Raw genomic sequence first — 44,410 nt, forward strand, 5'->3', positions numbered from 1 at the left:
GATGACGATATTTGGGCGAACCGGAAGCTGGAGCTGCAGCTTAAAGCGTTTCATGAGCACCCGGAAGTCGGCTTGGTGAGCGGCAACAATATCGTGATTAATGATAAGAATGACATTGTCAGAAAAAGCGACCGCGGTGACAACATAAAGTACGAAAATGAAAAAGCACTGGAGAAAATAATGCTGGGCAATTTTATCGGCGGCGCGTCATTTCCTCTTATTAAAAGAGAAGTATTCGAAGAAGTCGAAGGATTTCAGAAGAACCTCAAGAGTGCCCAGGAGACAAATCTTTATTTAAGGATTATCGAGAAGGGTCATTCTGTTTATATGTGCAAAGAGCCGCTGCTGTTGTATAGAGTGCATTCGCAAAACAGAATCACCGACAGCTATGAACCCAAGCTGCAGGGGCTGGATCAGCTCTATCACTATAAGAAGGAACATTTCTTTTCACAGTTAACCGATGACGTAATCGACCGGGTGACGTACGAGCATCTTAAAAAAATCAGCATGGTGTACATGCAGCATAAAAAGTACTCCGAATTTATTGATGTCAAAGAACGTATTATGCGCGAGAATTTAAAAAAGCAGGAAAAGAATCAGTATATAAAAATAAGAATGGCTGTATTAAGAAATAAACTAGTCCGCACGTATCCGGGCCGAGTACTGAAAACAAGCCGGCAGAAGATAGAAACAAAAAAGCTGAACAAACAGTGGAAGCAGTATATAGACAACGAATTTATTGCCTACCGTTAAAAGACAGAAAGGAGTGCAAGGATGAAAAAAATGCCTAATTTTATAGTAGTCGGTGCTGCGAAAAGCGGCACGACCTCTTTATATAAGTACATAACACAGCATGAAGATGTATTTGTTCCGAAAGGAAAGGAACTGCGGTTTTTCTCAAACATGACAGGGGATTATCAGGGGCCGGGAGACGAGAGGTCCTGTAACCGCCGGATTATCAACAATGTAGAAGACTATAAGCGGCTTTTTGAAGACAGGCAGGAAAAGGCCCTGGGGGATATGTCGACGGAATATTTGTATTATCATGAAGAGAGCATTAAAAATATCAAAAAGCATACAGATGAGGATGTAAAGATCTTCATTATTTTAAGAAATCCTGTAGAACGGGCCTATTCTCATTACCTGCATATGGTAAGAGATGGAAGAGAGGACCTTTCCTTTGAAGAGGCAGTGGAAAAAGAAGAGGAAAGAAAAATAAAAACTGGGCGTGGCACTGGGGCTATACAACAAATGGTTTTTATTATGAACAGGTAAAAGATTACCTCACTCATTTTCCGAACGCCACGGTTTATATTTATGATGATCTGAGAAAAGATCAGGAATCGATTATTAACGACATGTTCAACAAGCTCGACGTGGAGCCGATTCCGCTTAACACAAATCTGGAACACAACGTATCCGGTATTCCAAAGAACAGAAAGCTGCACACTTTGTTAAATAAACCAAACAGATTTCTAGGTCTTCTCAAACGAGGAGCCGGTTTGGTAAATAAAGAGGATGCCTTATTTGAGCGGCTGCAGAAAATAAGCAGAAACAACCTGGAAAAACCGAAGATGAAAGAAGAAACGCGAAAAGAGCTTGTGAAACGCTACGAACCGGATGTAGCAAAGCTGGAAAAACTGCTGGACAGAGATTTAAGCAGCTGGAAGCAGTAAAAGCCGGGCTGGTTCGAACAATATATAGGCGGATGTCACATGTCTCTATATGAAACATTTTTGATATGTTAAAATTTATAAAAGAAATGGAAAAAGACGAATAGTACTGCATCTTCTATTTTATGGATGCAGCTTATATATGTGATCGGCAGGGCATGGCGTGCCTGCTGAGAGAAACGGAAGATGTCAGGCTGCGGTTCTTAAAAAGCACCTGCAGGAAAGGGGATCTCGTGCATCGATGGGGGTAAAGAAATATATCATTAAAGTAGGAGGCCTGCCGTTAAAGCCAATTACTTCAAACATACTGAAAAAAGCGTATAAAGGAACAATGAGACCGAAAGTAGTTAAAAACAAAGAAAAAATTGTTGTACTTGCTCCTCATGTAGACGATGAAACCATCGGTGTGGGAGGAACTATTCTCCAGCATGTTAATAGAGGAGCCGAGGTTCATGTAGTGCTGATAACGGATGGAAGTAACAGTGCCAGTGACCTTCCGTCCCATGCTTTAGTGGAAGAGCGTACCAAAGAACTGGAAAAAGTAACGCATATCCTGGGAATAAAAGACGTAACCTTTCTGCAGTTGGAAGATGGCAATATTGATCCAACCGACAAGGCAATGAAATACTTAAGGCAGGTCATTGAGGGTTTTTCTCCCGACATTATATATACGCCGACGTTTGTAGATGCCCATCCCGATCATACGGATACGTCTTTAATGCTTGCTGATTTATTAAAACGCTATACACCGCTTAAGACGACGATACGGCTATATGAAATTAATTCCCCGATTCCGCCGAAGTTTGTCAACTGCATCATAGATATTACCGACACGTTTAAAGAGAAGAAAAGGGCGCTGAATGTATTTAAATCCCAGGCGGTCGCTTTTGATGGATTCAGGAAATTAAACCAGTATAAGAGTAATTTAATAGAAGAGAAAAGCGTGGCCTACGCTGAAGTGTTTCTGGAACTGGATGTAGATGCTTTTCTTCAGTTTGCAGCATATATAAAAAAACAATCCTATACTTTCCGTAACACGTTTAAACAGGCTAATCGAACGGAAACACTGCTCTGGGCATTTTACTGGAACAGTCCATTCAAATGTAAAGTGTATGAGCGGGCTTTGGCCGCTAAGGAAGAAACGCAAGTTTGATTTGGAGGTAACACACAATGAGTGCACATAAGCTAAAAAAGATTCATTATTTTCTGGGTGCTCTCCTAATCGGATATATTTTACTACAGCCCTTTTTGGATGTATCTGCCTTTTTAGGCCTTCCGGTATCTACAATCATCCGGGCCGTGATTATTCCAATTGGTGTTTTATTTATTTTGACCATGCCTCATACGAAGTGGAAGACAGCCTCTGTTTTCTACATAACATTTTTAGCGATAGTCATGGCAGGGCATCTACTAAATAATATCATTGTAAAAGATCCGATAAGTCTGGGTGCTGAAGTTAATCATATTGTCAAAACCATCTATTTTCCGATCATGCTTATCGTTTACGCCATGTTGTTTTATTCTATGACGGCTGTATGGGACTTTCGTACAAAACTGGTGAAATACATAGTGATTAATACAGCGGTTGTGGCTTTCATTATTTTAATAGCCCATATTACGGGTACTGCTAAAAGCAGCTATCATAATGTGTTAAGAGACGGGCACACAGGCTGGTTTTTCTCCGGTAACGAATTAAGCGTTATTTTGGCAGTTGGTTTTAGTTTTGTTATGCTGGCGTTTTTATTAATAAGCACGAAACGGCTTAAATGGCTGATGCTTCCGGGAATGCTTCTGATCATCTGGAGTATGCTGAATATCGGAACCAAAGTAGCTCTCGGGGCTGCCGTGCTCATTCTGCTTCTGGAATTGCTGCTGCTTTTCTGGAAAAACGAAGAACAGGTTATTCGTTTCATTTAACCGGTATCATTTTACTGACTGTTATTACAGCTGCTGTTACCCCATTTACGCCTGTTATTACAAATATGGGGTACCTCTTGTAGGAAACGAGCCCAGTGAAGAACAGCTGGAGCAGGAAGCAGCAGATAATGAAAGCGTTCCGGCAGAAGAAGGGGAGGAAGAGGCAGAACCCGAGGCCGGCGAGTCAGCTGAACCCGGCGCTTCCCAGTCTTTCCTGTTCAGCGGACGAGAAGCAGTGCTTGATCAAACGGTGGAACAGTATAAAGAGGCTCCAATTTCCCAGAAGGTTCTCGGTATGGGAAGAGGAGGAAACTATACGTCCTATTCACGATTTATTGAAATGGACTTTATGGTTCTTTACGTTTGGCATTGTAGGCTTTTCTATATTAGTTTTTCCGATTTTTCTATTCGGTGCAGGGGCTGTTATGTATATAGTGAAAAATCGCCTGCTGATGAAGCCTGAAGTGCTGCTTTCCGGGCTGGCCGTTGTATTGGGTCTGGGAGCTTCCTTTACAGCCGGACATGTATTATCTTCTCCGGGATCGGGTATTTATGTACTACTCGCATTAGCTTACGTATTTTGCTTTTCGGCGTTTTATTCTACTTCTCTGTATAAGTCACGTGTGAAATAAGAAAGGAAGACAACATGAAAAAAAAGAAAAAGCTGCTTCTTATTTCTTCCATCGGGGGACATTTGACTCAGCTTCTGCAGCTGGAGCCTCTGTTCAGCCAATATGATTATCACCTTGTTACGGAAAAGTCCGAAATTACGCTTGCAATGAAGAAAAAATATCCTATGTCCTACCTTGTTTACGGGGCGCGGAACTATCCGATCCGTTATATTTTTAAATTCTCCTATAACATTGTTAAATCAGTTGCTTTATTTCTGAAACACCGGCCGGACGTTGTTATCACAACGGGTACCCATACGGCGGTTCCGATGTGCTATATTGCTAAGCTTTTCAGAAAAAAAGTAATCTTCATAGAAAGCTTTTCCAAATCGTCCTCAGCTAATTTATCAGGACGCATGGTTTATCCTATTGCTGATTTATTTGTGGTGCAGTGGGAATCGATGCTGGAAGTGTATCCGAAAGCGGTATATGGAGGACAATCTATTGATATTCGTGATTCTGGGAACCCATGAGCTGCCTTTCACCCGCCTGCTCCGTGAAGTGGAGCGGTTAAAAAAAGAAGGCCTGATTGAAGACGATATTATTGTTCAAAGCGGGCATACAAAGTTTGAAACGCCCCACATGAAGATGATCCCCTTTTTCAATTTTGAAGAAATGGATAAACTATTCGACGAAGCCCGCCTGATTATTACTCATGCGGGTACGGGATCTGTTATAACAGGATTGAAAAAAGGAAAGAAAGTGATTGCTGCCCCAAGACTTGAAAAGTATGGAGAGCATAATGACGATCATCAGCTGCAGCTGACAGGCACTTTTGTAGAGCAGGAGCATATTCTCAGCTGGGGAGATAGGGAAGATCTGCTGGAGCTTATTCATCTGGCAGACGCTTTTAACCCAAAGCCTTTTGAATCAAAGCAGCAGCAGATGTTTTCTCTGCTCAAGCAGTTTATCGACGAATCTTAAGCTGCGACGGGAGGTTTGTATGACGATCCGAGACTGTAAGCAAAGTGATAACGAATCGGTCCGACAACTATTTAAGAAAGTGTTTAATAAAGAGCATGCTGATTCCTATTGGGAATGGAAGTACAGACAACCGCCGGTCCCGCCCATTGTCCTTGTCTGGGAAGAGAATGGTACTATAACAGGGCATATTGCTGTTTGGGTGCTGCCTGCCTACGTGAAAGGGCAGCCTGCTGAAATAGGGCTGAGAATCGACACAATGGTTGACCCTGACGCGAGAGGAAAAGGAATCTACCGGCAGCTGAATCAAGAAATGATGAAGCGTGCGGCAGAGGCTGACATTCAAATGCTTTATGGCTTTCCATCCCCTATGGCGCAGGCTCCTCTGCTGAAATATACAGCTGCTTCCCATAAAACGGATATTGCAAGATGGATGACGACATTTCCTATCCTTTCTTCAGCAGGGAAGAAGAAACACGAGGGAGTGGTTGAACGGATAACAGCATTTGACTCCCGTTTCGATAAGCTGGCCGAAGCTGTGAAAGATCAGGCGGAGGTTCATGTAATGAAAAGCGCAGCGTTTTTGAACTGGCGCTATCAAAGCCATCCGGTACACTCCTATATTACGCTTGGCTTGTTTAAAGAGGGAAAGCTTAAAGGATTTATTGTAGTAAAAAAAGAGAAAAAAACGATAAAAAAGATTCCGGTAAACATCGGAAGTATTGTAGATATTTCAGCGGTTGAACAAAAGGATACCGACGCACTTCTCGCGCGTGGCATAGGTGAACTGAAGAGCTGTGCGGCTGTTCAGCTCTGGACGCTTCCCGGCTCAAAGCTGGAAACCTCTTTGAGAAAGCTGCGCTTTCAAAAGAAAGACCATCCGCTTCCGTTTGTCACCCATAATTTAACTCATGACGCTTCTCTGGATGAACCGGAAAACTGGTTAATTGCCCAGGGAGATGTTGATTCTTTTTAACTTTTGAAAACAATCAACAGCTGCATATAAAAAAAGAGGCCCTGCTTTCCTTATAAAGGAAGCACGGCCTCTTTTTTTATGAGATGATGGTGACAATAAAGCAAAGCTTCTTTAAATTTTTCTACTTCTGTATGTTTCAAAAACCCTTCACATGCCATTTTTTTCCTGCCTTCCAAATAAATTCGGTTGAGGGCATAGGCAAAGATAACATCATGAAGCGTAAGCTGATGGCGGTCGAGTATTTTTTGGAAGTCAGGATGATCAAACACGTCCAGCTTGATCACTTCAGTCCAGCTGATCTTTCGTTTCATTCCTTCTTTACGGAGCAGCAGGTGAAAAAGATCCAGAATGTAGGAACTCTGTTCCTTGTAATGCTCCCAGTCAATTAATTTTCTTTCATTGCTTTTCGTGAACACGATATTATTCGTATGAAGATCGCCATGAGCATCGGAAACAGGTAAATGAATCCGGGATGCTTTATGTATAATATCTTCGCTGGTCTGGGAATCGATACGATCAAATAATAGATGATCAAACAAATGATCCAGGTCGATGAGTTCATCCATTGGTTTGCTGTCAGGAGCTTCCGGCTGCAGCAGAGAAGTAAATGTTCTAAAAGATGCTTCTTCTAAGCTGTTAATGGTCCGGCCTTTTTCTACGATAAGCAGAGAGCCCGGGGTATGAAACTTTGGAATCAAGGAAGCGAGCGGTCCACCTTGTCGTGAGGCCTGTTTTAAACCGGCTCTTTTGTTGGATACTTTCGTCTTTGTCACATGGTTAAAAGGAATCTCGCATACATAAGACGTACTTTTAATCATTAACGGCCGTTTAGATTTATTTTTCAGTGATTTTTTCAGTGCAGTAATAGATAACATTGTGATACCCCCTGCTGTCTAGTATATAGGAAAGAAAGACAGTAAAAAAGACCCGGAAGCCGATTCCGGGTCTTTTCTGCTATTCATTTGTAGAATAGTAAGGTACCTGCTGTTGAGAAGTACTCTCTTCCTGGGACGATTCTGGGGTATTCTCTTCCTCAAATTCGTAGGATTCTTCTTCAGGCAGCTCTTCTTCGGGAGTATTCTGGCTTTGGGAAGGCTGCTGCTCTTCAGCTGGAGCGCCGTATTCGTTGGACTGTTGTTCTTCTTCAGCTGGAGCGCCGTATTCATCAGGCTGCTGTTCTTCAGCCGGTGCGCCATATTCGTTGGAAGACTCAGATCCGGAAGTAGGCTGTTCAGGCATCGCAGCACTTGTTATTTCGATATCAAGATGAGATTTTAATTCTTCTGCGATCTCCTGGCGGGAGCCTTCATCAATCTGATAATAATAAATGCCATCTATCGTCGCATCTGTACCGCCAAGCTGAAGGCTCTCTATATCATTAAGAGAACGGGAATAGCCCTGCAGCGACACGATATTTCCAAAAGTAAAGTTCATCCGCATATTGGAACGAACGCTGTCAAATACATCATCAAACTTATTTATAGAGGAAAAAGAGGCTGACTTATTGATTAACGATTCAATTACCATCTGCTGACGCTCGCCGCGTCCAAGGTCACCGCGGGGATCGCTCGCTTTTTCTCATACGGACGAATGCCAGTGCTTCTTCTCCGTCTAGTGTCTGTTCGCCTTCCTCAATTTGAATAGCGTCAGGATTGCTCTCGCTGTCCTGCTCAGAGAAGGCAATTGGTGAATCTACTTCAATGCCGCCAAGAGCATCAATGATTTCAACGAAAGCGACAAAATCAAGCTTTACGTAATAATCGACCGGAATATCAAAGAGATTTTCCACACTGTCTATAGCTAGATCCGTACCGCCATAAGCATGGGCATGGGTGATCTTATCTTCACCCTGTCCGGGGATATTAACAAGGGAATCTCTTGGGATGCTTGTCGTTTTTACGGTGTTTTCTTCTTTATTAAATGTAGCAAGTACCATGGCGTCCGTTCGGCCTTCCAGATTGGTTCCTTCTCTGTCATCAACGCCCATAATCAATACGGAAAAGTTATCCTCCTGCAGATCGACCGCTTCTGTGCGGAGCTCTGACTTCTCTCCGCGGTCCAATTCTTCCTGCGTGTCAGCTGTAACACTGCTGAGCTGAATAAGAAAATAACCGACGGCTACTGCAACAGCGAGAATACCAAGTATTCCCAGAACCCCGAAAATTTTGATAACTCTCCGGCGGCGGCGTACTTTTTTATTTCGCCGCTGTAATCTTGTTTCTTCATTTATATCTGCCATGTAATTAATTGCTCCCTCATATATGAAGTTCTAATCGTGTCTGATGCATTTTAATAGATGTAGCTTTCTTATCGGTGTCTGTTCAAGGCCTGTACTCCTTTACGGCTTTGCTAAAAGCAAATAGCCAGTGCTTTTCATTCTACAGAAAGACCTTGCGTTAGTAAATATAGGATATTTATATTTTATCTCCTTTATGTAAGACGCTGTAATAAACATTTTGTTACAGAAAAAGAATAATCCTTTTCGGGACGAAAAGGATTATTCCAGTAATTTTTCAAGAAAAGCTGTTTTCCCCTCTGTTACCGCTGCCTGTCCATTGGAGAGTTCGGTGATCCAGGCAGTAAATGTTTTCGTTTCCTCAATCGATACATACGTGTCGATGAGTACATTTTCTTCGTAGCGTATCTCTTTGAGCTGATAAGCTGAGCGGCGTATATCATTTTCAAGCTTTCCGAGCAAGGTATAATCAGCAGCTGTCGTCATGATCCGGGTGCGGATTCTTTCGACGATACCGACTGCAGAGATGGCTTCCGTAACGGAGCTGCCGTAAGCGCGGATTAAACCGCCTGCACCAAGCTTGATCCCGCCGAAATATCTCGTAACGACCACGACTGTATTTTTCAATTCTCGTTTCTTTAGGACGTCCAGCATAGGAACACCGGCTGTACCACTCGGCTCTCCGTCGTCATTTGCTTTTTGGATGTGGTCCTGTTCGCCTATAAGATAGGCAGAACAGTTATGATTGGCATTTTTGTGCTCCTTTTTTATCTCTGTAATAAAAGACTGCGCCTCCTCTTCTGTATAGGCACGACCGACAAAAGTAATAAGCGGGACTTCTGGATAACGATTTCATGGCTCCGGTTCTTTAACGGTGTAATAAGATGTAAGCATATGGTAACTCCTTCTAGTTATGTCATCACACTATAATCATATTGTAAAACAACGTAAAAATAATAAATGTATGATTTATAAAGACATTTTACGAGAATGTTTAAAATAGGAACAAATTATTTTTTTAAAACCTGTAATAGGTAATTCAGAATGTGCTAAACTAATCATAGCAAAGCATTATCTAAGGCTGAGGCCATGGAAACGCGCTGCTAAAAAATCATTCTTTCCCCTTGGAATACATTAGGTAAAGGATGTAAAAAGGTGAGGGGTATCCTTGGTATGGAAACCTGCTTTAGATGAAGTAGTAAAGAAAATGCTCGGTACTGGACCTAAGCAAACGCCAGCTTTTTGATTCGGCGAGCAGTCGCGGTCCGAATTTGACGCATTGAATGATGAATTAAGAGAGATAAAGAAAAAAGTAGCAGCGACGATTGAAGCTTCAGACAAAATGGAAGTCCGCGCCGTATTGCAGAAACAGATTAGCGCAGATGAGCCGGGCTTTCAAGGAATACAGCGACAAAGATGTGCAAATGCCTATGAAAAAGCGAACGCTCTCAAGTAGAGCTGCGGTTATACGCCAGGAAGAAAAACAGCTGCGGGAGAGGCGAGATTACATTGAACGCCGGATCGTGATTCTGCAGGAGCAGATCGGGAAAGGAAACGCTTATTCACCAGGTATCGGTCGTGTATAATTTTTTGGATGGAGATTTAAAAGACGTTGGGGAACTGGTGGCAAACGCACAGGAAAGACAGCGTTTCAGCTTAAAGATTATTGAAGCTCAGGAAGAAGAGCGCAAGAAGGTCGCCCGTGAAATTCATGACGGGCCTGCACAGATGCTGGCCAATGTGATGCTGCGCTCTGAACTTGTCGAGCGTGTGTACAACGATAAAGGCATCGAACCGGCGCTTGAGGAAATAAGGGATGTCCGTTATTTGATCAAGGACAGCCTGGCAGAAGTAAGGCGCATTATTTATGATCTGCGCCCAATGGCGCTGGATGATCTCGGCTTGATTCCAGCGCTGCGGAAGTACCTGCAGACGATAGAAGAACGAACCGGAATGACGATTTATTTCCGGGAGCTCAGTACAGCAGTCCGCCTTCCGCCGCATTTGGAAATCGCGTTATTTCGTTTAATACAGGAAGCCGTCCAGAATACATCCAAGCATGCAGAAGCCAATATAGTACGTGTGAACCTGGAAGTGCGACATGATTTTGTGACCGCTTTAATTAAAGATAACGGCAAAGGATTTGAAACAGATAAGTCAAAGGAAAATTCATTTGGCATTGTCGGTATGAAAGAAAGAGTTCTGGCCCTGAACGGAGAAATACGTGTCCAGTCGGAGCCTGGAAAAGGAACGACGATTATCATCAAAGTACCGCTTGAATGAAAACCCGCTAAAAAGATGCGGCTGAAACATGCTGGACACATAGGTCTAATAGACTGGCCCGAGGTATGTATTCGAAAGGATGAATGTGATGATACAAGAGCATATTAAATTAGTATTAATTGATGACCACCAGCTTTTCCGCGAAGGTGTGAAGCGGATTTTGAACATGGAAGATAATTTCGAAGTAGTCGGTGAAGGCGATGATGGCGAACAGGCCATTACGCTCGTAGAAGAAAAGGAGCCGGACGTCGTACTAATGGACATTAACATGCCGAACATAAATGGCGTAGAAGCGACCAGACAGCTTCTTGAGCGTTTTCCAAAAGTAAAAGTGCTGATCCTTTCGATTCACGACGATGAAACGTATGTGACGCATGTTCTGAAATCAGGCGCTTCCGGTTATCTTCTTAAAGAAATGGATGCCGATGCGCTGATTGAAGCGGTAAAAGTAGTTGGATCAGGAGGCGCCTATATCCACCCGAAGGTTACCCAGAACCTGATTAAGGAATACCGCCGCCTGGCCCTTGGTACAGAAGGCGAAATGGAGCCGGAGGAAATCGGCTACCGTGAGGTGGAATACCGGAAGCCTCTTCATATTTTAACAAGACGCGAGTGCGAAGTACTTCAGCTGATGACAGACGGGTACAGCAACCGGATGATCGGGAAGCACTCTATATCAGTGAAAAAACGGTGAAAAACCACGTAAGTAATATTCTTCAGGAAATGAATGTGAACGACCGTACTCAGGCCGTTGTCGAAGCGATTAAAAAAGGCTGGGTTAAAGTCAGATAAGGCAGCTGTTATAATAAGAAAAGGAAGCCGGAGGTGTCATGCATCTTCGGCTTTTCTAATCCTGCCGGAGAGACTATTATTCTATAAAAAAAGCGAGGAACATGTATGACACAGATTGCAATCGTTACCGACAGCACCGCCTACCTGGCAGAGGACGTCAGAGAGGCCCATAATATATCTGTTATTCCATTAAGTGTCGTTTTTGGCGATGATGCCTATCGGGAAGAAATAGATATCACGAAAAACGAATTTCTGGATAAAATGAAACATGCCGAAGACCTGCCCACTACTTCACAGCCGCCGATTGGTGAGTTCATCGCGCTTTTTGAAGAACTGAGCAAAGACTATGAAGCAGTGATCACCATTCACCTATCAAGCGGTATCAGCGGAACCTACCAGACCGCCTGTGCTGCCGCAGAGCAGGTGAGCGATAAAGTAGAAGTCTACTGTTTTGACTCAGAAATAAGCTGTATGCCGCAGGGGTTTTACGCGATCCGGGCAGCGGAAATGAGCGAAGCCGGACACACCGTAGATGAAATTCTTGATGTGCTGAACGAAATGAAAAAGCGCACGAAAGCATACTTTGTTGTAGACAATCTAAATCATCTGCACCGCGGCGGCCGATTGAACGGCGCCCAGGCTATTGTCGGAAGTCTGCTGCAGATTAAGCCCGTGCTTCATTTTGAAGATACGAAGATTGTTCCGTTTGAAAAAGTACGAACGGCCAAAAAAGCCATTGCCCGTATTTATGATATTTTTGCAGAGGACATTAAAAACAGCACTTCCGTGCAGGCGACGGTGATTCATTCCAACCGCGCTGAAAAAGCAGAACAGATGAAAAAAGAACTTTCCCAGGCCCACCCTCAGGCCGATGTTGTTGTAAGCGAGTTTGGTCCGGTCATCGCAACCCACCTCGGCGAAGGTGCTTTAGCACTTGGCTGGTACAGCAGATAATCCAAAATGGCGTATTTTGTACAGAAATTTTTACAGGGGACGCTTCCCGCAGGCCATGCCTCAGCTGAAGAGGAAAGTGCTCTCTTCCTCTTCACCTATGGCTGTTCTATCGGAGTCGCTCCTGTCATTTTTTTGTGTATAAACGTACAAGAAGCAATGATTTTCAGATCATCCAATGGCAGGCGCCGGCCTGCCGTTTTCTTCATTATAATCCCCCTCAATTAAAGGAGTGACCCCTCATACATATCCATCCCTTTCTCTCCAAATCCGGAGAAACACGCTATCTTCCTGTAACAAATGATCCCACCGCTTTACGAAGTATCGATATCCTCCCCGCCATTTCAACTATTACAGCGGACGCTGATTTTACCGATCCTTTCTATCATTCGCTCTGCGCTCAGCTGGCCGGCAGGGAACTTATGCTCGAAGAAATCGATAAACCGTTGGATGTGCTGCTGCCTTTTTTGAAAGCCGGTCATATTGTGATGCATCCTGGTTTGTCGAAAGCTGGAAATGGTTACGAGTGCCGGCGCTGTCTGGAAAAAGATCCCGGTCTGTTTGCGGCATTTATGTGCGCGCGCTGTGGTCAGCGCTGCCACTACTGTAGAACCTGTCTGGAAATGGGTCGCATGGACACGTGCCGGATCCTGTTTTCCTGGAATGGAAGAATGGCACCAATGCAAAGGCATGCGACCCTGCAGTGGAAAGGGGAGCTCTCGCCGGGCCAGCAGACAGCATCCGATACGCTCTGTCAGGCGATTGCTGAACGGACGGAGCTTCTTATCTGGGCCGTGTGCGGGGCAGGAAAAACAGAGATTCTCTTCCGGGGCATAGAAAGCGCCTGTCAGGCGAAAAAACGAGTGCTGTTGACGACTCCGCGGGCCGATGTGGTGATGGAACTGCTTCCACGCATCCGTGCGGCTTTTCCTGGACTTATCGTGAAAGGCCTGTACGGAGGAAGTGAAGAACGGTTCGGGTATGCTGATATTCATGTAGCCACCACGCATCAGACGAGACGTTTCCGTGATGCTTTTGATGTCGTAATTATTGATGAGATCGATGCGTTTCCCTTCTCCTACGACCGTTCCCTTAAGCTGGCCGTCGATAAGGCGGCAGCACCTGATGCTGCACGCATCTACTTAACGGCCACTCCTTCCAGCGATTTAAAAAAACAGGCGCGCTCCGGTTCGCTTCCGTTTGTACAAATTCCGGTCCGCTATCACGGTTCTGCCCTTCCTGTTCCGACGATGCAGTGGATAGGGAATTGGAAGAAAGTACTGAAAAAAGACCGGCTTCCGTCGGCTCTGCTTGCCTGGTGCGGAAGAAAAGTAAAAGCAGAAATCCCGGTATTTGTATTCGTTTCTTCTGTCAATCAGGCAGAGACGGTTTCGCGGCTGCTTGCTGAAAAATGGGAAGGAACCATAGGTGTGCATGCGGCGGATTCCCTTCGTCATGAAAAAGTGCAGCAGTTCCGGGAGAAACAGATTCCTATCTTAGTCACGACGACGATTTTGGAGCGCGGCGTAACGATTAAAGGGGCAGAGGCGGCGGTGCTCGGTGCGGAGGAAGATATATTTGACGAAAAAGCGCTTGTTCAGATTGCCGGCCGTGTCGGCCGGAGCGCGGACCAGCCGGGCGGAGACGTAATGTACTTTCATTACGGAAAAACAGCGGCGATGCTGGATGCGGTCCGGCATATTGAGTCGATGAACAAACAGGGAGGAAGATAAATGACAGGGAAGCGGCGTTGTTTGTATTGTATGAAACAAATGGAAGAGCGGCTCTCCTGGCATGATCTGATCAGCCTCGATAATGATCCGGTCTGTGCGGACTGCCGGACGCTTTTTACTCTGATCCATTCCAGAGACTGCGGCATCTGCGGCCGCGGAAAAGATGAACAGAGTGCTCCGTTTTTTCAGGATTCGTGCTGCGGAGATTGTGCAGCCTGGACGCAGAAGGACATAGGAAAGGCGCTTGATCATAATATATCGCTGTATCATTATGATGAAGCGATGCAGAAGTGGATGGCGCGCTGGAAATACCGAGGCGACCCTGCGCTGACAGTCGTATTTCAAAAAGAGTGGATCCGGACCTGGGAGCGCTCCTTCTCCTCATGGAAGGTGATGGCGCTGCCTTCGGGAAGCGCAAGAATGCAGGAAAGAGGCTTTAATCAGGCACAGCTGCTGGCGGAGCTGCTTCCGGTTTCTAGGATAAAAGGGCTGGAAAAGAAAGATGAACCGAAAAAACAGAGCAAAAGTACTAAAAATCAACGAGAAAACCTGATGTATCAGCCTTTTTATCTGACGAATCAGCAAAAAGATATATTTCGTAGTGAAAAAATTCTACTCGTGGACGATATATATACTACAGGGACCACCGTCAGAAAAGCAGCGTCTGTTCTGCGCAGTGCAGGTGCTGAGCAGGTTGCTTCGCTCACGCTTGCCAGAAGTACGGGTGCCCTTTCCAGAAAAGAGGAGAAAGCCCAATGAGCCAGCTTGAAAACTGCAGCGTCTGCGAGCAGCTGTACGTACGAACCGTACGCAATATCTGCCCGTCCTGCCATAAAAAACGCGAAGACCGGTTTCAGGCCGTCTATACGTTTATTCGTAAAAAACAGAACCGCCAGGCAACAATGGCCGATATTTCAGAAGCCGTTGATGTAGAGGAAAAAGAAATTATTCAATTTATTAAAGAAGGCAGGCTGGAGCTGAAGTCCTTTCCGCAGCTGTTTTATCCATGTGCATCCTGCGGGGAAGGCATCCGGGAAGGCAAAATCTGCAGCAGCTGTCATATCCGCCTGAAAACGGATTTGGAACAGGAAACATACGAACAGGAGCGCTCCGAACGGCTCCGGGAAGAACATGCAAACATTTATCGGTCGAAACCGGCCCGGTAGTCATGTAATAATAGAAAAATCAGCCGATATAAGAAAGACAGCAGCATAGATCGGACTTATCAGAGGAGGCAGCAGTCATGAAAATCAATCCAAGTGGAGCTATTAACAACCCTTATCAAAAAACGGTTAAAGCGCAGGGGGCAGGACAGGCCGCTCCGCAGAAAACCGATAAACTGGAAATTTCAAAGGAAGCCAAGGATATGTTAAACAGCGATAAAATCGACCCGGCCCGCCAGGCAAAGGTGGACGCGTTAAAGCATAAAGTAGAAAGCGGCGATTATAAAGTGGATGCCGAGGAAACGGCAAGAAAGTTTTATGATTTCTGGACAAAGCAGTAACGAGGCATAGCGAAGGAGAGAAGACAGCATGGCAGGAAAAGAACTAGTTAAACAAATGAAAGAACTGGCTGTTCTGCATGAACAGCTGCACGAGCTGAGCCTGGTAAAAACAGAGCTGTTGAAAAATAATGAAGCTAAACAGCTTCAGGAGCTTGTCAAAAAAGAAGCGCTCTGTGTCCGTTCTATTGAAGCAGCGGAGGCCATGCGCGCCGAGCATGCAGCAGCAGCTGCAAAGGAATACCAGGCAGATGAGGTAACGATCCGCAGCCTGCTTGCCGTTCTTCCGGCAGCCATTCGGTCAGAGCTTCGGCTGTTGCAGGAACGGCTTGGAGGCACCATTCAAAAGCTTCAGCTCCAGCAGGAATTAAACCGCGTGCTGCTTGCTGATTCTCTCTATTTTCTACAGAAAAATATCGAATGGATGCGTCCGGCAGCAGATCAGTCCCGCTATACCCCGCCAGGACAGAGGAATCAGGCGCAGGCGTATTCATTTTTTGATTCAAAGGCGTAAACGCCATACTTAGAGGAGGTGTCATGTATGTATTCTACGTTCCACGGGCTGGAAACAGCCAAGCGGGCCATGACGGCCCAGCAGTCTGCACTTCAGACGACAGGCCATAACATAGCAAACGCGAACACCCCGGGCTATACCCGGCAGAGAGTGACCATGGAAGCCGCTCAGGCGTTTCCGAAAGCAGCCATGAATGCTCCAATGATTGCAGGACAGATGGGGACCGGCGTACACACGCCGTTTGTTGAACGAATCCGCGAGCAGTACCTCGACGTACAGTACCGGACCGAGACGAGCAAAACAGAGTATTGGAGCACCCATGCCAGTGCGATGGAACGGATGGAAGACATCATGAACGAGCCTTCTGAACACGGCCTGGCAAACTCCGTGACCCAGTTCTGGGAAGCGGCGCAGGATCTGTCGGTTCAGCCGGAAGATGCCGGGGCCCGCTCGGTGATGCGCCAGCGCGGAGAATCCCTTGCCGAAACGTTCCGCTACATAGGAGATTCACTGCAGGCCAATAAACTGGATGTGCGGACAGAGCTCGATATTACCGAAAAAAACGTTAACTCGCTTTTATCACGTATTAATGAAGTGAATACACAAATCGGTAAGGTGGAGCCGCACGGCCAAATACCTAATGATTTATACGATGTGCGTGACAACCTGGTCGATCAGCTGTCCGGCATGCTTTCGATAGAAGTAGTCCGCAACGAAGGCGGCGCCAATGCAATGGCTTCTGCAGAAGGCAAGATGAACATTTACGCCACAGACGGAGAAGGCGGCAGGCTCTTTACGCTCGTTGACGGTCAGGCTGGTGCCTTTAAACAAATGGCGATAACGACCAATCCGGACCAGCAGCACGAGCCGATTGACGGTCTTGCCTTTACGTGGGCCAATGATAAGACCGGTGCCGAACCGGAAAATGCAGCAGATCCAGGAGCGGTCTCTGTATTGAACAGTGACGGCAAGCTCAAAGCTTTAGTGGAAACTTACGGATACGTCGATCCGGCCACAAATACAGCCACAGGTACGTATCCGGATATGATGAACGATCTGGACACGATGGCACTTACATTTATGAACGCTTTTAATGAAGTGCATCAGGCGGGCTGGAACCTGCAGGACGTTAATAACAAAGAAAAAGGCGCCGATATTCCCTTTTTTACAATTCAGGAAAGCCGCGCTGAACTGGGAGCGGCACGTTCGATTAGTCTCAGCGCCGAAATCAAAGGCAACCTGGATTTGATTGCTGCTGCCTCACCGATCGCAAATGGTGATGGCGAGATTGCTTTCAGCGGAGACGGCTCCAATGCCCGGGCACTAGCAGCGTTAAAAGACGTGAAGCAGAACTTTGGCGACGGGCCGAATACAACGATTCAAAGCTTCTATCAGGGAGTGATTGGAGAAATGGCGGTTAAAATTTCCGAAGCCGGCCAGAAAGCAAGCACGTCCGACTCCCTGCGCACGAGCGCCGACAACCGGCGCATGCAGGTGAGCAGCGTTTCCCTTGATGAAGAAATGGTCAGCATGATTCAATTCCAGCACGCCTATAACGCGGCTGCGCGGAATATTACGGCCGTGGACGAAATGCTCGACCGGATTATTAATAATATGGGACTTGTCGGCAGATAATTGTAGAAAAGAGGAACGCGTATGAGAGTTACACAAGGGATGCTCGCCCAGCAGTCGCTGCGCCACGTCACCCAGAACTATAAAAACTTAAGCGAGATGCAGAACCAGCTTTCCACCGGCAAAAAAATCTCGCGTCCGTCCCAGGATCCGGTCGTTGCTGTAAACGGGATGCGCTACCGGGCCCAGGTGGCAGAGGTAGAACAGTTCCAGCGCAACGTGCAGGAAGCCCACACATGGATGGATGCAGGGGATACGGCCTTAGGTGAAACGACCCAGGTGCTGCAGCGGTTAAAGGAGTTAACAACACAGGCAGCAAACGATACATATGATGCCGGCCAGCGCGAGAATATCGCTAAAGAAGTGAAACAGCTGAAAGAGCATATGGCAACGATGGCAAACACATCGATTAATGGAAAATATATTTTCAACGGCACGGACACGAAAAACGCGCCGGTTGATGCCGCGAAGCTCGGTATGACAACGGACGCGCTGCTTGCTATGGATGCTGAGGCGCTGGAATCTGTTAACGTAAATATAGACGGAGCCGTTTACGGCAATGCCGTGCGAGTGGATGAGAACAAAGTACAGTTCACGAATGACGCAGACGAAACGGTTACATTCACGCAGACAGAAGACGGACTGGAGCTGAATGTGAACGGGGCGATAATGGATTCGCGTGCGGCGTTTGTGTATGATGAAATGGCATTGTCCAACAACGAGGCCCAGGTGAACATTGAGCTGCTTCATGATACAATGGTTCCAGTGAGCATTTCACCGGCCGGCGTCTTTAACCAGGAGCTGTTTGCCGACCTGGAGCGTCTGGAACGGACGTTAAGCAATCCGGATGCCGGTGCGAACGATATAGAGAAATTTTTGTCCAAGCTGGATACTCATTTGAACAACACAGTGAACGAGCGGGCGGAACTCGGCGCACGCTCAAACCGAATTGAAATGATGGAAAACCGCCTGGGAAGCCAGGAGTTAATTGCAGAGAAAGTCATGAGCAAAAACGAAGATGTGGATTTGGAGAAAGTGATTATTGAACTGATGCTGCTCGAGAATGTGCATCAGGCTTCTCTTGCCACCGGCGCAAGAATTATTCAGCCATCGCTTATGGATTTTCTTCGTTAAAAAAGAAAAGCGGGCGGAACAAAGCCTGTTTTTCTTTTTTTATTTTACAAAGGGGGATAAACATGGAGATACATACGAAATACAGCGGTACAGTAACGATTTCACCTGAGGATAAATTTATTTTTGAGCATGGCCTTCCCGGCTTTGAGGAAGAAAAAGAGTTTGCACTGCTGCCATTTGACGAATCAGGACTTTTATATGTGTTACAATCAATAACAAGCACGCAGACAGCACTGGTTATTACCGATCCATTTCCATTTTTTAAGGACTATGAGATTACGTTAAACGATTCGCACACGGCAGAGCTCGAGGTGGAAAACGAGAAAGATGCCGCCGTCTTTACAGTACTGACCGTTAAGGATCCGTTTCAGGAAACAACAGCTAATCTGCAGGCACCGGTTGTGCTGAACCCGGCGAAACAGAAAGGCAGACAGATCATTCTTTCGGACACGGCTTACCGTACCAAGCACAAGCTGTTTCCCAAGACCCCGCAGACGGTGTGTCTGCCGAGAGCGGAGGACGGTAAATGCTTATTTTAACAAGAAAAAAAGATCAGACGATTAAAATAGGGGACGACATTGAAATTACAATCACCGCTGTGGAAGGTGAGCAGGTAAAGGTAGGCATAAGTGCCCCTAAACATGTCGACATTCATCGAAAAGAAGTATATGAAACGATTCAAAAAGAGAACAGCCAGGCATCAAATGTTGATGTATCAATGCTTTCTCAAATCTCTGAATTAATGAAAAAAAACAAAAAATAAGCCAAACCTCCTTTTTTTCTATCAAAAGACTCAGAATTTTAGTAAGTTACTAAAAATTTCTTGATGCCTAAAAGTATATTGGGGTATAATGTACGTCAAAAGAACCATGACAAATAATGCTTTGGACGCTCTGGGCATGCAAACACAAGGTCTTTTGGGTCGTTGTAAGAAAGGACCTTTAAGGATAAAATTTGAAGGTATAGTGATATTTACAACACATAGGGGATAAAAAGAAGAAGAACCGCTTGCATAAACGGCTACATACAGATAGAAATAGAATAGGGCAGCAAGGGGCAGCTTGGTGGAAGTGTAATCATTTACTTGGAAAAGAAAAAAATCACACTTTCAGAGATAGTTCAGGAGGAATACATAATGCCAAAAATGCTTAGACGTAAAGGTCCAGTGCACCGCCGGGCGATATTGTTTATTGATACCTCCGGAGAAGCCATGGTGAGACGTGCAGTGGCGTACATGGGAAAGTCAGTCGAAGCGGAAACCCCGGAGTCTCTTTCACTCCTGCCGCAGGAAGGAATCAATAAAGACACGGTTTACTGCGCCGAGTGCACAAACGGAGATCTGCTGGAGCTGATGGAAAAAATAGCCGAAATCGGGCTTCCGGTCCGGATTGGAGTGAACGTTTCTTCGGAAGATTCTCATTTACTGGAGTATTTGATGAGTAAGGACGTGTCGATCATGATGGCAGCGGACCGTTCGATGAAGGAATGGTGCGAACAGTTTGAAAAGGCGGAAGCCTTTCAAACCTACATGGATCCGTACTTCCAGCCATACTTCATGGAGCGCTACCGTAGTCTGCACCGCCAGCAGGAGCAGCCAAAGGAGCAGCAGATGCAGTTGGAGATTGATAAAGCCCGCACGGTGCTCTCTGATGCGGAAATCCGCATTCTGGAGAAAATCATTGAAGGCAAAAGCAACCGCCGCATCGCAGAAGAATGCTACCTGGCAGTGGCAACTGTTAACAATCATGTAAGCCATTTAACGAAGAAAATGAAAGCAAATGACCGCACCCATACGATCAAACGGGCGATCGAGGAAGGCTGGATCAACATCACCCAGTCTACCGATTCAAGACGATACTAAAAAACACATAACGAAACCCCGGAGGCCTCGCCATGCCTCCGGGGTTTTTCGTTTCATCTAAGTACGATATACGTCAGCCGATATCGGTGAAGTGGGACATACAGTGGCTCGTACGAAGCAGCTGCTGCTGGATCGAATACGCACTTGCCTCGGTTGTCATCGTGGACTGGTCGCGGAATATAATGATGCCTTCCGTTTTTGCAGAACGCACGTGCGAATAGAACAGCCAGACATTATCGGGCGAACGCTGGGAGTGAATCGGAAAAGCAAAAATACGGCGTTTTTCGTCTATTGGAATAGGTTTGCGGCGAACAAAGCCGGTAAGATGCTTAACCGCGTCTCCACGTCCTTTCAAGGAAGAGCCGTTTTCGAGACAGGCGTGGCTGATAATCGCAGCCGGCGTCTGTTTCACATAATACTGGGCTCCGCCTTCTTCCCTTACTAGAGCCTTTGCATTCCCCTCGAAGCAGGGCTCAATCGCCTGAGTGCTCGTGTTAATCTGATACGTTTGTAAAATATCCATTGATAATGTTTTCAAGTGTTCTTTATCCCCTTTTAAAGTATTGCGGCTGCAAGACCCACCCCACGGCCACAAGACTAAATTACCACAATGGAAATAGGTCGTCCACCGATTTTAGGAGGATATACCTAATCGGCATAAATTTTCTTAAAAAAGTGTTAAACATCCCAAAACCTCTGCCGATATAAACAGTGTAAGCAGGAAAGACAACGGCAGGCGATCGCAGCCGGGTGTCCCACTGCCTTACATAAACGCTCCACAAGGACGTGGAGTAAAAAACAATATGGAGGTTTTATATTATGATTATCAACACAAACGTAAGTGCAATGAACGCTCACCGTCAACTCGGAGCTAACCAGGCTAACATGCAGAACTCAATGGAGAAATTGTCTTCCGGTTCAAGAATCAACCGTGCCGGCGACGATGCAGCAGGTCTTGCAATTTCCGAGAAAATGCGCGCTCAGGTTGCAGGTCTTGACCAGGCAAGCCGAAACGCACAAGATGGTATTTCTTTGATTCAAACAGCTGAAGGCGCTCTTGGAGAAACACATGACATTCTACAGCGTATGAGAGAGTTAGCTGTTCAAGCTTCCAACGATACTAATACAGAGTCCGATCGTAATGAAATTCAGAAAGAAGTTAACTCTTTAACTTCTGAAATTAATCGTATCGGTAATACTACAGAATTTAATACTCAAAAGTTAATTAATGGTGAAAAAGATGCATCAGCAGCTGTAACTGCGACTGCAGGCGTATTCACTAGTACAGCAGATGTTGGAACTAGTAATGTTACGATCGATGGAAAAAGTTTCTCGTATGTAGCAGCAGATGCAGATGCAGCTGCAGGTACATTTACTAACGCTACGGATCTAGTAGCAGCTGTAAATGCAGATACTGACCTTAATGGAAAATATACTGCTTCAGTGGAAGATGACAAATTAGTATTAACACAAAATGCTGGAGAAGAATCTGCAACAGGTCCTGTAGGTCTTAGTTTTGACACTACTACAGCTGGTGTTGAAGGAAGAGAAGCTGGAACAGGAGACTCTTTACAATTTCAAATTGGTGCTAATCAAAACCAAAGCTTGACTCTAGATATTTCTGATATGAGAGCTTCTGCTTTAGGGATTTCTACTACAGGAACAGATGCTAAACTTGGAGTTACTGATGGAACAAACAACACTGTAACTGAACAAGCTCTTGATGTATCTACTCATGCTTCCGCATCAGATGCTATTACTAAAATCCAGTCAGCGATTGACCAGGTGTCTGGAGAGCGTTCTAAGCTTGGGGCAAACCAAAACCGTTTGGATCACACAATTTCTAACCTAAACAACTCTTCTGAGAACCTTTCTGCCGCTGAATCTCGTGTTCGTGACGTAGACATGGCTAAAGAAATGATGGAAATGACAAAGAATAACATCCTTTCGCAGGCTTCTCAGTCTATGCTTGCGCAGGCAAACCAACAGCCACAAGCAGTACTTCAGCTTCTTGGTTAATGATTAGATATTCATTAAAGAGTCTCGACAGTAGTCGAGGCTCTATTTTTTAACAAGAGAAAGTAGTGAGATGATGGAAAAACAATTCGAAGTAATGAACCATACACTGCTTATATCAGAAACGCTTGTGGATAGTTTAGTGCACGTGCAATGGCAACTTAATCAGCAGAAGTATCAAGATGCGGTCTTTCTTATAGAAGATGCATTAAAAGGATTTGCTTCGCTTGAACGAGCACTGCTTCCTCTGATAAGTAATAGTTTGGAAATAAAAGAAACCGATATGAAGCTGCCGCAGATTCGTAAAAGTATAGATTATTTGGTTGCGTCGCTGGAGAAAAGTCAGTTCGGGAAAGTTCAGGAAGTCCTGCATTTCTCTCTTCTTCCGCAGGTAAAAGCGATGAAGACAGCGTGCGAGAAGTATTTTCATCCCTACGTATTGTCATAATGAAATAAAGAATGGATTAGAAAGAAGGAATGACCCATGAACGAGGGTATTTCAGGATTCAGCGATGCCGTACAGTTCTGGAAAAAAGCTGTGACGGAAGATCAGAAAATGATATCTATTGAGCAGTCTGGCAAAAAAGTCGTCCGACCCGGTATTGAGAAGGGGTATGATGCGGTTCAATTATCTAATACGGTGAGCGAGGGAAATAAGTTGATGAGGCATACAAGCCTGCAGTTTTCCCTGCATGAAGACCTGCATCGCCCGATTGTTAAAATAGTAGACCGCGATACAAAAGAACTGATTAGGGAGATTCCGCCGGAGAAGTTTATGGACATGGCGGCTGCCTTTATGAAACAAGCTGGTTTGATTGTGGATGAAACAAGATAGCTTGAAAAGTGCGTATTTAATTACGTACTTTTTTTATGATTATAAAGTGCAGGGAGTTGCTTTTAATGATGCCAATAAACCAAAACCTTAGTACTGATATTTCTATAGATAAAGAACTATATATTATACATAACATAAACGAAATATTCTCAGATGAGGGTATAGCCACGAACCAGTATAATTTAGTGTTATTTAAAATTATTGAATCAAAAAGTTCAAAAAATAATGAATATGATTATTTAGAAGAAATCATAGAAACAATTGTAGGTATAGTGGATGAAAAAGAAATTGAAGGATTTATAGAAGGGCAGTTCGTTTATGTGAATAAGCAAAATAAAGAAAGGTATGAGTTAATAAATGCTAATGGGGACACGCGAGCAATACAACATAGGCTGTTAAATAATAAAAGGCGAGCCGATTTAATTTTTAGATCAGAAACACCTGATCAGAATAGTATGGGTTATTCTCCTGAGGTTTTTTCTTATCATGTAAATGTTGGTCATGGAAATTGCAGTTTTTTTAGTGATTAAAAATAAAAATAACATCAAAATATGGTGCGTGGACTGCTCGATAAGAGACTTTTTAACAAAAACATTGTACAACAAAAATATTGATACATTGTTTGAATATATTAAAAATACTTTCAAAATAAAACTCATAAGAATTGAAAAATTCTTTCTTACTCATTCTCATTATGACCATTTTAATGGCTTTATTTATTTATTAAAAAATTATGCGGCTACTAAGGCCGAGTTTTGGTTTAATCCATATTATTCTTTTGCGAGTATAGAATATAATAAATTACTAAAAGTTTTAAATGAAAAAACGAAGCAACATGAAATTAAAATTATCAATTCCTATCCTTATAATAATACTGCAAATGTAACCATTTTAAATAAAAACGCACTTATCTTAAAGAATAAGCCTAAAAAAAATCAAAAATCCATAGAGTATCCAATTAACAACGGTTACCTTGCATTAGGCGAAGAAAAGTGGATCATTGAGAAAAAAATTAACGATTCATCAATTGTTTATCGATTTGCTTTTGGAGAGAAGTCAATATTGTTCCCTGGAGACATTGAAAAAAGTGGTTGGAAAAATATAAATAATTGTCATCCTTACCTAAATCATTCTACATATTATTGTCTGTCTCATCACGGCAGTATGAATGGTCACTTAAGAAACAAATGCCCGGTTAATTTAAATATCACTAATGTAACAACGTGTGCTCAGAATGCGCAAATATTATTTATTCAAGGAAGAGATGGGGCATTCAAAGGAATTATTGACCAAAAAGTTTTAGATGATTTTGGATATCCCGTTAGATTAATTCATCGCACAGATAAGAATCCTCATGAAGAAGATAAAGAAGTTATTTTCTTTGAAATTAACTGGCAAACTAATAAAGTTACTTATCATTAATAAAGCATAAGAGTTTAAATGAAACTAATTAATAAAACTTTATTAATTTAAAAATATACCGATAAAGAAAGTAGAGTACGAGAACGAGAGGATGAAAACAGATGGCGATGAACCGGGTTACCGGCTTTGGCTCCGGGATGGATATTAATCAAATGGTAAAGGATCTCATGCGCGCTGAGCGTATGCCGATGGATAAGCTCACACAGAAGAAAACAACGATTGGCTATCAAATGGAAGAATACCGCAGCGTAAACCGTATGTTCAACGACTTCCGGACGAGCACCTTTGATACGGTGATGAGGAGAGCACAGATGCAGGCCCGTACGGCAGGCTCCACCAATGATGCCCGAGTAACAGCAACGGCCAACTCAGAAGCCGGTAACTCCAGCTATCAGCTCAGTGAAGTGCGGGAGCTCGCAAAAGCAGCTTCATTAACTACTTCTTCGCGCGTGGGAGATACGACTTTTAAAAGCACTGCCAGTTTAGGTTCACAAAGCTATGCGGTCAATGCACCGGAATGGAAGTCCGGTGTTACACAGAAAGAGACACTGCGCGCTAATGGATCTCAGACCACATTTACGGTATCAAAAGATAATCTGAAAACAGACGTCGCCGGCGACATGATCATAAAAGGAAAAAACCAAAACTACGAAGTAGTAACCGGAGACGGTCCGCTTTCAGCTAATCAGGTCCGGGTTACTTTTGCCGGTGACGGCAGCAGTATGGATTTGGAATTTGGCAAAGCTCCGGCTAGTGGCGATGTGACAGTGGATTATTTTACGACTGGTGCTTCACAAACGTTTACTCCAACCGCAGCCCAATCTACTTTTTCTTTAGGTAAAGGTTCTATAGATCCAGCGACGCTTGATATACGTGTAGGTGGGGGAGGACCATTAACAATTGTGACTGATCCTGACCAGACACTACAGGCAGGAGAGGCATACTTAAACAGTGCGACCGGTCAGATTCGTCTGGCGGAAGCTACTACGGAAGCAGTAGAGGTGAACTATACCCAGCAGTATGAAACCGGGGCTATTTCAACCTTTAACGCCGAAGGCAAAGAAGTGAAAGAACAATTTATTATTCAGAGTGGACAGTCGCTGGATCAGGTGATGACGGCGGTCCGTAATTCCAAAGTTGGTGTGCAGGGCTTTTATGACCAGTTTACCGGCAATATTTCTATGAACCGTTCCGAAACCGGGAAATTTAATCCGGATGGCCCGGAAATGACATTTGAGGGGAATTTTTTTCAAAATACGCTTGGGCTCGGAAGTGCCAACTATAATGATGGATCAAATGCAAAATTTACGCTGAACGGACTGGAAACAGAACGTACATCCAACACGTTTACCGTTAACGGCATGACGATGACATTAAAGGATACATTTACCGCGTCAGAGGGAGCGGTGACACTTTCTTCCACCGTTAATACAGACAGCGTGTTTGATACGGTCAAAGGCTTTGTGGATGAATACAATAAAATGCTGGAGACGATCAACGGCAAGCTGAAGGAAACCGTAAACCGCGATTATCCGCCACTTACTGATGAGCAGCGAGCAGAGCTGAGCGAGTCGGAAATCGAGAAGTGGGATAAATTGGCCCAAAGCGGCATGATCCGGAACGACCGTATCATTAGCAATGCGATGACGACGATCCGAAACGATCTTTACGGTTCGGTCAGCGGCTCTTCCTTCGGTAACCTAACGGCACTAGGCATTACAACAACAAGCAATTACATGGATGGCGGTAAACTGGAGATCGATGAAACAAAGCTCCGTGCTGCGATTGAATCGGATCCTGAAGGTGTATTCAACGTATTTGCTGCTAACGGTGAGACGAAGAACGAGCAGGGCGTCGCCCGTCGCATGCGTGACAGCCTCGATACCGCAATCACACAGATTGCCGAGCGTGCCGGCGGCTTAAAGGGAAAGGTCCAGAATAACCAGTTCACGCTCGGTCGGGAGCTGACGAATACGGACAGTCGCATCAGTGACTTTGAGCGTAAGCTGACAATGATTGAAGACCGCTACTGGAGGCAGTTCAGCGCGATGGAAAAAGCAATGTCTGCGGCAAACAGCCAATCCGATATGATCTATTCGATGTTCTTTAACAACCAATAATAAAACAGTACTTCGTCTGGGAGGACAGCACATATGGCATTTAATCAAGCGCAGGACCTTTATAAAAAAAATATGCAAGCTGCGGGAACGGCTCGGCCGCTTGCATCTTTAAGTACGATGCCAAGGGAAGCAAAGCCAACGACACCACCATTAAATGCACCCTCGCAGGCATATAAAAGCCAGTCGGTGCAGACGGCATCCAAAGGCGATTTAACGCTGCTGCTGTATAATGGCTGCCTGAAATTTATCAGCCGGGCAGAGACCGCTATCGAAGCGAAAGATCCTGAAGAACGTCATACATTTATTATGAAAGCTCAGGACATTATCCGAGAGCTCATGATTACACTCAGAACAGACAGCGATGTGGGCAAAAATATGATGCAGCTGTATGATTTTATTTTATCCCGTCTGAAGGATGCTAACGTCAATAATGATCCGCAGGCGCTTCAGGAAGCAGCCGGGCTTGTAACCGACTTCCGTGATACGTGGAAGGAAGTTATGAAGCTCGACCGCCAGCAGCGTTTCGGCAGCGGTGGCCAGGCATGATTAAGGCTTTATATGAAGAAACAAAGCAGCTCCACGACTTAGTTACCGGTGAGGCTCCTAAAGGAGAAGCTGACCGCGAAGCTTACTTAGAGCGCGTGAACGAACATTTGTCCAAACGCGATGCCCTTCTTGCCGAAGCCTCTACAGCTGGAACGTTTACAGCAGAAGAGCAAAAGCTCGGTGAAGAGATGACCAAAATGAATCAGGTCATTGATGCCCGGATGGAACGAGTACTGGCAAGCTGGAAGAAAGATGTACAGCAGCTTAAAGCGAAAAAGCAGTCCAACAAGCTGTACCAGAATCCATACGCCGAACCTGCATCCGATGGTGTATTCTTTGACCAGAAGAATTAACAAAAGCATAAAAAAACAAACAGGCGGCGACTCAGGCAGAACAGTCATCGGTGAAGATAAAGAGGGCTCTTTCCTCTTTAGCTGAGGCATGACCTGCCGAAAGCGCCCGCCTATATTTTAAACACACGAAAAACCTGTCCCGGTTCCGGAGCAGGTTTTTTGCGTTTTTTTCAGGCAGAAAGCGTGGTAGTGTTAAGAAAAAGGGGGTATTAGAGGTGGCGAAATCATTAGAACAGGCGGAGCTGGATTTTCTGGCCCGCTACTCCGATCTGCTTGATACATTAGAGGATGGGTTCAGTTCGGTCGCGTATTTCTACCGGGAAGGATTCGAAGAAAGCGGGGACCGCCTTCTGCTGCAGATGCTCGACAGCGTGCTGCCCTATTCACCGGAGAATATGACGATGGCGCATATTGTCTCGGAGCGTGAAGAACATCAGCAGGTATTAAAGCAGTTCTACGATGCGGCAGCAAAAGCGGGGAACGCGCTGGAAGAAAAGAACCGCAGCGAAAAGATGGTGTATCTGAGCACGGTGCTGCTTCCGGTTTTTCAGCGCTGGAAGCTGTTAGTGGACGGTTTGTTAAACCAGAAAGAGGAATAATCTATGTAACCGGAGGGATATAGAGGAGCTGCTGGTTTTTAGTATAGCGGGCAGCCGGTCCTACGTATTTTTCTTTTCTTAAAAGAATCGCCTGACAGCGTGCTGTTCCGATGTCCGTACGTCAAGTACGGCATTCATTGCATGAAATTGAAGCTTTTTCGGAATAAACTTCCATCAATTTGGGTATAGAATACATGTGATAAAGAATGAAAAAACGTGATTCAAAAAGGAGTGTCCGTATTGGATAGTAAACTTTACATCAACGGTGAATGGAAAGACGGCTCCAAAGAACGTATTGACGTGCTTGACCCCGGTACAGGTGAGAAGATCGGAACGGCGGCGAACGGCGGCAGCAAAGAAACAAATGAAGCCATTGAAGCAGCGAATGAAGCTTTTAAAACCTGGTCGAAAACGACGGCAGGCGAACGGGCTAAATATATGAAGAAAATCCACCAGCTCATGCTTGAAAAGAAAGACGAGCTTGGTGAACTGATTACAAAGGAAATGGGAAAGCCCCTGCATGAAGCAAAAGGAGAAATTGAATATGCGGCTTCCTTCATTGAATGGTTTGCTGAAGAAGCGAAACGCGTATACGGCGAAACGATCCCGGCCAGCTCCACGGAAAAACGCATTATGGTCATCCATCAGCCGGTTGGCGTTGTAGGCGCGATTACGCCCTGGAACTTTCCGCAGGCGATGGTGACCCGTAAAGTAGCACCGGCGCTCGCTGCTGGCTGCACGGTCGTCTTGAAGCCTGCCGAAGATACACCTTTATCGGCATTTAAGTTCGCAGAAATCTGCGAAGAAGCGGGACTTCCAAAAGGCGTGTTTAATTTAATCAGCGCTTCGAGCGGCTCGGAAATCGGCGAAACGATGATGAGCCACAAAGCGGTCCGCAAAGTGACCTTCACCGGCTCCACTGAAGTCGGCAAGATTCTCATGAAGCAGGGCGCAGATCAGATGAAGAAGCTTTCGCTTGAGCTTGGCGGCCATGCTCCGATTATCGTACTCGATGATGCAGATATTGATAAAGCGGTCACCGGAACGATTGCGTCAAAATTCCGCAATGCCGGACAGACGTGCGTATGCGGGAACCGTGTTTACGTACAGGAAGGCATCTATGACGAATTCATAGAGAAATTCCAGAAAAAAGTAGCGGAGATGAAAGTCGGCAACGGCTTTGATAAAGTAGACATCGGTCCGCTTATTAACAAAGAAGGCTATGAAAAGGTAGACCGCCACGTAAAAGACGCCGTAGAACAGGGTGCTTCGGTTGTACAGGGCGGCGACGGCTTTGAGAAGGACGGCGCTTATTTCTTCAATCCGACCATTCTCAAGGACATTAGCCACGATATGGTTATTATGAACGAAGAAACATTCGGTCCGGTCGCGCCGATTCAGAAAATCACAAGCGATGAAGAAGGCGTGCGCCTTGCCAACGATTCTCCATTCGGCCTTGCTTCCTACTTCTTTACCGAAAGCATGAGCCGCGGCATGAAAGTCGCCGAAGGTTTGGAATTTGGTATAGTCGGCTGGAATGACGGCGCACCATCCGCTGCTCAGGCACCGTTTGGCGGCTGGAAGGAAAGCGGCACCGAACGGGAAGGCGGCCACCAGGGTATTGAAGCTTTTCTTGAAACAAAATATATTTCCATGGGATTGTAAAAAAACCGGGCGCTTCGACCAGAAGCGCCTTTTTTCTATGTAAAAGGTCCTGAGCCCTTGTTCCAAAGCAGATTATTGTAAAAATAAACGCACTTTTTTTAAAATTTCTTTTACGTTTAAGAAGGTATATAAGAGTGGAATAGAGAAGTGTAGTAACAACCGAGAGGAGGAGTTTACTAGTGAATTATAACATTCGTGGTGAAAACTTAGAGGTGACTCCCGCATTGAAAACATATGTGGAGAAAAAGGTCAGCAAACTAGAAAGGTATTTTGACACCACCCCCGTAGCAGATGTTCACGTAAAGCTTCAAAAACAGAACAGTGACAGCATCATTGAGGTGACGATTCCGATGCCGCAGCTTCTACTGCGTGCCGAAGAAAATCATGCTGATATGTATGCAGCTGTAGATCTCGTAGTGGAAAAGCTTGAAAGACAGATCCGAAAATACAAAACAAAAGTAAACAGAAAATTCAGACAAAATGGAAGTGTGAAACAGCTTTTTAACAACAATATAGAATCCCTGCAGGAGCAGGTGGCCCAGAATGGAGATCCATCCAACGCAGAATTTCCTGAAGATACGGTGGATGAACTCGATGTCGTCCGCACGAAGCGCTTTAATTTGAAGCCGATGGATGCCGAAGAAGCTATTCTTCAGATGGATATGCTCGGCCACAATTTCTTCGTTTTCTCCAATGCGGTCAACGGAGACACAAGCGTTGTCTACAAACGTAAAGATGGAAAATACGGGCTGATTGAGCCTGAATAAATAAACAGCCGGACAGCAGGTATGCGTCCGCATAAGCAGGAGTCCTTTCGGGGGCTCCTTTTTGCATCCCATTTTTAATTGTAAGCTTCTAGTGAAACTGATAGAATAATATAAGGTATGAAGAAAAATAAACAATCGATACGAGTACTCGATTTTCCGCTGCCAGCAGTGGCAGGAAGCATATAGGAACAATCGATTCTATTTCCCAGAAGGGGAAGAGAGGACGATGATGAAGTAATGATGGGCATGCTTAAAAAAGTAATAGGAGACACTGACCAGCGCCACGTAAAGAAAATGCAGAAAACAGTGGAAGCGGTCGAATCCTTTGCTGACGATATGAAAAAACTTAGTGATGACGGACTGCGCTCAAAGACAGAGCAGTTCAAAAAAGATTATGAAGATGGAAAGTCGCTTGACGACCTTCTGCCGGAAGCCTATGCCGTCGTTCGGGAAGCGGCTACCCGTGTATTAAAGATGACGCCGTTCCCCGTACAGATTATGGGTGCGATTGTTATGCACCGCGGCAATATTGCTGAAATGAAAACCGGTGAAGGTAAAACCCTGGTGTCTACTATGCCGGTATATCTTAATTCCATTGCCGGTAAAGGCGTACACGTTGTTACCGTGAACGATTACCTTGCACGCCGTGACAGTGAAACAATGGCGCCGCTGTATGAATTTCTCGGCCTGAGCGTCGGCCTGAACCAAAAAGGAATGACAAAAGAAGAGAAGCGCGAAGCCTATAATAACGATATTACCTACAGCACGAACAACGAGCTTGGCTTTGACTATCTGCGGGACAACATGGTTCTGTACAAAGAGCAGATGGTGCAGCGTCCGCTTCACTTTGCCGTTGTCGATGAAGTCGACTCCATTTTAATTGATGAAGCGAGAACGCCGCTGATTATTTCCGGAACCGCGGAGCAGTCTACGAAAATGTATGCGACGGCGGATACGTTCGTGCGCCGCCTTGTACTTGACACCGACTATACGTACGATGAAAAAACAAAAAACGTTCAGCTTACAGAGGAAGGCGTAAACAAAGCAGAGTCTGCTTTTCAAATTGAAAACCTGTATGATCAGCGCCATGTGCAGCTGATTCATCATATCAACCAGGCACTTTAAAGCGCGCGTCGCAATGCACCGCGATTCCGACTACGTGATCGAAGACGGCAATGTCGTTATCGTTGACCAGTTTACCGGCCGTTTGATGAAAGGCCGCCGCTACAGCGATGGCCTGCATCAGGCGATTGAGGCAAAAGAAGGAATGGAAGTACAGAAAGAGAGCATGACGCTCGCCTCGATTACGTTCCAGAACTACTTCCGGATGTACCAGAAGCTTGCCGGGATGACCGGTACAGCCAAAACGGAAGAAGAAGAGCTCAAAAACATTTATGGTATGAGCGTTACGTCGATCCCAACAAATAAACCGATCGACCGGACGGACAGCCCGGACCTTATTTTCAAATCCAAGGCCGGCAAGTTCAAAGCGGTCGTGAATAAAATTGAAGAACTGTACAAGACCGGTCAGCCGGTGCTTGTTGGTACGGTAAGCGTGGAAACATCCGAGCTTGTCGCCAACCACCTGCAGAAGCGCCGCGTCCCGCATCACGTGCTGAACGCAAAGAACCACGAAAACGAAGCAAAAATTATTGAGAATGCCGGTCAGCGTTCTGCGGTAACGATTGCCACGAACATGGCCGGACGCGGAACCGACATTAAGCTCGGTGACGGCGTACGCGAGCTCGGCGGCCTGTTTGTGCTTGGTACCGAGCGTCACGAAAGCCGCCGGATTGACAATCAGCTGCGCGGACGTGCCGGACGCCAGGGGGATCCGGGTGCATCCCAGTTCTTCCTGTCTATGGACGATGAGCTGATGCGCCGGTTTGGATCCGATAACATGCGAAGCATGATGGACCGCCTCGGTATGGAAGAAGATCAGCCGATTGAAAGCAAGCTTGTCAGCCGTGCAGTGGAACAGGCCCAGAAGCGGGTGGAAGGCTCCAACTTTGATGCCCGTAAACAGGTACTGCAGTATGATGACGTTATGCGCGAACAGCGTGACGTGATCTATAAGCAGAGAATGGATGTACTCGAATCTGATAACCTTAGCGCGATCGTGAAAACGATGATCGGTACGGTTATTGAACGGACCGTTCATCTGTATACGCCGGAAAATGAAGTGCATGAAGACTGGGATCTGGAAGGCTTGACGCATTATTTGAGCGGTACGGTGCTTTCCATGGATGATCTGAAAGTCGAAGACATCAAAGGACTGGACTCTGAAGAAATTATTGATAAAGTCAAAAGCATTGTTATGACGAAGTATGATCAAAAAGAAGAAGAACTCTCCGCTCCAACGATGCGCGAGTTTGAAAAAGTTATTATGCTGCGCGCAGTGGACCGTAAATGGATGAACCACATTGACCAGATGGACCAGCTCCGCCAGGGGATTCACCTGCGGGCATACGGCCAGAACGATCCGCTCCGTGAGTACAAGTTTGAAGGCTTCAATATGTTTGAAGATATGATTGCTTCTATTGAAGAAGAAGTAGCCACCTATGTAATGAAAGCTCAGGTAAACAACAACCTCGAGCGTAAAGAAGTGGTTTCCCAGAATCAGGCAGTGCACGGTGAAACAGACCGCTCGGACGCTGCGAAAAAGCGTCCGGCCCGGAACACGGATGATGTGGGAAGAAATGATCCTTGCCCATGCGGCAGCGGTAAAAAATACAAAAACTGCCACGGCCAGGAAGACACGAAAGCCCAATAAAGAATGCAGAGGAGGAAAGGCGGACGAGTCTCCTCCTCTTTTTTCAGGCTTTTCCAGAAACAACGATGAAGAAAAGGGGAATTACAATGGAAATCGCAGACATTCGCAATGAATTATCAAAAATGAGCAAGGTACTCGACGGCTTTAGGGGGTCTCTTTGACCTCGCTGCCAAAGAAGAGCGCATAGCAGAACTGGAAGAAAAAATGACCTACCCGGGCTTCTGGGATGATCAAAATGCTTCCAAAAAAGTGATCGATGAAGTGAATAATTTAAAAGAAACGGTGAACGGGTTTAAAGAGATCGAAGAGGAGCTCGAAAACCTGGAAGTATCCTATGAGCTTGTGAAAGAAGAGCCGGAAGAAGAATTAAAAAAAGATCTCGACGACGGCATGAATGCCGTGCGCCGGGCGATTAATGATTATGAGCTGCAGATGCTTTTAAACGAACCATATGACAAAAACAACGCGATCCTGGAGCTGCATCCCGGAGCCGGCGGCACCGAGTCCCAGGACTGGGCCTCCATGCTGCTTCGGATGTACAAGCGCTGGGCGGATCTGCGCGGCTTTTCCGTCGATATGCTCGACTACCAGCCTGGTGATGAAGCCGGCGTGAAGAGCGTGACGCTTCTTATCAAAGGACGTAACGCCTACGGCTATCTGAAAGCAGAAAAGGGCGTGCACCGTCTCGTACGGATTTCACCGTTCGATTCCTCCGGACGCCGCCATACATCATTTGTGTCCTGTGAAGTGATGCCGGAAATGGATGATGACGTAGAAATTGAAATTAACACTGAAGATTTAAAAATAGATACGTACCGGGCAAGCGGAGCAGGCGGCCAGCACGTCAACACGACCGATTCTGCCGTCCGTATTACCCATCTGCCGACGAACGCAGTCGTCACCTGCCAGAACGAGCGCTCGCAGATTAAAAACCGCGAGCAGGCGATGAAAATGCTCAAAGCCAAGCTGTATCAGCTGAAGCTGAACGAACAGCAGGAGGAAATCGATGAAATCCGCGGCGAACAGATGGAAATCGGCTGGGGCAGCCAGATCCGTTCGTATGTGTTCCACCCGTATAATATGGTTAAAGACCACCGCACCAATTTTGAAGTCGGCAACACCGGCGGCGTGATGGACGGAAAAATAGATCCCTTTATTGATGAATACCTGCGTTACAGCATGAAAGCATAAAGGAGGACGAAGCTTATGGATTTAGGACTGAAAGGAAAAGCCGTAGTCGTACTGGCTTCAAGCAAAGGTCTTGGATTTGCAACGGCATCTTTGTATGCGGAAGAAGGCGCAAACGTCATGCTTGCCGGGCGCACCGAAGACAGCCTGGATGAAGCAGCCAACGCAATAAAAGGTGAAGGGTCCGTATACTGGCAGGTGTGTGATGTAACCAGGCCGGATGACATCAAGCAGCTGATGATAGAAGCGGAGAATAAGCTCGGCGGTATTGACGTGCTGGTTAATAATACCGGCGGACCGCCTGCAGGCGACTTCGAAGATATGGAAGACGAAGACTGGCAGTACGCGTTTGAATTAACACTGTTCAGCTATATCCGTGCGATACGGGCTGCCCTTCCGCTGTTGAAGAAAAGCAGGGGACGGATTGTGAATGTCGCTTCTTCCTCTATTAAACAGCCGGTGGACCATTTGCTTTTGTCCAATACGTTCCGCTCCGGCATTGCCGGCTTTTCCAAAAGTCTGGCTATCGAATTTGCCCCGCACGGCAAATTAACACCGTCGGTCCGGGGAAAATAGAAACGGGCCGGATGACAAGCCTGCTTGAAAAAAATGCTGAACGACAGGGTGTTCCTTTTGAAGAAGTAAAGGAAAAGAGCGAAGCGGCGATTCCACTCGGACGTTTCGGCCTGCCGGACGAATTCGCGAGACAGGTTGTCTTTCTCGGCTCTCCGGCAAACTCTTATACAACCGGCCAAATCCTTCTCGTCGAAGGCGGAGCGGTCAGCGCTTATTAATTCATGAAGGTGCCCTGCGTTTTTATTATAATAAAGCAGGGTATAAAGAAAGCATTAGAACAATTGAATAGAGAGGGGTATTAAGATGAAAAAAGCATTTCTAGCAGTGGCAGGAGGCTCGATGTTTATGCTTGCCGCCTGTGGCGGAGGCGGCGGGGAAGAAGAAGACACGACAGCGGCTCCGGAACAGCTTTATCAGCAAAGCTGTGCGACCTGTCACGGGGAAAACCTGGAAGGCAATAATGGTCCATCTCTCGAGGGTGACCTTGATGAAGGTCACGTGCTTACGATGATCGAAAACGGCGGCGACGGCATGCCGGCTAATTTATTAGAAGGCGCAGAAGCAGAAAGTGTTGCAACCTGGGTCGCTGAACAGTAGTATATAAGTAACAAGTGAAGGATGGAGAGACCGCTCTCCTTCTTTTTTTGTTTGTATACAGGGTATTTATACCTGATCTTTTCCTCCTCTTTCTCCCCCCTGCTTTACCACGCGTATTCTTTTCCGTATGAAACCCAATGCTGCATGTATAAAAAAAGAGGTGAGGCGCTATGTAAGACGAGCGGCGTATTTAGTATGGCCATCGTTCCTTCGTCCAGAAAAAAATAGGAAGTGACTGCATGGAAAAACGAAATCTATGCTTTAAAACGAGTGCTCTGTTAAAAAACACAGCATCACATAAGAGACGGATCTGTCTTGCTGCCGCAGTGGTCTGTCTATTTGTCAGCGCAGAGCCGGCCGAAGGGAAAAAGGTTATCGTTCTTCCGCCGGTGCCGGCAGAGCATGTGAAAACAGAAGCGGCACTATTTTCGGCCTCGGCCGTTTCGATCCCAACACTGGCTGCGCCTGTACCAGCAACAGTGTCCTCCGGATTTATCCGCCCGGCAACCGGCCGGATCACCTCAGAATATGGACCGCGAAACGGTCGTATGCATCACGGGATTGATATCGGCCGGGGCGGGCGTATGAATGTTCCTGTTACAGCGGCCGCAGCCGGCACGGTAGTAGAAGCCAAATACCGCAACGGATACGGCAACACCGTGATGGTATCTCACAAAATGAACGGCCGTGAGATGATGACGCTCTATGCCCACCTTGCGTCTATCGATGTTGCAGGCGGACAGACCGTAGCCCAGCGGGAGAAGCTCGGTCTGATGGGAAATACGGGAGCTTCGAGAGGACCTCACCTTCATTTTGAAATTCATGAAGGCTCCTGGGATACCAAAAAGTCACGATCCGTAAATCCACGTAAATATGTTGATTTTTAAACAGAAAGCTCCGGCAGCCTGGATGGCCTGCCGGAGCTTTTTTATTAGGTGAGAATCGTCTTGAGTGCTTCGATAACGGCGAACACATCTTCATCCGTACTGTAGGAACCAAGGCTGAACCTTACGGATCCTGCCCCTTCCTGCTCTGTCAGCCCAAGCGCCTGGAGCGTCGCGGATAATTCCACCGAGCCGCTGTGGCAGGCAGCGCCGGTAGAAGCAGCGAGAAATGGCATCTGCTTTAGCAGGTCCTCTCCGGTAATACCAGTAAAGCGGACGTGCAGCGTATTGGGAAGCGTGTGAACTGGATGCCCGTTGCGGTGGACCCGGAGCGGGAAATTCTGCTGGAGCAGCTCCCAGAATAAATCGCGCCGTCTTTTTACAGCAGTCATATCAATGGACGCTGCATCCATGCAGGCTTCACCGAGTGCAGCGGTAAACAGAACATTTTCCGTACCTGCCCTGCGTCCCGATTCATGGGAGGCGCCGTGCAGAAGCGGAGGAAGTGCATCCGTTTTTCGCATATAGAGCGCTCCTATTCCTTTTGGGGCATACACTTTATGACCGGCAATCGTCAAAAAATCGACGCCCAGCTCATCCACATTTACTGGTACTTTGCCAAGAGACTGGGAGGCATCGGTGTGAAACGGTATGCTGAAACGGCGTGTCACTTCGCTGATTTCTTCGATCGGCTGAAGTGTTCCCGTCTCATTGTTTGCGTGCATAACAGATATGAGTGCTGTGTCCCTGGTAATGGCAGCTTCAATATCAAGCGGATTAACACGGCCGTAGGAATCTGTGCCAATATAAGTAACGGAGGCTCCCATTTTCTCCAGATAGCGGCACGGCTCCAGTACCGCGGGGTGCTCGATCGTTGTTGTAATGATGTGGCACGGCTTATTTCCGCAGTTCTCATACACCCCTTTTAACACATAATTATTGGATTCTGTTCCTCCGCTCGTAAATATAACTTCCTCAGGTTCGGCTCCAATAAAGGCAGCCAACCGGGTCCGCGCGGTCTCTACTGCCTGTTTAGCTTCTTTTCCGGCCCAGTGGGAGGCGGAAGGGTTGCCGTAGGAACGATCCATCCAGTAGGAGAGAACATTTTTTACATTGGGGGAAAGCGGTGTGCTGGCATTATAATCCATATAAACGTGATGCATGATAGATACCGCCTTTCGATAATAATAGATAGTATGCCTATTTTAGCATATGCCCCGCAGGCAGATATCTGGAAAATAGGGAGATTTTCATTTGTTACGTGCTTCTTTCATGCTAGAATAAAAGAAGTATATTTATCGTAATGGAGGATACATAGGCCGACCGGAACGAATACTGCACAACCAGTACCCACAGCACATAATGGAGTGGATTATATATGGCATGGAATAAAAAAGCAGCCGCGGCGCTTACAAGCGCTGCGCTGATCGCGGGAACAGGGGGCGTCGTCATAGGCGCCAACCTGTCAGGTTTTGATTCTCCATTTGATTCCGGCACGTCCGGCAGTGCCGATCAGGCTTCTACCGGAAATGAACATATGGAAGATATGGAGCGGTTTGAGCAGGTGTATAACACGATCAGTGAAGATTATATGGATGAAGTAAACTCCGGCCAGCTGATGGAAGGAGCGATGGAGGGGATGATCGAAGAGCTCGGCGATCCCCATTCCTCTTACATGAATCAGGAAATGGCGGACGAATTCACGCAGTCACTGGAATCCTCATTTGAAGGAATCGGTGCAGAGGTCAGCCTTGTAGATAATACGGTCACGATTGTGGCCCCATTCAGGGACTCCCCGGCGGAGCAGGCTGGACTTCAGCCAAATGACCAGGTACTGGAAGTAGACGGTGAGTCAACGGAAGGGGAAACTCTTAACGAAACGGTGCTCCGCATCCGCGGCGAACAGGGAACCGAAGTAACGCTTACCGTGCAGCGTTCAGGCAGCAGCGAACCTTTTGATGTTGTCGTGGAACGTGATGAGATTCCTGTAGAAACCGTTCAGTCTGAAATCATAGAAGAAGACGGCGTGCAGGTTGGTCATTTAACTTTAACCTCTTTTGGAGAAAGCACGGCTTCTGAATTTGAAGAACAGCTCGCTTCGCTGGAAGACGAAGGCATGGAAGCGCTCATTATTGACGTGCGCGGCAACCCGGGCGGCTTTCTCAATGCCGTTGAAGAAATCGGAGAGCTTGTTATTGCTAGTGATAAACCGCTCGTACAGATAGAAGACCGTAATGAACAGGTAGAGGAATTTACGAGCAGTCTTTCCGAGCCGAAAGATTATCCTATTGTCGGCGTCATTGATGAAGGAAGCGTTTCTGCTTCTGAAATTCTGGCCGGAGCCTTAAAAGAAGCCGGCGGCTATGATCTGGTCGGCCAGACAACGTACGGAAAAGGAACCGTCCAGCAGTCGATGGAGCTCGGAGACGGCAGTCAGCTGAAGCTGTCTATGTTTAAATGGCTCACTCCTGACGGCAACTGGATTGACGGGGAAGGCGTAGAGCCAACGATCGAAGTCGAGCAGCCTGCTTACTTTACGTCTGCTGCGCTTGATCCGGAAAATCCGCTCGAACTAGATCAGGTAGGCGAAGAAATCGAAACCGCCCAGTCTATGCTTGAGGGACTTGGCTACGAGCCGGGACGCTCGGACGGATATTTTAATGAAGAAACCGAGTCGGCCGTACAGGCCTTCCAGGAAGAACAGGATCTGGAAGCGAGCGGCATTATTGATGAAGATACAGCAGAAGTGCTGAATCAGGCTCTGCTCGAAAATATCCGCGATCCGGAAAACGACGGCCAGCTCGAACGAGCCCTCGAGGTAGCGGCTGAACAGTCATCTGAATAAGAGAACCGCAGGCAGGAGGTGTCCTGCCTGTGCTTTTCATCATGAATAAACAAACGAAATTATTATCGACTAAGGCAAAAGATAGGAAAGGAAGGTGCTTCATTGGACTGGACAATGTGGTTATGGGAAATAGCGAGGGCGATTGGCTGGTTTTTCGCCAACCCTCTTACATATGTAATTATCGGAACGGCGCTTTTAATCGGCTCCAAAAGAGTGAAACAGGAGCGGAAGGATTTTAAAACGAGGCTGTACCCGCCGCTTTACGATGTGCTTGTTTCTGTCGGGCCGGGGATCCTTTACGGTTTGATTGTATCAGTGCTTATTATCGTATCGGGCCTTTTTGTACCGCTGGAAGTACTCATTTTGGCAGGTCTGTTGTGGATTCTATTTATCGTAACGGGTCTCCTGCGCTTTGCCACACCGGCTCATGTGCTTGGACTGAGTCTTATAGCCGCATACGTGGTTCCTCTTCTCTGGAATCCGGCGGGCGGCTTCTGGGGCGGCGTGATATCATCGTTGGAAGCAGCGGACCTTCGTCCGGTGCTGGTACTGACAGCGCTGCTCGTTCTGGGAGAGGGACTGCTTCTGCTTCGAACGAAGCGGCATCATACATCTCCCTATTTATTCAAAACACCACGTGGGAAGTGGCAGGGAGCCCACCGTTTAAAGCGTGTATGGCTGCTGCCTGCATTTATTCTTGTGCCGGGAGACGCGCTGCAGGCTGCAGGCTGGTGGCCGCTGTTTCCAATAGAAGGAACCAGTCTCTCCCTGCTGCTGTTCCCGTTTGCTGCCGCTCTTAAGCTGAATATTACCGGCAGCGTTCCACAGGAGGCCGTCCGCCGCACCGGCGGGAAGGTACTTCTATGGGGCCTGATACTCGCCGTTGCTGCAGGCGCAGGCTACTTTGTTGACTATCCGGTATACCTTGCTTCAGCCGCAGCCGCAGCTCTTCTCGGAAGAGAATGGATTACGTGGTCTCAGAAACGCCGGGAAACATCAAGTCGTCCGATTTATACCGTGCCGGACCGAGGCCTCCGTGTTGCCGGTATCCTTCCTTACTCACCGGCTGAGAAGATGGATATTAAACCGGGGGAAATTATTACGAGAGTAAACGGACGTACTGTAACGAACGAGAATGAACTGTACCAGGCGATTCAGCTCAATTCTGCCTACAGTAAAATCGGCGTCGTCGACCTGAATCAGGAGCTCCGCTATACGCAGATTGCGGTTTATGCAAATGAACATTACCTGCTTGGCTTATTGCTTGTCAAACAAGAGTAGGATGCTTATACTTTATAGAACGAGACGAAAGACCATCTGCCGAAGATGGTCTTTTACGTCTTTAAAAAACGAACGTGCATTCGATTAGCACGTTTGAAAACAGCACATATGTGGTATAATAGAGCAGACTAATAGACGTGAGATATAGAATAATTTAGGAATATGGAGGCGGAGCGCATCATGAGTCAAGCATTTGAATTAGTATCGGGATACAAGCCGGAAGGCGATCAGCCGAATGCCATAAAAGCATTAAGTGAAGGGCTCCGTGAAGGCAGAAAGTATCAGACACTGCTTGGAGCTACGGGAACAGGAAAGACGTTTACCGTATCTAATGTCGTACAGGATATTAAGAAGCCGACTCTTGTTATTGCCCATAATAAAACGCTGGCGGGCCAGCTCTACAGCGAATTTAAAGAACTCTTCCCGAATAACGCGGTGGAGTATTTTGTCAGTTACTATGATTATTACCAGCCGGAAGCCTATATTCCGCAGACTGATATGTTTATCGAAAAAGATGCCAGCATTAATGATGAAATCGATAAGCTGCGTCATTCCGCTACGAGCTCTTTGTTTGAGCGTGAAGATGTCATTGTTGTAGCGAGTGTGTCATGTATTTACGGACTTGGGTCCCCGGAAGACTACCGTGAACTTGTGCTCTCGCTCCGCAAAGATATGGAAATGGAGCGCAACGAACTGCTGCGCAGGCTTGTGGATATTCAGTACGATCGTAACGATATTAATTTTGTACGGGGAACATTCCGCGTGCGCGGCGATGTTGTAGAGATATTTCCTGCTTCGCGCGACGAACAGTGTATCCGTGTGGAGTTTTTCGGGGATGAAATTGACCGTATTACAGAAGTGAATGCGTTAACGGGTGAAATCAACGGCGAACGCAGCCACGTAGCGATTTTCCCGGCTTCCCACTTCGTAACAAGAGAGGATAAGCTCAATAAAGCGATTGTCAATATAGAAAAAGAGCTGGAACAGCAGCTGGCTGTTTTCCGTTCCGAAGATAAACTGCTGGAAGCTCAGCGGCTCGAACAGCGTACAAGATACGACATCGAAATGATGCAGGAGATGGGCTTCTGCTCCGGGATCGAGAACTACTCCCGCCACCTGACGTTCCGAAATCCGGGAGACTCTCCGTACACGCTGATTGATTTCTTTCCAGAAGATTTTCTGATGGTTGTGGATGAATCCCACGTCACCCTGCCCCAGGTAAGGGGCATGTATAACGGAGACCGGGCGAGAAAAGAAGTGCTTGTTAATCACGGTTTCCGACTGCCATCGGCTATGGACAACCGGCCGCTGAAGTTTGACGAATTTAAGGAGCGCGTGAATCAGGCGCTGTTTATTTCCGCGACTCCTGGTGCGTTTGAAGAAGAGCATACGCCGGAAATGATCGAACAGATTATCCGTCCGACCGGTTTAATTGATCCAACGATCGATATTCGCCCGATTGAAGGACAGATTGATGACCTGATCGGCGAAATTAATGAACGGGCCGCCAGAAATGAGCGCGTGCTGGTTACGACGCTTACGAAAAAAATGTCGGAAGACCTGACGGACTATTTAAAAGAAGTAGGCATCCGCGTGAAATATCTGCACTCCGATATTAAGACGCTGGACCGGATCGATATTGTCCGGCAGCTGCGCATGGGCCATTTTGATGCGCTTATCGGCATTAACCTATTAAGAGAAGGTCTTGATATTCCGGAGGTGTCCCTCGTGACGATCCTCGATGCGGACAAAGAAGGGTTTCTGCGTGCCGAACGCTCACTGATTCAGACGATGGGACGGGCTGCACGGAATGCGAACGGACATGTCATTATGTATGCCGACCGTATAACGAAATCCATGGATATCGCAATTTCGGAAACAAACAGACGCCGCGAAATACAGCTCGCTTATAATGAAGAGCACGGTATTACGCCGAAAACGATCCAGAAATCGATCCCGGCATTAATTAAGGCGACTATAGTGACCGAAGATGGGGAAGAAGTGGAAGAGGTACCTATGCTTTCGAAAATGAACAAAACCGAACGAAGAAAATATGCAGATGAGCTTGAGGCAGAAATGAAGCAGGCAGCAAGAGACCTGCAGTTTGAACGGGCCGCAGAGCTTCGTGACCTCGTTCTTGAATTAAAAGCGGAAGGATAGATAGAATGGCACTGGAAAATTTACAAATAAAAGGCGCACGCTCCCATAATCTAAAGAACGTGGACATTACGATCCCAAGAGATAAATTGATTGTGTTTACAGGATTGTCAGGCTCAGGGAAATCCTCCCTGGCCTTTGATACTATTTACGCGGAAGGACAAAGACGTTACGTGGAGTCCCTTTCCGCCTATGCCCGCCAGTTTCTCGGGCAGATGGATAAGCCGGACGTGGACTCTATAGAAGGGCTCTCTCCGGCCATTTCCATTGACCAGAAAACAACGAGCAAAAACCCACGCTCAACAGTAGGTACAGTAACGGAGATCTATGATTACCTGCGGCTGCTTTTCGCCCGCATCGGACGTCCGGTCTGTCCCAATCACGGCATTGAAATTGCCTCGCAGACGATCCAGCAGATGGTAGACCGAATGATGGCCTACCCGGAGCGGACAAAAATGCAGATTCTGTCCCCGCTTATTTCAGGACGCAAGGGTGAGCACGTCAAAGTACTGGAGGACCTTAAGAAAGAAGGATATGTACGCGTCCGCGTGGACGGTGAAATGCGTGAAGTAAGTGATGAAATCAAGCTTGAAAAAAATAAAAAGCACAGCATCGAAGCTGTGATAGACCGTATCGTTATTAAACCGGACGTAGAAACAAGACTTGCCGATTCGCTGGAAACGGCTCTTCGTCTCGGCGACGGTCAGGCGAAAATTGACGTAATTGGAGAAGAGGAGCTTCTTTTCAGCCAGCATCACGCCTGCCCGCACTGCGGATTTTCCATCGGTGAACTGGAGCCGCGTCTGTTTTCCTTTAACAGTCCATTCGGCGCCTGCCCATCATGTGACGGTCTTGGAAGCAAGCTGGAAGTGGACAAAGAACTTGTTATTCCGGATCCGGATCTAACGCTCAAAGAACATGCGATAGCGGCATGGAAGCCGACAAGCTCGCAGTACTATCCACAGCTGCTTGAATCAGTGTGCCGTCATTT

41 protein-coding genes and 7 pseudogenes are annotated in these 44,410 nt (G+C 46.5%); 42 read left to right on the top strand and 6 right to left on the bottom strand.

Translation table 11 applies throughout. From position 1 onward, the window contains the following. The 9 genes and pseudogenes from MMY81_RS28735 to MMY81_RS28775 form a co-directional block, all read left to right on the top strand. The coding region (locus MMY81_RS28735; protein ID WP_252315509.1) for a glycosyltransferase family protein at nucleotides 1-753 on the top strand (753 nt) is incomplete at its 5' end. 21 nt (nucleotides 754-774) lie between these two features. Beyond that, nucleotides 775-1,275 (top strand): sulfotransferase domain-containing protein, encoded by a 501-nt coding sequence (locus MMY81_RS28740; protein ID WP_252315510.1) that lies wholly within the window; start codon nucleotides 775-777, stop codon nucleotides 1,273-1,275. Nucleotides 1,276-1,358: 83 nt separating this feature from the next. Beyond that, the gene (locus MMY81_RS28745) at nucleotides 1,359-1,676 is read left to right on the top strand and encodes a hypothetical protein (protein ID WP_252315511.1); all 318 of its coding nucleotides are present in this window, start codon (nucleotides 1,359-1,361) and stop codon (nucleotides 1,674-1,676) included. A 160-nt stretch (nucleotides 1,677-1,836) separates the two neighbouring features. After that, nucleotides 1,837-2,826: a PIG-L deacetylase family protein gene (locus tag MMY81_RS28750; protein ID WP_252315512.1), complete on the top strand. Its 990-nt coding sequence runs from the start codon at nucleotides 1,837-1,839 to the stop codon at nucleotides 2,824-2,826. Nucleotides 2,827-2,843: 17 nt separating this feature from the next. Continuing rightward, on the top strand, nucleotides 2,844-3,590 hold the full coding sequence (locus tag MMY81_RS28755; RefSeq protein ID WP_252315513.1) for an O-antigen ligase family protein: 747 nt from the start codon (nucleotides 2,844-2,846) through the stop codon (nucleotides 3,588-3,590). A gap of 106 nt (nucleotides 3,591-3,696) precedes the next feature. Then, a pseudogene (locus tag MMY81_RS28760) lies at nucleotides 3,697-4,222 on the top strand (O-antigen ligase family protein). A gap of 14 nt (nucleotides 4,223-4,236) precedes the next feature. Next, the gene (gene pssD, locus MMY81_RS28765) at nucleotides 4,237-4,734 is read left to right on the top strand and encodes a PssD/Cps14F family polysaccharide biosynthesis glycosyltransferase (protein ID WP_252315515.1); all 498 of its coding nucleotides are present in this window, start codon (nucleotides 4,237-4,239) and stop codon (nucleotides 4,732-4,734) included. Beyond that, nucleotides 4,715-5,185, top strand: a complete 471-nt coding sequence (pssE, locus tag MMY81_RS28770; RefSeq protein WP_252315549.1) for a PssE/Cps14G family polysaccharide biosynthesis glycosyltransferase — start codon at nucleotides 4,715-4,717, stop codon at nucleotides 5,183-5,185. Before pssD ends, pssE begins: the two co-directional genes overlap by 20 nt. A 19-nt stretch (nucleotides 5,186-5,204) precedes the next feature. Then, nucleotides 5,205-6,158 carry a GNAT family N-acetyltransferase gene (locus MMY81_RS28775; protein WP_252315516.1) on the top strand — a complete coding sequence of 318 codons (954 nt, stop codon included), beginning with the start codon at nucleotides 5,205-5,207 and terminating at the stop codon, nucleotides 6,156-6,158. A 50-nt stretch (nucleotides 6,159-6,208) separates the two neighbouring features. Here MMY81_RS28775 and MMY81_RS28780 read toward each other — a convergent pair whose 3' ends face one another. The 4 genes and pseudogenes from MMY81_RS28780 to MMY81_RS28795 form a co-directional block, all read right to left on the bottom strand. Further along, on the bottom strand, nucleotides 6,209-7,033 hold the full coding sequence (locus tag MMY81_RS28780) for a hypothetical protein (RefSeq protein WP_252315517.1): 825 nt from the start codon (nucleotides 7,031-7,033) through the stop codon (nucleotides 6,209-6,211). 79 nt (nucleotides 7,034-7,112) lie between these two features. Beyond that, complete coding sequence (locus MMY81_RS28785) at nucleotides 7,113-7,685, bottom strand: LCP family protein (RefSeq protein ID WP_252315518.1); 573 nt, start codon at nucleotides 7,683-7,685, stop codon at nucleotides 7,113-7,115. A gap of 25 nt (nucleotides 7,686-7,710) precedes the next feature. Beyond that, nucleotides 7,711-8,397 (bottom strand): LCP family protein, encoded by a 687-nt coding sequence (locus tag MMY81_RS28790; RefSeq protein ID WP_252315519.1) that lies wholly within the window; start codon nucleotides 8,395-8,397, stop codon nucleotides 7,711-7,713. Between the two features lie 258 nt (nucleotides 8,398-8,655). Next, nucleotides 8,656-9,288 (bottom strand): annotated as a pseudogene (locus MMY81_RS28795) (YigZ family protein). A gap of 313 nt (nucleotides 9,289-9,601) precedes the next feature. On the opposite strand from MMY81_RS28795, the pseudogene MMY81_RS28800 reads away from it, so the two are divergent. The 13 genes and pseudogenes from MMY81_RS28800 (at nucleotide 9,602) to MMY81_RS28860 (ending at nucleotide 20,795) form a co-directional block, all read left to right on the top strand. Next, nucleotides 9,602-10,677, top strand: a pseudogene (locus MMY81_RS28800) (sensor histidine kinase). A gap of 88 nt (nucleotides 10,678-10,765) precedes the next feature. Further along, nucleotides 10,766-11,469 (top strand): annotated as a pseudogene (locus MMY81_RS28805) (response regulator). Nucleotides 11,470-11,574: 105 nt separating this feature from the next. Then, nucleotides 11,575-12,423 carry a DegV family protein gene (locus MMY81_RS28810; RefSeq protein WP_252315520.1) on the top strand — a complete coding sequence of 283 codons (849 nt, stop codon included), beginning with the start codon at nucleotides 11,575-11,577 and terminating at the stop codon, nucleotides 12,421-12,423. Nucleotides 12,424-12,842: 419 nt separating this feature from the next. Beyond that, nucleotides 12,843-14,153 carry an ATP-dependent helicase ComFA gene (locus MMY81_RS28815; protein WP_252315521.1) on the top strand — a complete coding sequence of 437 codons (1,311 nt, stop codon included), beginning with the start codon at nucleotides 12,843-12,845 and terminating at the stop codon, nucleotides 14,151-14,153. Then, nucleotides 14,154-14,912 (top strand): ComF family protein, encoded by a 759-nt coding sequence (locus MMY81_RS28820; protein WP_252315522.1) that lies wholly within the window; start codon nucleotides 14,154-14,156, stop codon nucleotides 14,910-14,912. Beyond that, nucleotides 14,909-15,319 (top strand): TIGR03826 family flagellar region protein, encoded by a 411-nt coding sequence (locus MMY81_RS28825; RefSeq protein WP_252315523.1) that lies wholly within the window; start codon nucleotides 14,909-14,911, stop codon nucleotides 15,317-15,319. Before MMY81_RS28820 ends, MMY81_RS28825 begins: the two co-directional genes overlap by 4 nt. Before the next feature lie 77 nt (nucleotides 15,320-15,396). Further along, nucleotides 15,397-15,657 carry a flagellar biosynthesis anti-sigma factor FlgM gene (gene flgM, locus MMY81_RS28830; RefSeq protein WP_252315524.1) on the top strand — a complete coding sequence of 87 codons (261 nt, stop codon included), beginning with the start codon at nucleotides 15,397-15,399 and terminating at the stop codon, nucleotides 15,655-15,657. 28 nt (nucleotides 15,658-15,685) lie between these two features. Then, nucleotides 15,686-16,168: a flagellar protein FlgN gene (locus tag MMY81_RS28835; protein WP_252315525.1), complete on the top strand. Its 483-nt coding sequence runs from the start codon at nucleotides 15,686-15,688 to the stop codon at nucleotides 16,166-16,168. A 27-nt stretch (nucleotides 16,169-16,195) separates the two neighbouring features. Further along, entirely contained in the window at nucleotides 16,196-17,803 is a 1,608-nt protein-coding gene (gene flgK, locus MMY81_RS28840) for a flagellar hook-associated protein FlgK (RefSeq protein ID WP_252315526.1), read from the top strand. A 21-nt stretch (nucleotides 17,804-17,824) separates the two neighbouring features. Further along, the gene (gene flgL / locus MMY81_RS28845; RefSeq protein ID WP_252315527.1) at nucleotides 17,825-18,934 is read left to right on the top strand and encodes a flagellar hook-associated protein FlgL; all 1,110 of its coding nucleotides are present in this window, start codon (nucleotides 17,825-17,827) and stop codon (nucleotides 18,932-18,934) included. A 62-nt stretch (nucleotides 18,935-18,996) separates the two neighbouring features. Then, complete coding sequence (gene fliW / locus MMY81_RS28850; protein WP_252315528.1) at nucleotides 18,997-19,473, top strand: flagellar assembly protein FliW; 477 nt, start codon at nucleotides 18,997-18,999, stop codon at nucleotides 19,471-19,473. Next, nucleotides 19,461-19,697 carry a carbon storage regulator CsrA gene (gene csrA, locus MMY81_RS28855; protein ID WP_252315529.1) on the top strand — a complete coding sequence of 79 codons (237 nt, stop codon included), beginning with the start codon at nucleotides 19,461-19,463 and terminating at the stop codon, nucleotides 19,695-19,697. Before fliW ends, csrA begins: the two co-directional genes overlap by 13 nt. Nucleotides 19,698-20,069: 372 nt before the next feature. After that, on the top strand, nucleotides 20,070-20,795 hold the full coding sequence (locus MMY81_RS28860) for a response regulator transcription factor (RefSeq protein ID WP_252315530.1): 726 nt from the start codon (nucleotides 20,070-20,072) through the stop codon (nucleotides 20,793-20,795). Nucleotides 20,796-20,868: 73 nt separating this feature from the next. Here the strand turns inward: MMY81_RS28860 and MMY81_RS28865 are convergent, their stop codons facing one another. Beyond that, the gene (locus MMY81_RS28865; protein ID WP_252315531.1) at nucleotides 20,869-21,333 is read right to left on the bottom strand and encodes a competence protein ComK; all 465 of its coding nucleotides are present in this window, start codon (nucleotides 21,331-21,333) and stop codon (nucleotides 20,869-20,871) included. A 281-nt stretch (nucleotides 21,334-21,614) separates the two neighbouring features. Here MMY81_RS28865 and MMY81_RS28870 point away from each other — a divergent pair, with 281 nt between their 5' ends. The 16 genes and pseudogenes from MMY81_RS28870 to MMY81_RS28945 all read left to right on the top strand — a co-directional run bounded on the left by MMY81_RS28870 (nucleotide 21,615) and on the right by MMY81_RS28945 (nucleotide 37,139). Then, entirely contained in the window at nucleotides 21,615-22,814 is a 1,200-nt protein-coding gene (locus MMY81_RS28870; RefSeq protein ID WP_252315532.1) for a flagellin N-terminal helical domain-containing protein, read from the top strand. Nucleotides 22,815-22,884: 70 nt separating this feature from the next. After that, nucleotides 22,885-23,259 (top strand): DUF8042 domain-containing protein, encoded by a 375-nt coding sequence (locus MMY81_RS28875; protein ID WP_252315533.1) that lies wholly within the window; start codon nucleotides 22,885-22,887, stop codon nucleotides 23,257-23,259. A gap of 36 nt (nucleotides 23,260-23,295) precedes the next feature. Next, nucleotides 23,296-23,646: a flagellar protein FlaG gene (locus MMY81_RS28880; protein ID WP_252315534.1), complete on the top strand. Its 351-nt coding sequence runs from the start codon at nucleotides 23,296-23,298 to the stop codon at nucleotides 23,644-23,646. Between the two features lie 65 nt (nucleotides 23,647-23,711). Then, nucleotides 23,712-24,176, top strand: coding sequence for a hypothetical protein (locus tag MMY81_RS28885; RefSeq protein ID WP_252315535.1), 465 nt, complete (start codon nucleotides 23,712-23,714; stop codon nucleotides 24,174-24,176). Then, nucleotides 24,169-25,068 carry an MBL fold metallo-hydrolase gene (locus tag MMY81_RS28890; protein WP_252315536.1) on the top strand — a complete coding sequence of 300 codons (900 nt, stop codon included), beginning with the start codon at nucleotides 24,169-24,171 and terminating at the stop codon, nucleotides 25,066-25,068. The genes MMY81_RS28885 and MMY81_RS28890 overlap by 8 nt, the downstream gene beginning before the upstream one ends. A gap of 101 nt (nucleotides 25,069-25,169) precedes the next feature. Further along, nucleotides 25,170-27,188 carry a flagellar filament capping protein FliD gene (gene fliD / locus MMY81_RS28895; protein WP_252315537.1) on the top strand — a complete coding sequence of 673 codons (2,019 nt, stop codon included), beginning with the start codon at nucleotides 25,170-25,172 and terminating at the stop codon, nucleotides 27,186-27,188. A 33-nt stretch (nucleotides 27,189-27,221) separates the two neighbouring features. Beyond that, on the top strand, nucleotides 27,222-27,734 hold the full coding sequence (gene fliS / locus MMY81_RS28900) for a flagellar export chaperone FliS (protein WP_308215521.1): 513 nt from the start codon (nucleotides 27,222-27,224) through the stop codon (nucleotides 27,732-27,734). Continuing rightward, nucleotides 27,731-28,087 carry a flagellar protein FliT gene (gene fliT, locus MMY81_RS28905; protein WP_252315538.1) on the top strand — a complete coding sequence of 119 codons (357 nt, stop codon included), beginning with the start codon at nucleotides 27,731-27,733 and terminating at the stop codon, nucleotides 28,085-28,087. Before fliS ends, fliT begins: the two co-directional genes overlap by 4 nt. A 215-nt stretch (nucleotides 28,088-28,302) precedes the next feature. Beyond that, complete coding sequence (locus MMY81_RS28910; RefSeq protein WP_252315539.1) at nucleotides 28,303-28,686, top strand: DUF8042 domain-containing protein; 384 nt, start codon at nucleotides 28,303-28,305, stop codon at nucleotides 28,684-28,686. A 240-nt stretch (nucleotides 28,687-28,926) separates the two neighbouring features. Beyond that, complete coding sequence (locus MMY81_RS28915; protein WP_252315540.1) at nucleotides 28,927-30,351, top strand: NAD-dependent succinate-semialdehyde dehydrogenase; 1,425 nt, start codon at nucleotides 28,927-28,929, stop codon at nucleotides 30,349-30,351. A gap of 179 nt (nucleotides 30,352-30,530) precedes the next feature. Further along, the gene (hpf, locus tag MMY81_RS28920; RefSeq protein WP_252315541.1) at nucleotides 30,531-31,118 is read left to right on the top strand and encodes a ribosome hibernation-promoting factor, HPF/YfiA family; all 588 of its coding nucleotides are present in this window, start codon (nucleotides 30,531-30,533) and stop codon (nucleotides 31,116-31,118) included. Nucleotides 31,119-31,355: 237 nt separating this feature from the next. Further along, nucleotides 31,356-33,891: pseudogene (secA, locus tag MMY81_RS28925) on the top strand (preprotein translocase subunit SecA). Between the two features lie 86 nt (nucleotides 33,892-33,977). Further along, nucleotides 33,978-35,082, top strand: a protein-coding gene (prfB, locus tag MMY81_RS28930; protein ID WP_252315542.1) for a peptide chain release factor 2 whose coding sequence is annotated in 2 segments (ribosomal slippage) — nucleotides 33,978-34,049 and nucleotides 34,051-35,082 — 1,104 coding nt in all. Because the reading frame shifts where the segments join, the coding sequence is not laid out codon by codon here. Between the two features lie 15 nt (nucleotides 35,083-35,097). Continuing rightward, nucleotides 35,098-35,873: pseudogene (locus tag MMY81_RS28935) on the top strand (SDR family oxidoreductase). Nucleotides 35,874-35,958: 85 nt separating this feature from the next. Next, nucleotides 35,959-36,252 (top strand): c-type cytochrome, encoded by a 294-nt coding sequence (locus MMY81_RS28940; RefSeq protein WP_252315543.1) that lies wholly within the window; start codon nucleotides 35,959-35,961, stop codon nucleotides 36,250-36,252. Between the two features lie 239 nt (nucleotides 36,253-36,491). Then, nucleotides 36,492-37,139: a M23 family metallopeptidase gene (locus MMY81_RS28945; RefSeq protein WP_252315544.1), complete on the top strand. Its 648-nt coding sequence runs from the start codon at nucleotides 36,492-36,494 to the stop codon at nucleotides 37,137-37,139. A gap of 44 nt (nucleotides 37,140-37,183) precedes the next feature. Here MMY81_RS28945 and MMY81_RS28950 read toward each other — a convergent pair whose 3' ends face one another. Beyond that, nucleotides 37,184-38,299 carry a cysteine desulfurase family protein gene (locus MMY81_RS28950; protein ID WP_252315545.1) on the bottom strand — a complete coding sequence of 372 codons (1,116 nt, stop codon included), beginning with the start codon at nucleotides 38,297-38,299 and terminating at the stop codon, nucleotides 37,184-37,186. 215 nt (nucleotides 38,300-38,514) lie between these two features. Between MMY81_RS28950 and MMY81_RS28955 the strand changes: the two genes are divergently transcribed. The 4 genes and pseudogenes from MMY81_RS28955 to MMY81_RS28970 form a co-directional block, all read left to right on the top strand. Then, a complete protein-coding gene (locus MMY81_RS28955; protein WP_252315546.1) occupies nucleotides 38,515-39,981 on the top strand; it encodes a S41 family peptidase in 1,467 nt (488 codons plus the stop codon). A 102-nt stretch (nucleotides 39,982-40,083) separates the two neighbouring features. Beyond that, nucleotides 40,084-41,262, top strand: a complete 1,179-nt coding sequence (locus MMY81_RS28960) for a PDZ domain-containing protein (protein WP_252315547.1) — start codon at nucleotides 40,084-40,086, stop codon at nucleotides 41,260-41,262. 180 nt (nucleotides 41,263-41,442) lie between these two features. After that, complete coding sequence (gene uvrB, locus MMY81_RS28965) at nucleotides 41,443-43,422, top strand: excinuclease ABC subunit UvrB (protein ID WP_252315548.1); 1,980 nt, start codon at nucleotides 41,443-41,445, stop codon at nucleotides 43,420-43,422. A gap of 5 nt (nucleotides 43,423-43,427) precedes the next feature. Further along, nucleotides 43,428-44,410: pseudogene (locus MMY81_RS28970) on the top strand (excinuclease ABC subunit UvrA); the annotation flags it as partial.

It is taken from the genome of Sinobaca sp. H24 (genome assembly GCF_023845525.1).

What these genes read in the sequence shown, in the direction of transcription:
- MMY81_RS28740 (WP_252315510.1), top strand. Translation starts at nt 775, where the DNA reads ATGAAAAAAATGCCTAATTTTATAGTAGTCGGTGCTGCGAAAAGCGGC.
- MMY81_RS28745 (WP_252315511.1), top strand. Translation starts at nt 1,359, where the DNA reads ATGTTCAACAAGCTCGACGTGGAGCCGATTCCGCTTAACACAAATCTG.
- MMY81_RS28755 (WP_252315513.1), top strand. Translation starts at nt 2,844, where the DNA reads ATGAGTGCACATAAGCTAAAAAAGATTCATTATTTTCTGGGTGCTCTC.
- pssD (WP_252315515.1), top strand. Translation starts at nt 4,237, where the DNA reads ATGAAAAAAAAGAAAAAGCTGCTTCTTATTTCTTCCATCGGGGGACAT.
- MMY81_RS28775 (WP_252315516.1), top strand. Translation starts at nt 5,205, where the DNA reads ATGACGATCCGAGACTGTAAGCAAAGTGATAACGAATCGGTCCGACAA.
- MMY81_RS28780 (WP_252315517.1), bottom strand. Translation starts at nt 7,033, where the DNA reads ATGTTATCTATTACTGCACTGAAAAAATCACTGAAAAATAAATCTAAA.
- MMY81_RS28785 (WP_252315518.1), bottom strand. Translation starts at nt 7,685, where the DNA reads ATGGTAATTGAATCGTTAATCAATAAGTCAGCCTCTTTTTCCTCTATA.
- MMY81_RS28790 (WP_252315519.1), bottom strand. Translation starts at nt 8,397, where the DNA reads ATGGCAGATATAAATGAAGAAACAAGATTACAGCGGCGAAATAAAAAA.
- MMY81_RS28810 (WP_252315520.1), top strand. Translation starts at nt 11,575, where the DNA reads ATGACACAGATTGCAATCGTTACCGACAGCACCGCCTACCTGGCAGAG.
- MMY81_RS28815 (WP_252315521.1), top strand. Translation starts at nt 12,843, where the DNA reads ATGCTCGAAGAAATCGATAAACCGTTGGATGTGCTGCTGCCTTTTTTG.
- MMY81_RS28820 (WP_252315522.1), top strand. Translation starts at nt 14,154, where the DNA reads ATGACAGGGAAGCGGCGTTGTTTGTATTGTATGAAACAAATGGAAGAG.
- MMY81_RS28825 (WP_252315523.1), top strand. Translation starts at nt 14,909, where the DNA reads ATGAGCCAGCTTGAAAACTGCAGCGTCTGCGAGCAGCTGTACGTACGA.
- flgM (WP_252315524.1), top strand. Translation starts at nt 15,397, where the DNA reads ATGAAAATCAATCCAAGTGGAGCTATTAACAACCCTTATCAAAAAACG.
- MMY81_RS28835 (WP_252315525.1), top strand. Translation starts at nt 15,686, where the DNA reads ATGGCAGGAAAAGAACTAGTTAAACAAATGAAAGAACTGGCTGTTCTG.
- flgK (WP_252315526.1), top strand. Translation starts at nt 16,196, where the DNA reads ATGTATTCTACGTTCCACGGGCTGGAAACAGCCAAGCGGGCCATGACG.
- flgL (WP_252315527.1), top strand. Translation starts at nt 17,825, where the DNA reads ATGAGAGTTACACAAGGGATGCTCGCCCAGCAGTCGCTGCGCCACGTC.
- fliW (WP_252315528.1), top strand. Translation starts at nt 18,997, where the DNA reads ATGGAGATACATACGAAATACAGCGGTACAGTAACGATTTCACCTGAG.
- csrA (WP_252315529.1), top strand. Translation starts at nt 19,461, where the DNA reads ATGCTTATTTTAACAAGAAAAAAAGATCAGACGATTAAAATAGGGGAC.
- MMY81_RS28860 (WP_252315530.1), top strand. Translation starts at nt 20,070, where the DNA reads ATGCCAAAAATGCTTAGACGTAAAGGTCCAGTGCACCGCCGGGCGATA.
- MMY81_RS28870 (WP_252315532.1), top strand. Translation starts at nt 21,615, where the DNA reads ATGATTATCAACACAAACGTAAGTGCAATGAACGCTCACCGTCAACTC.
- MMY81_RS28875 (WP_252315533.1), top strand. Translation starts at nt 22,885, where the DNA reads ATGATGGAAAAACAATTCGAAGTAATGAACCATACACTGCTTATATCA.
- MMY81_RS28880 (WP_252315534.1), top strand. Translation starts at nt 23,296, where the DNA reads ATGAACGAGGGTATTTCAGGATTCAGCGATGCCGTACAGTTCTGGAAA.
- MMY81_RS28885 (WP_252315535.1), top strand. Translation starts at nt 23,712, where the DNA reads ATGATGCCAATAAACCAAAACCTTAGTACTGATATTTCTATAGATAAA.
- fliD (WP_252315537.1), top strand. Translation starts at nt 25,170, where the DNA reads ATGGCGATGAACCGGGTTACCGGCTTTGGCTCCGGGATGGATATTAAT.
- fliS (WP_308215521.1), top strand. Translation starts at nt 27,222, where the DNA reads ATGGCATTTAATCAAGCGCAGGACCTTTATAAAAAAAATATGCAAGCT.
- fliT (WP_252315538.1), top strand. Translation starts at nt 27,731, where the DNA reads ATGATTAAGGCTTTATATGAAGAAACAAAGCAGCTCCACGACTTAGTT.
- MMY81_RS28940 (WP_252315543.1), top strand. Translation starts at nt 35,959, where the DNA reads ATGAAAAAAGCATTTCTAGCAGTGGCAGGAGGCTCGATGTTTATGCTT.
- MMY81_RS28945 (WP_252315544.1), top strand. Translation starts at nt 36,492, where the DNA reads ATGGAAAAACGAAATCTATGCTTTAAAACGAGTGCTCTGTTAAAAAAC.
- MMY81_RS28950 (WP_252315545.1), bottom strand. Translation starts at nt 38,299, where the DNA reads ATGCATCACGTTTATATGGATTATAATGCCAGCACACCGCTTTCCCCC.
- MMY81_RS28955 (WP_252315546.1), top strand. Translation starts at nt 38,515, where the DNA reads ATGGCATGGAATAAAAAAGCAGCCGCGGCGCTTACAAGCGCTGCGCTG.
- uvrB (WP_252315548.1), top strand. Translation starts at nt 41,443, where the DNA reads ATGAGTCAAGCATTTGAATTAGTATCGGGATACAAGCCGGAAGGCGAT.